This window comes from Arthrobacter sp. Y-9, from assembly GCF_029690065.1.
Classification (GTDB): Bacteria; Actinomycetota; Actinomycetes; order Actinomycetales; family Micrococcaceae; genus Arthrobacter_E.
This window is the reverse complement of the sequence record NZ_CP121463.1, coordinates 1,430,021-1,486,497: the sequence shown is the minus strand read 5'-3', so window position 1 is coordinate 1,486,497 and position 56,477 is coordinate 1,430,021. Positions and strand designations below refer to the sequence as shown.

Below are 56,477 nucleotides of genomic sequence, written 5' to 3'. Positions count from 1 at the left end.
GGACCTTGCGGCCGATGGGCTGCACCTTGTCCGTGCCGATCATGGCCACCGGGATGATCGGGACCCGGCATTCGAGGGCGAGCCGGGCCACGCCCACCTTGCCCCGGTACAGCCGTCCGTCCGGGCTGCGGGTGCCCTCCGGGTAGATGCCGAGCAGCTCGCCGTTCTTCAGCACCTCCGCCCCCGCGCCGAGCGACAGGCTGGAGGCGGCGCCTCCCGAGCGGTCCATCGGCAGCTGGTTCGTCAGACGGAAGAAGGCCGCCGTCAATCGGCCTTTCAGTCCACGCCCCGTGAAGTAGTCGCTCTTGGCCAGGAAGACCACCGGACGCGGCACCTCGAGCGGCATGAACACCGAATCGGAGAAGGAGAGGTGGTTGGAGGCCAGGATGGCGCCACCCTCCTGGGGGATGTTGTCCAGGCCTTTGACCCAGGGACGGAAGATCAGCTTGACCAGTGGCCCGATGATCACGTTCTTCATCAGCCAGTAGAACATGGCCGTCCTCCTTGGAAGTGGCGGTGTCAGGTGGGCCTTCACAGAGCCCGGAACCTGCGCCCAGACTACATGGATGGGCCCGCCGGGTCCCATGTCCCGCCACTTTGGGGAATGATGGAGTCATGAGCAACGAGGCACTGCATCCGGAGCAATCGGCCATCTCTCACGACGCGTTCAGCAGCGACGGACACGGTCCGCGCGCCCGTGTGGGCGTGGTCATGTCCCACGGCTTCACGGGAAGCCCGCACGGCCTCCGGGACTGGGCCGCTCATCTGGCGGACGCAGGCTTCGCGGTGCGGATGCCGCTGCTTCCGGGCCATGGCACCACGTGGCAGGACATGTCCACCCGCAGCTGGCAGGAGTGGTACCAGGCCTACGAGGCCAGCTACCAGGAACTCGTGCCGCTGTGCGACACGATCGTCACGGCCGGGCTCTCGATGGGCGGCTGCCTCGCCCTGCGGCTCGCGGCGCGCAAACCCGTGGCCGGGACCGTGGTGGTCAACCCGGGCCTCGTGATCGACGACTGGCGCGCCCCGCTCTCCGGTCTGCTCAAGCACCTGGTGAAGTCGACCCCGTCGATCGCGAACGACATCCTCAAGCCTGGCGTCGACGAGGGCGCCTACACCCGGACGCCCACGGCGTCCGTCCATGAGCTGCACAAGCTCTTCGCGAACACCCGGGAGCTGCTCCCCCGCATCAGCACGCCGGTGCACCTGTTCCGCTCGCGCACGGACCACATCGTGGGTGATTCGAGCGTCCGCGCCCTGCAGAACGGATTGCGTGACGGGCTGCTGGACATCGAGTGGCTGGAGAACAGCCTGCATGTCGCAACCGTGGACAACGACGCCCCGCTCATCTTCGACGGGAGCGTCCGCTTCATCGACTCCCTGGGGGCCAGGCGATGACCCCCGGCGAGGACAACGTGTCCGGCAGCCGTTCCTCCGAGGAGCCCCCGCCGGAGGAACCCCGTGATTCCGGCGACTCCGGCCAGGACGACGACGCGGTCTGGGAGGACCTGGTCGCGCGGCTGAAGGCCACCGACAGCGGCGACACGCCTGCCCCCCAGACCCCTGGGACCGGGTCCGGTTTCTCCGCCTTCGACCCTCTCGGCCTCAGCAGCCCGGCCGCACCGCCGTCCGCAGGAGGCGGACCCCGGGACTACGTCACCGACCCCGACGTGGAAGAAGAACTCGACAGTTTCGTCCCGGAGGACCCCGGTCCCCTGAGTGAAGCCGATCCCCGGCTCACCCTCGCCTGGGCCGGCGCCGCAGGAGGCCCGCTGCTGATCGTGCTGCTCCTGATCTTCTGGCGCTCCGCACCCCAGCCGGTCTGGTGGGTGCTCATCGCCGGCTTCGTGGCAGGGATCGGCTACCTCCTGTGGCAGCTGCCGCACCGCAGTGATGACGACTACGACGACGGCGCCCGCCTCTGAGCAGCAGCCATCAGCGGCCGGCGCGCGGCCTCGGCCCGGAACCACGGGCGCTCCACGGCGCCTTGAGCGCCGGCGCACCGCGTAGAGGAGCCCGCCGGGCCGCGTTCCGCGCGAGGTCCGCGGCACCCACGAGCCCGGCATCCGGACCGAGCTTCGCCAGGGCGACCCGCGCCACCGGCCGGAACCCGCGGCCCGTGAGGTTCCTGTGGAACGTCCGCTCCGCGGCGTCGAGCAGCAGGTCGCCCGCCGTGGACAGTCCGCCGCCGATCACGAAGGTGCCCGGGTCCAGGGCCGCGGCGAGGTTGGCCAGGCCGAGCCCGAGCCACTCCCCGACGTCGGCCACGAGTTCGCGGCTCTGCGGATCGCCCTCGAGAGCCAGGCGGGTGATGAGGGCCCCGGTGATCCGCTGCACGTCGCCGTGGGCGGCGGCCAGGATCTCCTGGGCCATCGGCGAGTTGGCCGCGGCCAGTTCACGGGCGTCCCGGCCCAGGGCGTTGCCCGAGGCATACTGCTCCCAGCAGCCGCGGTTGCCGCATTCGCAGCGGTGGCCGCCGGGAACCATGATCGCGTGCCCGAACTCCCCCGCGACGCCGAACCTCCCCCGCTCCAGACGTCCGTCATTGACCATGGCCCCGCCGATCCCGGTGCCGAGGGTGACGCAGACCAGCCGGGGTTCGCCCTGACCCGCCCCGAAGCGCCACTCGGCCCACGCGGCGGCGTCCGCGTCGTTGACCACGTGGACGCGCCGGCGGAGCTTCTCCTCCAGCCGGGCGCGCAAGGGTTCATTGCGCCAGGCGAGGTGCGGGCTGAAAAGGACCGTGCCGCCGTCGAGGTCCATCCAGCCTGCCGCGCCGATGCCCACGGGGGCGCCGCGGCGGCCGCCGCTCAGCTCCTCGACGAGCTCCGCGATGACCTCCTCCACTCGCGCGGCGTCCTGCCCCGGAGTGTCCCGGCGTTCCGAACGGAGGATGCGGCCGTGCTGGTCCACCAGCCCCGCCGCCACCTTGGTGCCGCCGATGTCGATGCCGATGGCCAGCGACGGTCTGCGGCCGGCGCGCGGGATGGTGTGCTGCATGAGCCCATCTTAGGGACGCGGACACTAAGTTACTGGCGAGTAGATATAATGTGGATCACATCCCTCGAGCGCAGCAGCCCGCGCCGGACCCGGACTCCCCGGCCTCAGCGCCACGGAAACCCCCGGGTACTAGGCTTGGTTCAAGCCCTGTCGGGGGACGGGATATCGAAGGAGCTATCGTGCGAGAATTCAGCATGCCGGCCAAGGTTCATCTGGACCCGGCCAGCAACATCACCGACTTCCTGCTGCGGCACGCCCGCGGTGACAAGAACCCGGCCCTCTTCGCCACCCGGGACGCCTCCGGGACCTGGCAGGACATCTCGGCCACCGAGTTCCTCGATGACGTCTCGGCGCTCGCCAAGGGACTGATCGCCAATGGAGTGCAGCAGGGCGATCGAGTGGGCATCATGTCCCGCACGCGCTACGAATGGACGCTGGTGGACTTCGCCGTCTGGTTCGCCGGCGCGATCTCCGTCCCGATCTACGAGACCTCCTCCCCCAGCCAGGTGGCCTGGAACCTCGGCGACTCCGGCGCCGTCGCCGCCTTCGCCGAGCAGTCCCACCACGAACACGCCATCCGCGCCGCCGTCCGGGCCGAGAACCTGGACGGCATGCGCCACGTCTGGCAGATCGAGGGCGGCGGGCTCGACGAACTCCGCGCCGCCGGAGCGGACATCAGCGACGCCGAGCTCGAGGAACGCCGCAGCAGCTCCTCCCTCGACAGCATCGCCACCATCATCTACACCTCCGGCACCACCGGACGTCCCAAGGGCTGCGAGCTCACCCACGGCAACTTCGCGGAACTCTCCGACAACGCACTCGCCCAGCTGGGGGTGATCGTCAACCAGGGCGCCTCGACCATCATGTTCCTGCCGCTGGCCCACGTGTTCGCCCGGTTCATCTCGGTCCTGGCCGTGGCCGCGGGCTCGCGCGTGGGCCACACTCCGGATGTGAAGAACCTCCTGCCCGACCTCCAGAGCTTCCAGCCGACCTTCATCCTGGCCGTGCCCCGCGTCTTCGAGAAGGTGTACAACTCGGCGCTCTCCAAGGCCGAGGACGGCGGCAAGGGCGCCATCTTCCACAAGGCCGCCGAGACCGCGATCGCCTACTCGCGGGCACGCCAGGCCGGCAAGGTGGGCCTCGGTCTCAAGCTCAAGCACACCCTTTTCGACGCGCTCGTCTACAAGAAGCTCCGTGAGGCCATGGGCGGCCACGTCACCCATGCGGTGTCCGGCGGCGGCCCCCTCGGCGAACGGCTGGGCCACTTCTTCAACGGCATCGGCCTGCTGGTGCTCGAAGGGTACGGCCTGACCGAGACCACCGCGCCCATCACCGTCAACACGCTGGACCTCAACCGCATCGGCACGGTCGGCCCTCCGCTGCCCGGCAATGCCGTGCGGATCGCGGACGACGGCGAGATCCTCGCCAAGGGCGTCTGCGTCATGCGGGGTTATTACAACCGCCCCGAGCTGCAGGAGGAGGCATTCACCGACGGGTGGTTCCACACGGGAGACATCGGCGAGCTGGACGAGCAGGGCTTCCTCCGCATCACCGGCCGCAAGAAGGAGATCATCGTCACAGCGGGCGGCAAGAACGTGGTGCCCGCCCTGCTGGAGGACCAGATCCGCGCTGACGCCCTGGTGTCCCAGGTGCTCGTGGTGGGCGACAACCGGCCCTTCATCGGTGCCCTCGTCACGCTCGACGAGGAAGCCTTGCCGGGCTGGCTCGAACGCCACGGGCTCTCCTCCGGCCTGTCCCTGGCCGATGCGGCCCGTGAGGACAAGGTGAAGGAGGCGGTGCAGCAGCTGATCTCCAAGGCCAACGAATCCGTGTCCCACGCCGAGGCCATCAAGTCCTTCCGCATCGTCACCGAGGACTTCACGGAGGCCTCCGGCCACCTGACCCCCTCGCTGAAGGTCAAGCGCGCCCAGGTGGTCAAGGACTACTCGGACGTCATCGAGGAGATGTACTCCGCGCCCAAGCCCGCCTGAGCGGCGGACGCCACAGACGACGGCGGCCCGGCACCTTCTGGTGCCGGGCCGCCGTCGTGTGGGGTGCCCGGTCAGCCCGGGCACCCCGTGTCGTCAGCCGATGACGAGCAGCAGATCGCCGCCCTGGACCTGCTCGACGGCGGAGATCGCCAGACGCTGCACCGTCCCGGCGACCGGCGAGGTGATGGAGGCCTCCATCTTCATCGCCTCGATGGTGGCGACGGCGTCGCCCGCCTCGATGGTGTCGCCCACCGCCACCTTGAGCGAGACCGCGCCCGCGAACGGAGCCGCCACCTGGCCCGCGACGGCCGGGTCGGCCTTTTCGGCGGCCTTGACGTTGCTGGTGACGGAGTGATCCCGCACCACGACCGGACGCGACTGGCCGTTGAGCTTGCAGAGCACCGTCCGCATGCCCTTCTCATCGGGCTCGGAGATGGCCTCCAGGCTCGCGATGAGACGGACACCGCGTTCGAGCTCGATCACGTGCTCCTCGCCGCGCTGCAGCCCGTACAGGTAGTCACGGGTGGCCAGGACCGAGAGGTTGCCGTAGCTCTCCTGGCTCCGCAGGTAATCCTTGGTCGGGCCCGCGAAGAGCAGCCGGTTCAAGGTGGCGCGGCGGGTCTCCGAGTCGCCCTGCAGCGCCTCCGAGTCCTCCGCGTTCAGCTCCACGTCCCGGGGCTTCACGGCACGGCCCTGCAGCGCCTTGCTGCGGAACGGCTCGGGCCAGCCTCCGGGCGGGTTGCCGAGTTCACCATTGAGGAAGCCGATCACCGAATCCGGGATGTCGAAGTTCTGCGGGTTCTCCCGGAACTCCTCCGGGTCCGCGCCGAGACCCACGAGGTGCAGGGCCAGATCGCCCACCACCTTGGAGGACGGGGTGACCTTCACGAGGCGGCCGAGGATCCGGTCCGCGGCCGTGTACATGTCCTCGATGGCCTCGAACCGCTCGCCGAGACCGAGGGCCATGGCCTGCTGACGGAGGTTGGAGAGCTGGCCGCCCGGGATCTCGTGCTGGTAGACACGGCCGGTGGGTGCGGCGAGCCCCGACTCGAAGGGTGCGTAGACCCTGCGGACGGCCTCCCAGTACGGCTCCAGGGCGTCCACGGAGGACAGCTCGAGCGCCGTCTCCCGCGGGGTGTGCGCCAGAGCGGCGACCAGCGCGGACATGGCCGGCTGGCTCGTGGTGCCGGCCAGGGCCGCCGAGGCGACGTCCACGGCGTCCACGCCGGCGTCGACCGCGGAGAGGAGCGTGGCGAGCTGACCGCCCGCCGTGTCGTGCGTGTGCAGGTGCACGGGAAGGTCGAACCGCTCGCGGAGCGCCTTGACCAGGACCGCGGCCGCGGCAGGACGCAGCAGACCGGCCATGTCCTTGATGGCCAGGATGTGCGCCCCGGCGTCCACGATCCGCTGGGCGAGCTCCAGGTAGTAGTCGAGGGTGTAGAGATCCTCATCCGGGTTCAGGAGGTCGCCGGTGTAGCAGAGGGCCACCTCCGCCACGGCGGTGCCGGTCTCGCGGACCGCGCGGATGGCGGGTTCCATCTGGTCGACGTCGTTGAGGGCGTCGAAGATGCGGAAGATGTCGATGCCGGTGGCCGCGGCCTCCTGGACGAAGGCCCGGGTCACCTCCTCCGGGTACGGCGTGTAGCCCACGGTGTTGCGGCCGCGCAGGAGCATCTGCAGACAGACGTTCGGGATGGCCTCCCGGAGCGCGGCGAGGCGCTGCCAGGGGTCCTCTCCCAGGAAGCGGAGCGCGACGTCGTACGTCGCACCGCCCCAGGCCTCCACCGAGAAGAGGCCGGGCAGCAGGCGGGACACGGCCGGACCGGCCGCCACGAGGTCCCTGGTGCGCACACGGGTGGCGAGCAGGGACTGGTGAGCATCGCGGAACGTCGTGTCGGTGACAGCGACGGCGGACTGCTCGCGGAGCGCCTTCGCGAAGCCTTCCGGGCCCAGTTCCAGCAGCCGCTGCCGCGAACCTGCCGGCGCCTCCCCCTCGGGGATCTCCGGGAGCTTGACCTCGGGACCTGTGCTCACGCGCGGCTCGCCGTGGGGCTTGTTGACCGTGGTCTCGGCCAGCCAGGTCAGCAGCTTGGTGCCGCGGTCGGCCGAGGTGCGGGCCTTGAGCAGTTCGGGCCGCTCCTCGATGAAGGACGTGGCGACCTTGCCGGCCACGAAGTCCGGATCGTCCAGCACGGCCTGCAGGAACGGGATGTTGGTGGAGACGCCGCGGATGCGGAACTCGGCGAGGGCACGCCGGGCGCGGGCCACCGCGGCCGGGTAGTCGCGGCCGCGGCACGTGAGCTTGACCAGCATCGAGTCGAAGTGCGGGCTGATCTCGGCGCCGGAGTAGACGGTGCCGCCGTCGAGCCGGACACCGGCGCCACCGGCGGAGCGGTAGCCGGTGATCTTCCCGACGTCGGGCCGGAAGCCATTGGCGGGGTCCTCGGTGGTGATGCGGCACTGGAGCGCCGCGCCCTTGAGGCTGACGGTCTCCTGCGAGAGGCCGAGGTCCGCGAGGGTGGCGCCCGCGGCGATGCGCATCTGGGCCTGCACGAGGTCCACGTCCGTGACCTCCTCGGTCACCGTGTGCTCCACCTGGATACGGGGGTTCATCTCGATGAAGACGTGCTGCCCGGCCCGCTCGCCCGCGGTGTCCACCAGGAACTCCACGGTGCCGGCGTTGACGTATCCGAGCGCCTTGGCGAACGCCACGGCATCGCGGTAGAGCGCCTGCCGGATGCTGTCATCCAGGTCCGGCGCCGGCGCGATCTCGATGACCTTCTGGTGACGGCGCTGGAGGGAACAGTCACGTTCGAAGAGGTGCATGACGTTGCCCTCGGCGTCGGCCAGGATCTGCACCTCGATGTGCCGGGGCCGCAGCACGGCCTGCTCCAGGAACATGGTCGGGTCACCGAACGCGGCATCCGCCTCACGCATGGCGGCTTCGAGCGCCTCCCGCAGGTCCTCCGGCTTCTCGACGCGGCGCATGCCGCGGCCACCGCCGCCGGCGACGGCCTTGGCGAAGATCGGGAATCCGATCTCCTGTGCGGCCGACAGGAGCTCCTCGATGTCCCGGGACGGTTCCGAGGACTTCAGGACGGGGACCCCGGCCTTGCGGGCCGCGGCGAGAGCAGCGACCTTGTTGCCGGCCAGCTCCAGGACGTCCGCCGGCGGGCCGACGAAGGTGATCCCGGCCTCCGCGGCCGCGCTTGCCAGCCCGGGGTTCTCGGAGAGGAAGCCGTATCCGGGATAGATCGCATCCGCACCGGCCTCCTTCGCGACCCGGACGATCTCCTCCACATCGAGGTAGGCCCGGACCGGGTGCCCCTCTTCGCCGATCAGGTACGCCTCGTCTGCCTTCTGGCGATGGATGGAGTTCCTGTCCTCATGAGGGAAGACCGCCACTGTCTTGGCGCCCAGCTCATAGCCGGCGCGGAAGGCCCTGATCGCGATTTCGCCGCGGTTGGCCACCAGTATCTTGGAAAACATGCTTCTCCGTACGTCACAAGCCGGGTTGTTCCCGTGCCCCAAGTCTGACCATGTGTCACTCACCACACAAGGAGTGGTGACTGCTATCACAGTAGCGGCCTGAGGTGGCCCTTCGCTCGACCGCGAAGCGACTGTGACACGGGAAGTCCGGGCCGCGCCGCGCCGCGGCCCGGGTGTGCGACGGCGGAGTTCCGGGCCGGCTCGACAGCTGACGGCGCACCACGGGGGAAGTCTGCACGGATGCCGCCTCGCGCCCCGTCCGCGACACACGGGTCCGGCTCCCGCGGCGCAATCCGACGGACGGAGCTGCGCCCGCCCCTATGATGGAAGGTGATGCCACCTTGCGGAGCCGGTCCGTGGACCGCGGGGACGGCAGAGAACACCAAGTGTCGAGTTACAGGGGTGTGGGTTCAGAAGTGCGAGTCGTAAGCGTCAGCAGTCTCAAAGGTGGAGTGGGCAAGACCTCTGTCACCACGGGATTGGCATCCGCTGCACTGGCCGCTGGTGTCCCCACCCTCGTGGTGGACCTTGATCCCCATGCCGACGCCTCCACCGCCCTCGGAACCAGCGCCGGCCGTGTCACCGACATCGGCAGGCTCCTGAAGACCGCACGGCGGGCTCGTCTGGCGGATCACCTCACGCCGAGCTCCTGGGCCGACGGACAGGGCACTCTGGACGTGGCCATCGGTTCCGCCTACTCAGGCATCTACGACCGCCCGGATCTGGGCCGTCGCGACCTCCGCCGGCTCCGGCAGCTGCTGGAGCCCGTCACCGGTTACGACCTGGTGCTCATCGACTGCCCGCCGTCGCTCAACGGTCTGACGCGGATGGCCTGGAACGCCAGCGACGACGTCGTCCTGGTCGCCGAGCCTGGTCTGTTCTCCGTCGCGGGCACCGAGCGGACGCTGCGCGCCATCGACATGTTCCGCCGCGAGTTCTCCCCCCGGCTCAATCCCGCCGGGATCGTGGCCAACCGTGTCCGCCTCGGGTCGAGCGAGCACATGTACCGTCTGGACGAGATGCGTTCCATGTTCGGCCCCCTGCTCCTGGAGCCGGTGGTGCCGGAACTGGCGAACTGGCAGCAGATCCAGGGCGCAGCGCACGCCGTGCACCAGTGGCCGGGCGACTCGGCCAAGGGCGTCGCGGCCGTCTACGATCAGCTTCTCGCGGCCATCCGCAAGGCCTGACGCCGGCCGCGGTCACGAAGCCGCAGCATCGAGAGCACAGCACTCGGAGCGACCCGAGAGCAAGGCAGGAACCGCACAGCTCAAAGCGAAGGCCGGCCCGTCAGAGACGGACCGGCCTTCAGCGTTCGTGGGAAGGGATCAGCTGATCTTCTTCTGCGCCCGACGGCGGCTGAGCTCGTCCTCGGGGAAATCCTGGGACAGCGCGTGCTCGCTCGGCAGCTCCGCCAGGGTGCCTTCGACCTCACGCCAGACACGGCCCACGGCGATGCCGAACACGCCCTGGCCGCCCTGGACCAGGTCGATGACCTCGTCGGCGGAGGTGCACTCGTAGACGCTGGCGCCATCGCTCATGAGCGTGATCTGGGCGAGGTCCTCCACGCCGCGCTCCCGCAGATGCTCCACGGCGGAACGGATCTGCTGGAGGGAGACTCCGGTGTCAAGGAGACGCTTGACCACCTTGAGCACCAGGATGTCCCGGAAGCTGTAGAGGCGCTGGGAGCCGGAACCGGCCGCACCGCGCACCGTCGGCTCCACGAGACCCGTCCGGGCCCAGTAGTCCAGCTGACGGTAGGTGATCCCGGCCGCCTTGCAAGCGGTGGGACCGCGGTAGCCGGCGTCCTCGTCCAGGAGCGGCAGGTCCTCGCTGAACAGCAGCCCCTGGGCGCCCGCAGCGGGGGCAATGGGTGCGCCTGCGTGCTGGCGCTTGCCCGCGTCGCCTTTCGGACTCACGTCTTCCTCCTCTTCAAGGGTTCCCGGGGTGCGAAGCGCCGGACCGGCGGCTCTGCCCACACGGGAAGTCACACCGCCCTGGGGCGGCCCCTGCTTCCAGTGTGAACGGCTCGATGCCGGGTGGCAATGGGAACCTGATACTTCGACGTTAGGGCCGCGAGGCCCCCAGGTCAAAGACGTTCGGCGCTTTTTCGCGCCGTGTCGAAACTTTAACGCTGAACTTGAAGCTTAAGGCGGGTCCGGGACGGCCCGGAACCCGGATCAGGGCTCGAAATCCTCGGGTTCCACGCCATTGAGGAATTCGCGGAACTGCCGGAGTTCCTGCTCCTGCTCGGCGGTCGCGGGGGCGGCGGCCGCCGCGGCGTCGTCCGGGTCCTCATCCTCGTGTCCGCCGGCGGGTCGTGCGACCTCGGCGTCCTCGTCCTGGATCTCGATGAGGACTCCTGCGTCGTCCAGGACCTGTTCGGCGCACCAGATCCGGCAGTGGCTGCGAAGGGCCAGCGCCAGCGCGTCGGAGGCGCGGGAACTCACGCTCGTGCCGTCGTCGAACTGCAGCTGCGCGTAGAAGACCGAGTCCTCCACGCTCACGATCGTCACGGACACGAGGGAACGGCCGAGGGCCTGGATGACGTCCAGCATGAGGTCGTGGGTGAGCGGACGCGGCGGGACCACGCCCTGCTGAGCCAGCGCGATGGCACTGGCCTCCGGAGGACCGATCCAGATGGGAACGTGCCGCTCCCCCTTGGTCTCCTTCAGAAGCACCAGAGGCTGGTTGCCCGGAAGCTCGATCCGGACTCCGACCACCTCTACCTCGATCATCACTTCTCCAATCGGGAGATCTGGCCCTGGATGACGGCCTGGTGAAGGTCCTGCAGGAGACCGCTCAGCTCACGGGCGGCGTCGGCGGTGCGGGCGCGGGAGCCCGAGTCCTTCCGCGAGGCCAGCGGCGCCACAGCCCGCTCGATCAGGGCGAACTCGCGTTCGGCGGCCGCCAGCACGGGCCGCAGGTGGCGGGGCTCCAGACCCTGAGCCTCCAGGCGGGCGCAGCTCGCGGTCACCTGGAGGGCGTACTCGTCGAACTGGCCGCCCTCATGGGTGATGATCCCGTAGTCGAGAAGTTCCTTGACCAGGCGCACACTGGCTCCGGACTCGGCACGCAGCTGGGACTCGCTCAGCAATCGCGAGCGGCCGCGCAGGGCTTCGGCGGGATCCTCGGACACCAGCTTGGGCGAGAGCTTCATGCCGCCCGGCAGGTTGTCCGGACGCTCCCCGCGGTCGATAGCGTCGAGGTAATCGCGGATCACCTTGAGCGGCAGGTACTGATCCCGCTGCAGGGCCAGGACGAAGCGCAGACGCTCGACGTCGGCCTCGCTGTACTGGCGGTAACCGGCAGGGGTCCGCTGGGGCGTGATGAGCCCCTTCTCCTCCAGGAAACGGATCTTGGAGGCGGAAATACCGGGAAAGTCCTCGTTCAGCTGAGCGAGGACTTCTCCGATGTTCAGGACGACGGCGGCGCCTTGGCGCCGGCCGGACTGTGCAAGTGCCACGTTGCGCGGCGCCTCAGTCCTGGCCGGCCGGGCGTGCCGGGCTCGGGTAGTAGTTCAGCCGGAACTTGCCGATCTGCACTTCCACTCCGCTCTTGAGCAGGACCCGGTCCACGCGGTCGTGGTTGACGTAGCTGCCGTTCAGGCTGCCGGTGTCCACCAGTTCGTAGCCCGCAGGGGTGCGCACGAACTCCGCGTGCTTACGGGATACGGTGACGTCATCCAGGAAGATCTCGGCGTCGGGATGACGCCCGACGGTCACACGGTCCGTGTCCAGCAGGAAGCGCGCCCCGGCGTTCGGGCCGTGGTGCGCGATCAGCAGAGCGGATCCGTGCGGCAGGGCCGCGATGGACGCGATGTCTTCCGGACCCAGTTTCGGGTCGGCCGGCACCACGTCGGAAAGGACCGGAAGGTACACCGAGGTGGTGTCCGTGGACTCGCCCTCAAATGCGGCTTCGTCTGCGGGTTCGACGGGGACCGATGGTTGTTCAGACATCGGGCGGCTCCTCACTCTTCTCGCCTCGGCGGGGGTTCTTTCCCGGATCCTCCGGTGATGGATCCGGGAACGGTGCGTGCTGTCCGGGACCAGTCGTCCCGGACAGCACGGACAGCTGCTTTCTAGCCTACCTGCTGACCGTACGCTTCGGCGCTGAGCAGGCCCGACAGTTCGTCCGCACCGGCGATGCGGACCTCGAAAAGCCAGCCGGCGCCGTACGGATCGGAGTTGATGAGCGCCGGATCGGCGTCCAGCGACTCGTTGCGGGCCACGATCTCACCCGACACCGGTGCGTAGATGTCGCTGACGCTCTTGGTGGACTCCACCTCGCCGACGACGTCGTTGGCGGTCACGGAGGTCCCTGCCTCGGGCACCTGTGCGTACACGACATCGCCGAGCGCGTCCTGGGCGAAATCGGTGATGCCGACTCGCACCACACCGTCCTGCTCCGTGCTCGCAACCCATTCGTGTTCGGCGGTGTAGGACAGCTCTGCGGGGATGTTGCTCATCGCCTGGCCTTTCGTCTGATTCTGGTGGTCACCTGGATCACGGCAACCGACGCTGAAAGTATAGGCACATTACGAGCCTCAGTGGCCGGGCACGTGCCATGATGATCCCATGAGTGAACAGAGCGGCTCCATCACGCCTCCGCCCACGTCAGGGCAGGGACAGGCACCCCGATCCTCATCCGCCGGGAAATCCAGGACCCTCACCTGGATCATCCTCGGCGCCATCCTCCTGGCAGTGGCGGTGATCGCCTACTTCATCGCGGCGGCCGTCGTCCCGGTGGAATGGGCCAAGAACATCAACGGGCAGGCAGGACCCGGCTCCGGCGGCGTCTTCCTCGGGCTGGGGTACGGCCTGATCCTGACCTTCCTCTCCCTGTGGATCGCCTGGCAGGCCACCCACAAGAAGATCACCTGGCCATGGAAGGCCGTGATCCTGGTGATCGCCGTGGCCGTGTCCACCCCGAACCTCCTGACGGCGGGCATCGCCTGGGGCAGCTCCAATGCCGCGCACAACGCCCAGCGCATCATCGGCACCGGGCCTACGTGGTTCCCACTGTGGAGCGGGATCGGCGCGATCATCGGCGCGGTCCTCTTCATCGTGGCCCTGGTGCTGTGGAAGCTCTGGCGGCGCCGCGGCCAGCAGGCGAAGCTGTACAAGGCCGTGGAGAAGCAGCGGCTGCTCGAGGAGAAGGAGGCGGCCCGCGCCGCCGCCAAGGCCCAGCAGGCCCAGGAGCGCCGACAGGAGCAATAGCCGGAGCGGTAAGAGGCTCTGACCACGACGACGGCCCCCGCACCTCAGGTGCGGGGGCCGTTCCCGTGTTCCGGCCGCACCAAGTCACGGCCTCAGGCGGTCAGGGCGTCGGGCGGTCACGCCGTCGGTGGCGTCAGTAGCCGGCGCCGCCCTCGACTCGGTACTGATCGGCGACCACGCGGCCGCGGTGCAGCACGGTGCGGTCAGTGCCGCGGTCCATCACGGCGCTGGTCACGGTCTCGCCGTCCACCAGCACGACGTCGGCGCGGTCACCGACGTCGAGGCCGGGACGGTCGTCGACGCTCGCCAGGCGGGCCAGGGAGTGGTCCATGATGCTCGCACCGCCCCGTGTGGCGACGGCGACCGCGTGTTCCACCAGGCGGTCGGCCCGGAAGCCACGGGTGAAGGCGAGCTGCCAGGCGCGGTCCAGAAGGTCGCAGTTGCCATAAGGACTCCAATAGTCCCGCTGGCCGTCCTCCCCCAGGCCGACGCGCACCCCGGCCGCGGTGAGGTCCTGGAGGGGAAGCTGACCGGCCGCGGCGGGCGCCACGGTGGTGAGGGAGATGTCGAGCTCCGCCATTCGCTCGATCAGGGAACGGGTCGTGGCCTCAGAGGATCCGCCCAGCGTGTACGCGTGGGACAGATTGACCTTGCCCTGCATCCCGAGCGCCCGGGTCCGTTCCATGATCAGCTCGGTGCTGAAGATCGCGAGATCGGTGGGCTCGTGGAGGTGGACGTCCACCTCGACCTGGTACTTCTCGGCCAGGCCGAAGACGATGTCCAGATGGCGGACCGGGTCCCGGTCCAGCTGGCACGGATCGATGCCGCCCATGACGTCCGCGCCCTGCCGCAGGGCCTCCTCGAGCAGTTCCGGGGTGCCCTCTTCCAGGAGGATGCCCGCTTGCGGGAAGACCATGATCTGGACCTCCGCCTGCCCGGCGAACTTCTCCTTCGCGGCCACCACGGCCTCGTACTTCTCCAGGCCCGTGTCGACGTCCACCTGGGCGAAGGACCGGACCCGCGTGGTGCCCCGTCCGATCATGCGTTCCAGCGTGCCGGCCACGCGCTCCCCGAGCGGGATCTCGGCCGAGCGCCAGTTCTCCCGGTCGTTGCTCATCATCCCCCAGACGCCCGGACGGCCCGTGTGCTCCCGGAACGGCAGCCCGATCCGTGTCGAGTCCAGGTGCACGTGGACGTCGCTGAAGGCCGGCAGCAGCAGGCGCCCCCGGCCGTCGACGACATCCTGCCCGGGTTCCGCGGCCGCGACCGGGTCATGCGGCCGGATGGCGGCGATCAGCTCGCCGTCGAGCAGGACATCGGAGGCGGCGCCGCCCCAGGGTCGGACGTTGCGGAGGAGCATGGTCGCCTTTCGACGCGGTGTTCAGGAGTGCAGGGTCAGGCGTGGGAGTCCGCGGACGAGGCCTGCTTCGCGATGGCCTGGCTCCGGCTGCTGACCATGTGCTGGCCGATCAGGACCTGGGTGCGGGCGACGTCGCGGTCGGCGATCGCCTCGTAGAGCGCCGCATGCTCCTCCGCCACCCGGATGAGGTCGTCATGCTGGCCCATGAGCCAGCGGATCCGGCTGCTCAGGATGCCCTGGAGCTCGTTGAGCAGCTCATTGCCGGCCAGCGATGTGACGATCTCGTGGAAATCGGCGCCGGAACGGCGGGCACGCACGGCGTCGCCCGCCTCGGCCGCCTGGAACTCGCGGTCCAGCGCGTCCTTGAGCCGCCGCAGCCCCTCACGGTTGTGCCGCTGGGCGGCCAGGGTGAACGTCAGGGACTCGAACGCGGCCTGCACCTCATTGAGGTCGACGACGTCGGACGCGGAGAACTCCCGGACCACGGCCCAGGTGCGGGGCCGCGGCGTCACGAGGCCTTCGGACACCAGCGTCCGCAGAGCCTCGCGGACCGGGAGACGGCTGACGCCCAGTTCCTGGGCCAGATCCCGCTCCACGAGCTTGCTGCCGGGCAGGCGCACGCCGTCGAGGATCTCGTCGCGGATCTGACGGGTCACGCGGAGGGACTCCGGCTCGAAAATCTCCGTGTTGGACATTCCCCCATTATCACACCACGAACATCCGTTTTTGGAATACCAAAGAGGGAATGTCGTGGTCAGGACGCCAGGTGGGCGCTGATCGCGTCGAACATCGCGGCAGTGGCGGGACCCTTCACCGGGTCCACCGGAAGGGCGGAGCTGGAGAACTTCACCCCGACCACCCCCGTGGTGCGGTTGATGTAGACCATCTGACCGTGGATCCCGAGGCAGAACGCCACATCCGGACGCCCATCCAGGAACCAGAACTGGCTCCTGTACCGCCCGCCCGGCGTGTGCTCGGCCTCCGGACCGGCGGCGAACGCCTCCGTGGAATCCGGACCGCCCGCGAAGATGTCGTCGACCCACTCCGCCGGGAGCACCCGTTCGCCGTTCAGCGCCACCCCGCCGTCACGGATCATGGCGCCGAAGCAGGCGAGATCGCGCAGGGTCGCGCAGATGCCGCCGTCGAACATCCCGGTGCCCTCGGAGTCCACTGTGATGAACGCGGGGTCGGCGGCGCCCAGACGGCTCCACAGCAGCTCCGTGGCGAGCTCGGCGAAGGGCTTCCCGCCGGCCGCCTCGCACACCCAGCCCAGGACGTCCGTCTCGCAGCTGCGGTAGTCGAAGTAGCCGCCGTGTTCCCGTTCCTGCTCGAGCGTCGCGAGGAATTCCTTCAGCGAGGCGGGGCCACCCGGACGCCGCGGCGCCCAGCCCACCGATTCGTCCAGCGCCCGCACCTCGGAGGCCGGGTCCAGGTACTCCTCGGAGAAGCGGATCCCACTGCGCATGTCCAGGAGGTCGCGGAGCCGCGCCCCGCCATAGCCTGCGGTCCGGAGTTCCGGCACGTACTCCCCCACCGTCCGCTCGACGTCGAGGGACCCCCGGGCCGCCAGAGCGCCGACGACCGAAGACACGAGCGACTTGCTCACGGACATGAGCAGGTGGCGGGTGTGCGGTGTCATGGCGCCGCAGTACTGTTCGGCGATGACTGTCCGCCCGTGCAGCACGAGCCAGGCGTCCGTGTCCGTGTCATCCAGGACCGACCCCACCGTCGACCCGGTGCCGTCCGGCAGGGCGACGGGCAGACCGGACAGCTCCCACGGACGGTCCTCCAGGACCACGGCGGCGCCGGGCCTGATGGTGCGCGTCGGGAACAAGGTGTCCATGTGCTGGAAGGACCAGCACAGGTTCGCCGGGTCCTGCCAGTCGGCGACGGTGACGGCGCTTGCCGGCATTCTCGTCCCGTTCTCCACGCTCATGGGGTCACTCCCCCGCCGTGTAGACGCTGTGTCCGGCGACGACGGTCTCCACCACACTGGTCTTGAGGAGGGACTGGTCACCCTCGGCGAACGGATTGACGTCCACCACGACGAAGTCCGCGGCGTAGCCCTCGGCCAGGCGGCCGTGGGTCGCGCCGTCGCCCACCGAAGCGGCGGCGTCGCGGGTCGCGTGGCCCAGCGCCCGGGCCAGCGGCAGGGCCAGCTCCGGCTGCACCGCATCATAGGAGGCGTCCAGCGCGGACTTCCGCGTGGTCGCCACGTACAGGTTCGGGAAGGCGCCGTACGGAGCGGTGGGAGCGTCCGTCGAGAACGCGAGCAGCGCGCCCGCCTCCTCATACTCGGGCCAGGCGAAGCCGCGGTTCACTCGGTCATCACCCAGCATGGCGTCCCAGTTCGCCCGGACCGCCGCGTCGGTGTGGACCGGCTGCATCGAGGCGATCACTCCCAGCTCCGCCATGCGCCGGGCGGTCCCGGGGGCTGCGTACTCCAGGTGCTCGATCCGGTGCCGTCGCGGACGGTCCCCGTTGACCTTGATGGCGTGCTCGATCGCGTCCAGGGCGATGTCACTCGCGGCGTCGCCGATCGCATGGAGGGCGGCCTGGAGTCCTGCCGCATCGGCCGCCGCGAGCGCCGGCTTGAGCCGTTCGAGAGGCCAGATGGGCTCGGCGTTGGAGTGATCGGCGTAGGGCTTGTTCATGGCCGCGGTGCAGGCGTCGATCACGCCGTCGATGATGAACTTGACCCCGACCACCCGCAGGGACGGGTTGGTCAGGCGCGCCGCGAGCTCGGCGGCACGCTCCACCTGAGCGATGTTCTGCGCGTCATCCCCGGTGTTGTCGATGAACCAGTGTGCTGCGACGCGGAGCGGCAGGGAGCCGCCATGGCGTTCGACGGCACGCTCGAGGGTCGCGAGGGACACCTCGTCGAGGGCCATGTCCACGGCGCCCGTGACCCCGGTGCCGAGGTACGCCTCGAAGGTGCGGTCGATCGCGGCGTCGCGTTCCGCGTCGCTCGTCACCGAGGCGAGGTGGGTCCAGACGAAGTGCTGGGCCGCCGTCTCGTAGAGCATGCCCGTGGCGTTCCCCTCCGCATCCCGTTCGATGCGGCCGCCGATGGGGTCCGGCGTCTCCCGCGTGATCCCCAGTGCGGCCAGCGCGGCGGAGTTGACCCAGCAGGAATGGTAGTCGTTCGCGTCGAGGAAGACCGGCACGTCCGCGACCGCAGCGTCGATCATCGCGGCGGTCGGCTCGCCACCGGGCACCGAGTCGAACAGCCAGCCGCGCCCCAGCACCCGGTCCGCGCCCGGCTCGGCCTGCCGGGCGGCGCGCAGCCGGTTCTGGATCTCGTGCAGGCTGCGGGCGTCGGTGAGTTCGACCTTGCCGAGAGCCTCGCCCGTCATGAGGAGGTGCGTGTGGGCGTCCACGAAGCCGGGGACCACCAGGCGGCCGCCGAGGTCCACGGTGTCCGCGCCCCCTGCGGCGGCGCGCGCGTCCGCCTCGGAGCCGGCGAAGGCGATCCGGGCGTCGTCGACGACGAGGGCCTGGGCCCATTCCTCACGGCCCTCGCCGTTCGCGGTGAAGATCAGGGCGTTGTGGTAGAGCGTGCGTGCCATTCTCAGGCCTCCTGGGGTTCGGTGTGTGCAAGGGGAAGACGGTCCGCGCCGGGCGCGGGGTGGGCGGCCGGGGCGGCCTGGCGCGTGGAGAGCCGTGCCACCGCGACGGCGGGAACCGCCAGGAGCAGACTGGCCACGCCGAGCAGCAGGGTGAAGCCCTGGTGACCGAGGGCGTCGACGAGTCCGGCCCCGATCACGGGGGTCAGGCTGGAACCCACGAGGTACACGGCCAGCAGGGGGCCGGACCAACGGCCATCGGCGTCCAGCGCGGCGGCGGTGGCGACGAAGAACATGAACGCCACGGCGTACACGGTGTTCCAGGCGATGAAGATGATGATGAAGGCCGTCGGATCGCTGACGAGCGAGGAGCAGATCTTGAGGGCGCTGCCCAGCACCAGCAGGATGGCCAGCGGGACGGCGCGCCCCAGGCGGTCCCCCACGATCATGAGCAGGAGGGAGCCGATCAGTCCGCCCGCGGTCGCGCCGCTGAGCGCGATGCCCAGCCCTTCCGGAGTCACGCCGGCCACGGCGCCGCCGACCACGCCACCCATGGCCCAGAGGGAGTCCTCGCTGACGGCCCACAGAGCGAAGGTGACCAGCAGCGCCCATCCGGCGAGGGCGACAGTCCTCGGAGCGGCCGGGACGGCGGGACGGATGAGCGGGAGGGACTCGGTCGCGGGGACTGCGAGCGGGACGGCCTCGGCAACCGCCGCGCCGACCGCGCCGCCGGCCACGGGCGCTCCGGGCAGCCAGACACTCAGCAGGAGTCCGATGAGCGAAAACAGTGCCAGCGCTCCGAAGACGTTCACGGGTGCCAGGCCGAGCACCGGGACGACTGCGAGCACCACCGTGATCACGCCGCGGTTGACGAGCCCGTTCAGGCCCGCGACCCGGTCGGGGTTGGTGAAGGCCGCGAACGCGGCGCCCGAGGCGGCCACAGCACCGCCGGCGCCCACACCCCCGAGCAGAAGGCCGGGGATGATCACAGCGGGCGAGGGAACCAGGGCCGCGGCGCCGAAGGCGAGCACCGCGAGCGCGAGTCCGGCGCGGGCGACCAGGAGCCGCCAGGGTCCGGCGCACAGCGGGGCCACCAGGAGGCCGGCGATGGCGGTGGCGAGCAGCACTCCGGTGACGATCCATCCGGCGGTGATGAAGTCCACGCCCACCGAGGTCTCGAGGGCGCTGATCATGTAGGGCGAGAGATTGACGCCGAGGTAACCGGCGACGGCGATGGCGAAGGTGGCCGAGGCGTTGCCGAGGCGCAGAGGGATGCGCGTGGCGGGTCGGGGGTGGGTCATGGTGCTCCAGGCGGGAAGACGGCGGCATTGCCGGCTCCGGGACGGGCGGGGACGGCCGTCCTCCGCAATAAACGAATAGCATTCGTTTATGAGTATGACCCACGTCACGCGGAATGGGAAGTCCTGCCCGCTCCTGGGGGGGAAATCCATCGCCGCAGGGGCGGCGGGCCGGCCCGGACTCACCCGGCCCGCGCTAGGCTGGACGATGCGCGACGGCGGCGGAGGCCGGCGTCGCGCGCCCTCACCCCGCCCGCCTTCCGAAAGCAGCCCATGGCACGTCCCCGGACTCCCGTCCTCACGGCGGCTCGCATCGCCGACGCCGCCATGGAACTCATCGATTCGGGGAAGCCGTTCGGCGTGAACGCCCTCGCCCGGGCGCTGAGCGTCCAGCCGTCCTCGCTCTACAACCACCTGGACGGCCGGCGGGCGATCATCGAGCTCGTCCGCGGCCGGCTCGTCGAGCGGTACATGAGCGACATCCCGGACGGACTGCCGTGGGACGAGGCCGTCGAGCTGCTGGTCCGCTCCGAGCGCCGCATGTACACGGAACATCCGCACATCGTGCCGCTCATCGTCACGGAGACGGTCACCGACGCGGCGGCCATCGCCTCGTACGACCACATGGCCGGCATCCTCCTGCGGGGAGGCTTCCCGGAGGAGGAGGTGCTGGTGCTGATCCAGCTCCTCGACGCCTTCGCGCTCGGTTCAGGCCTCGACTTCGCCGCGCCGGAGGACGTCTGGGAGCCGACCACGCCCACCTTGCATCTGGCACGCCTTCTCACACTGCAGCCGAGCGGCAAAGGCAGGAGCGATCAGGCGTTCGAAATCGGGCTGGAGATGCTCCTCACCGCACTGCGCGCCCGGCTGGCGGCGCACCGGGCCACTCAGACCGACGCTTCCTGACGTCCCTCCGCGCCATTCAACAGGTCAGCTCAACAGATCAGCCGCACTTTCCACGACCACGCCGTAGACGTCCCCGATCGTGGCCAGGGCCGAACGGTGCAGTTCCTCCGAGGTGACCGGACCGGCCACGGACGGGAGGGAGCGGGTGGCGCAGGCGCTGGCCACCACGGTGGGGGCGTTGCCCCGCAGCAGGGCGCCTTCCGCGGTGAACGTGACGCACATGTGCGTCATGAAGCCCGCGATCACCACGTCATTCCATCCCGCGGCGTCGACGAGTTCCCCCAGGCGCGTGCCGACGAAGGAGTTCGGCGCCGTCTTGACCACCACCTCTTCACCCTCCCGCGGCGCCACGGCCGGGTGGATGCGCCCCACCTCCTGGTTCAGGTCGTACGGGCTGCCGGGGCCGCCGTCGTGCACCACGTGGAGGACTGTGGAGCCCGACGCGCGGGCACGCTCCAGCAACGCGGAAGCCTCCTGCAGGGCCGCCTCCCAGCCGTCGAGTTCCATCACGCCTTGCGTGTACGTGTTCTGGTAATCCACCAGGATGACCGTGGCGCGGCTGAGGTCCGCGGGGGTGGTGGTCTCGTGGCCGAGTTCGCGCAGGGTGGGGCTGGTCATGATCGTCTCTCCTTGGTGATGACTGCTGATGGATACCATGGTCTCTGAGCCGATCCCGGTCGAACAGGTCGAATCGGGTCACGATTCGTCGATTCGGGGTCACCCTCATGGCCCGGGACAGGAAGGCGTCATGAACCACACCGCAGCAGCTCCGCGCGTCGCCGTCCTCGCGTTCGACGGGATCAATCCGTTCCACCTCTCGGTGCCGTCCCTCGTCTGGGGGTCCGAGTCGCCTCGTGGAGCGATGGAGCCCTGGGACATCACGGTGGTGGGCCGCCGGCCCGGACCACTGCGGACGGGCGCTGGCTACTCGCTCCTCGTGGAGCACGGCCTGGACGCGTTCGACGACGCCGATCTGATCGTGGTGCCCTGGTGGTCCGACCCCACGACGGCGGCGCCCGCGGACGTCACCGATGCCCTGCGCCGCGCGCATGAGCGAGGGGCGGTCGTGGTGGGCCTGTGCCTCGGCGTCTTCGTCGTGGCGGACAGCGGCCTGCTGGACGGCCGGGAGGCCACCACCCACTGGAGCTGGACCGGGACGTTCCGCGACCGCTTCCCTTCCGTCCGGCTGAGTCCGGAGCGGCTGTACGTGGATGAAGGCAGTCTCGTGACCGGGGCCGGCGCGACCGCCGGGATCGACACGTGCCTGCACCTCCTGGCCCGCCACCGCGGCCAGGAGACGGCCAATCGCGTGGCGCGCAGGATCGTCGCCGCCCCGCACCGTCCCGGTGGCCAGGCGCAGTTCATCGAAGCGCCGGTCCCCCGCCAGGAATCCGATCCGGTCACCGACGCCATGACCTGGGCGCTGGACCGGCTGCACGAACCTCTCGGGATCGACGCGCTGGCCGCGCAGGCCCACCAGAGCCGGAGCACCTTCACCCGCGCCTTCCGCGTCCGCACCGGCACCACCGTCCACCAATGGCTCGTGACCCAGCGGCTCGCGCTCGCCCGGGAGCTCCTGGAAGGCTCCCCGCTGGACGTCGAATCCGTCGCCCGGCGCGCGGGGTTCGGGACCGCCGCACGACTGCGGGAACACTTCGCCCGGCAGCTGGACACCACCCCGAGCCGCTACCGCGAGGAGTTCGGCAGGCCCGCGCGCGCCTGAGCGCGCGATCCCGGCCCTCGCGCGATCCCCGCCCCTGTGTCACCCAGCCCGTCGGCCACCGGCCCGGCCGATTTTGGGCATTGCCGGACGCCTGTGGAAAAGTTCTGCGGGTAAACCACTCCTCCCCGGAACGTGAGTCATGAATCAATCACCACCAGCTCAGGGACGCCCGACGGCACAGCGCAGTGTCCGCACGTCCTTCCCCGCACCGGATTCCTCCGGTCCGGCCGCCGATCTGCAGCGCCGGCTGTCCACGCGGCACATCCGCTTCATCGCCCTCGGCTCGGCCATCGGCACCGGCCTCTTCTACGGCTCGTCGGAGACCATCAAGGCCGCCGGGCCCGCCGTGCTCCTGGCGTACATCGTCGCCGGTGCGATGGTGTTCATCGTCATGCGCGCGCTCGGCGAGATGGCCGTCCGCCATCCGGTGGCCGGTTCCTTCGCCCAGTACGCGGACCGCTACATCTCCCCCCTCGCCGGCTTTCTGACCGGCTGGGTGTTCGCGTTCGAGATGCTCATGGTGGCCATCGCGGACATGGTGGCGGCCGGCAAGTACATGGGGCTGTGGTTCCCCAGCACGCCCGGCTGGGTCTGGATGCTCGCGGCCATGCTCATCATCTGCGGCCTGAACCTGCTCCAGGTGAGCGTGTTCGGCGAGCTCGAATTCTGGTTCTCCCTCATCAAGGTCGTCACCATCATCGCGATGATCGTCGGCGGCATCGGCCTGATCGTCTTCGGCGTCTCGATGGGCGGAGCCGAGCCCGGCCTGCATCACCTCGTGGACGACGGCGGCTTCGCACCGTTCGGCGTGTGGGGCATCGTCATGAGCCTCGCGATCGTCGTGTTCAGCTTCGGCGGCGTGGAGACCCTCGGCATGACCGCGGGCGAGACCGGAGACCCGGGGAAGGCGATCCCCAAGGCCGTCAACTCCGTGCCGTTCCGCATCCTGATCTTCTACATCCTCTCCCTCGGCGTCATGTTCTGCCTGTTCCCGTGGAGGAAGATCGGGACGCAGGGCAGCCCCTTCGTCCAGGTGTTCACCGGCCTCAACATCCCCGCTGCGGAGCACATCATCAACGCGGTGGTCCTCACGGCGGCGCTCTCCGCGATGAACGCGATCACGTACACCCTGATCCGCACCCTGTACGGCCTGGCCCAGCAGGGTCAGGCACCGCGGAGCTTCCTGAAGCTGAGCCGCACCGGCGTTCCGTTCCTGCCGGTCACCATGGTGTTCAGCGGCCTGATCCTCGGTCTGGTCGCGTTCCTGCTGATCCCGGACACCCTGTTCGTCCTCGTGGCGTCCATCGCATCCTTCGCGACCGTCTTCACCTGGGTGATGATCCTCGTCTCGCACTTCCGGATGCGCCGCGAGCTGCGTGGCACGCGGGTGGGCGGAGGCGCGTACCGGATGCCCGCCTGGCCCGTCCTGAGCTGGATCGCCCTGGCGTTCATGGCGTTCGTCCTGGTGGTCCTGCTGTTCTCGGACACCGGCCGCCTGGCGGTGCTGGTGGGCGTGGTCCTGGCCGGGGCTCTGTCGGTCGTGTACCTCGTCGCCATCAAGCCACGGCACACCGGGCGGATCGAACTCGAGGTCGCCGAAGAGGCCTGACGGCCACCTCCTCAGGGGCTGTGCGCACGGTCTCCCCGCACACGACGACGGCGCCGCTCACCTCGGTGGGCGGCGCCGTCGTCGTGTGGCGGTCCGGTCAGGCCGGGGGGCGTCAGCGCCTCACCGCACCGGGAGCCGCACGACGCGGTCGTCTCCCGCACGGGGCGAGCCCCGGCCGTCCGTGTTGTTCGTCAGGATCCAGAGGGAACCGTCGGGAGCCGGGACCACGGTCCGCAGACGGCCCAGCTCCCCGCGCAGCAGAACCTCCGAGCGCCCTGGGTCGGCGAGCGGCACCCGGCGCAGCGACTGGCCTTTGAGGTTGGCCAGGTAGAACGCCCCGTCCAGGAACGCCAGGCCGCTCGGGCTCGCCTCCGACGGCGACCATTGCTGCACGGGGTCACGGAACCCCGAGCGGCGGGCGATCCCCTCCGCGAGCGGCCAGCCGTAGTTTCCGCCCGGCACGATCTCATTGAGCTCATCCCACGTGTTCTGACCGAATTCGCTGGCGAACAGACGGCCGTCCGGCGTCCAGGCGAGACCCTGGACGTTGCGGTGGCCGTAGCTGTACGTGAGTGAGCCGGGGAACGGGTTGTCCGTGGGCACCGTCCCATCCGGGGCGAGACGCAGGATCTTGCCCTGCACGGACTGGACGTCCTGGGCCTTGTCCGGCTCCTGAGCGTCCCCGACCCCGGCGTAGAGCATCCCGTCGGGACCGAAAGCGATCCGGCCGCCGTGATGGAATCTCGCCGCGGGGATCCCGCCCAGCATGGTCTCGGCGCAGCCCAGCCCGAAAGACCCCGCGCCACCTGTGAGGGGGAAACGCTGCAGGCGGTTGCCGTCCTTCGCCGTGGAAAAGGCGTAGAGCATGCGCCCGGCGCCGACGGCGAGACCGAGCAGGCCGCCCTCCCCCACGTGCGTGACACCGGGCACGGTGCCCACGACGCGGGTGCGCGCCGGCCGGTCACCCTCCCGCACGATCTCCAGGATCCGCCCACTGTCGCGTTCGCTCACCAGCGCCGAGCCGTCGAGGAACACCAGATCCCAGGGCGCGCTCAGCCCGGTGACGATGTCCTCGGGCACCCGGCCGGAGGCAGGACCGGACGGCGCGGGCGTGTCGGCGCCACATCCCGAACCGCCCCCGGGAGTGCAAGACGCCAGGAAACCGGCCGCCAGCAGGGCTCCTGCCGCGAGCACACCGCGCCGGGTCGGTTCCTCTCCCACACCGCTCCCTCCCGTGGCCGCCGCATCCCCTGAGTCAGGTCTCTCGTGGCCCCAGACTAACGCCGATTTGCCCCGTTCTCACGCTTCACGCTACCTTCTCATCTTAAGTAAGCCTTACCTAATATTGAAAGCGTGACCGATGACCGCCCCTTCCTCCGGGCCCTCCCCTGCCGTCTACCGCGACCCGTGGGGAATCCCCCACCTGCGGGCGGACTCGGCCGATGACCTCGCGTTCCTCCAGGGATGGAACGCCGCGTGCGACCGGTCCTGGCAGCTCGAAATGGACCGCTGGCACGCGGAGGGCCGGGTCGCGGAGATGACCGGGCCCGACGGCGTCCCGTGGGACCGTTTCGCCCGGCAGGCGATGCTGACGGACACCGCCCGGGCCTGCTTCGACGCTCTCGACGACGGGACGCGCCGCTGGTGCAGACGCTACGTCGACGGGGTCAACCAGGCCCTCGCCGAAGGCCATCGGGGCGGAGCCGAGTTCGACGAGAGCGGCACGGAACCGGGCTCATGGTCACCGTGGACGCCCCTGGCGGTGTTCCTCGTCAACCACATCCTGTTCTCGACCTTCCCCCACAAACTCTTCCGCGAACACGTGGCGGACACCCTGGGGCCTGAGGCGGTCGCGCTGTTCTCCCAGGAAGCCCCGGTGCTCTCCGGCAGCAACGCCTGGGCCGTGCACGGTTCACGGACCACCGACGGCGCCCCGCTCCTCGCGGGCGATCCGCACCGTCTCCTCGAGATACCCGGCGTCTACCAGCAGGTGCGCCTCTCCTGCCCGGAGTTCGACGTCGTCGGGCTCGCCTTCCCCGGTGTTCCGGGACTGCCGCATTTCGGTCATGCGGGCGGTGTCGCGTGGGCGATCACGAACTCCATGGCCGACTACCAGGACCTGTTCCGGGAGAAGCTGCGCCGCTCCGGGCCGACCGGGCTCGAGGCGTTCGGCCCGGACGGTTGGGAGCCGGTCGCCACGCGGACGGAGGAGGTCCTCGTCCGGGGTGGGGACTCCGTGACGGTGGAGCTCGCCGAAACCCCGCGCGGCCCGGTCATCGCGGGACTCCCCGGTCCGGAGGACGGTGCGGTTTCATCGGGGCTGAGCCTGCGGACTCCCGCCCGGGTGACCTCGCGGCTGGGGTTCGAGGCACTGCTGCCACTGCTCCGCAGCAGCCGGACCGCCGACGTCGAACGCGCCCTGGAAGCGTGGGTGGAACCGGTCAACAGCGTGCTCGTGGCGGACACCCAGGGTGCCGTGCGGCATGTCCTCGCCGGAAAGGTCCCGCAGCGTTCGGCGGAGAATCGCGTGACGCCGGTCCCGGCGTGGTCCGAGGCTCATCAGTGGGAGGGCACATTCCTGCCGCTCCCCTCGCGGGACGTGGACACGGTGGCGGTCAGCGCCAACGACCGCGCCGCCGCCCTCGGAGCGGACATCGCACTCGAGTTCGCCCCCGCTCACCGCGCCTCGCGCATCGCCGGCCTTCTCCACGCGGACGACGACGCCGTCCCCCGCCCGTTGCTCGGGCCGGAGGACATGCGCCGCATCCACAGCGACACCCGGCTGGGTTCGCTGCCCGCCTTCCGGTCTCTGCTCGCCGGCCTGAATCCCGAGACGCTGTCCCCCGCGGCCCGACGGACCCTGGAGGACCTCCTGACCTGGGACGGCCACATGGACGCCGACAGCAGACCGGCGGCGGTCTTCGCCCTCTGGCGGGAAGCGCTGGTCCACCGACTGGCAGCCCACCCGGCGTTCGAGCCGCTCCGGACACCCACCGGTCATTCTCCGGTGTTCGCACCCTGGCTGGCACTCACCGGGCGGCTCGGTCTCGCCCTCGAAACTCTCATCGCGGGCCCGGTCCCGGACGGTCTCGACCTGCCGCACGAAGCGGCGGCCGCCCTCGAAGCGGCGCTCCCCGTGCAGCTGGCCGACGGCGCGGGCACCCCTACCTGGGGTGAGCTCCACCGCCTGCACCCACTGCACCGGCTCCCCGCGTCCGCGGCCGCTTCGCTCCCCTCGACTTCTCTGGCCGGCGACGCCGCGTGCGTGATGGCGAACGAGAGCGTGCCGGGCGGAGGCCATCTGTGCTTCCGGGGTTCCGCGGCCCGTTACGCCTGGGATCTCTCGGACCGGCAAAAGAGCCACTGGATCGTCCCGTTCGGCGCTGACGGCAGCCCTGCAAACCCCCACTTCCTCGACCAGCTGCCGCTCTGGGCCGCTGGAGAACTCCTCCCCGTCATCACCGACTGGGACCGACTCACCCTGGAGACCTGATGCCCGAGACCACGACCCAGCAGACGCCCGAACCGCCGGCGCAGACTGCCGCCTCCGTCGGTGGTGGCAGGTCACCCGGCCGAGTCCGCATCCTGCCGGTCCGGCCCGAGGAGGACGGCGATCTCATCCACTCGTGGGTCACCCAGGAACGCGCCCGGTTCTGGGGCATGACGGAGTACACGCGGGACGAGGTGGTGGAGGTGTACCGCTTCCTGGACTCACTGCCGACCCACCACGCCTTCCTCCTCACCCTCGACGAGGAACCGGTGGCGCTGTTCCAGAGCTACGACCCCTTCCACGACCCGGTCGGCGAGGCCTACGAGCCGCAGGAGGGCGACCTCGGGATCCACTTGTTCATGGCGCCGGCCCGGGAGCCACGGCCGGGACTCACCCCGTGGCTGGTCCTGCACTTCATCGGGCACTTGTTCGCGACGACGGGCGCGCGCCGGATCGTCGTCGAACCCGATGTCCGCAATGACAAGGCGCTCGCGCGGCTGACCGGGAGCGGCTTCGAACCCGGCCCCGTCATCCAGCTGCCGGACAAGCAGGCGCAGCTGTTCTTCCTCCGCCGTGAGGTGTTCGAGCGGCTTCCCACCGTCGGGGACTCGGCTTCCTGACGGCACACCCTGGACACGACGGTGCCGGCGCCCTCCAGGAGAGGACGCCGGCACCGTGGTTTCGGCTGTGGACCAGCCGCAGCGCTTCCGTCAGGCCGACGGCGCGACGCGCACCTTGACGTTCTTCATCAGGGGCTGGTCGCTCTGCGTGCTGTAGTCGGCCAGACCGATCAGGACGTTCATCTCCGGCATGTACCCGGCGGCGCTGCCGCGCGGCAGGTCGTAGCGCAGCGCGCGGTACTGGCGCACGGAACGCTCGGACCCGTCCTTCGATGTGGCGACGATGTCCACCAGGGATCCCTCTTCGATGCCGCGCGCCCGCATGTCCTCCTCGTTCAGGAACACGAGTTCCCGCAGGTTCTTGACGCCACGGTAGCGGTCATCGTTCGAGTAGATCGTGGTGTTCCACTGGTCGTGGGACCGCATGGTCTGCAGGACCAGCATGTCCTCCGCTTCCGGAATCACATCCGGCAGGGGCGCCAAGGAGAATTCGGCGCGGCCCGACGGCGTCAGGAAGACGCGTTCCCGGGCGGGCTGCGGAATGCGGAAGCCGAGCGGCTGCTGGATCAGCTCGTTGAAGCCTTCGAAGCCGGGCAGGGCCTTGGCCATGACATCGCGGATGCGGTCGTAGTCCTCCACGTACCACTCCCAGGGCGTGGCGCTATCCGGCAGGGCGGCCCGGGCCATCCCGGCGATGATCGCCGGCTCGGACAGCAGGTGGGTCGACGCCGGCTGCTTGCGGCCGATGGAGAGGTGCACCATGCTCATGGCGTCCTCCACGGTGACCCCCTGAAGGCCGGTCGCCTGCTGGTCGCGTTCGGTCCGGCCCAGGCACGGCAGGATGAGGGCCTTTCGGCCGTGCACCAGGTGGCTGCGGTTGAGCTTGGTGCTGACCTGGACCGTCAGCTCACACTGACGCAGACCTTCCGCCGTGCGGGCGGTGTCCGGGGCGGCCAGCACGAAGTTGCCGCCCATGCCCACGAACACCTTGACGGTGCCGTCCAGCATCCCCTGGATGGTGCGCACCGTGTCCAGGCCGTGGTGGCGCGGAGGGGTGATGCCGCAGACCTCCGCGAGCCGGTCGAGGAACTCGTCCGACGGGCGGTGGTCGATGCCGCAGGTCCTGTTGCCCTGCACATTGCTGTGCCCGCGGACCGGCGACGGGCCGGTGCCCTCGCGGCCGATGTTGCCCTTGAGCAGCAGCAGATTCACGATCTCGCGGGCCGTGTCCACGCCATGCTCGTGCTGGGTCACGCCGAGGCACCAGCTGATGATGCTCCGCTCGGACGTGAGGTAGATGTCCGCGGCCTTGCGCAGATCGGCTTCGCTGAGGCCGGCCTGCAGGGCGAGCTCGGCCCAGCTGGTCCGCGCGAGCAGCTCACGGTACTCGTCGAAGCCCTCGGTGAGGCTCTCGAGGAATCCGGCGTCCAGGACCGACGGATCCTGCTCCGCGGCCTCGAGGGTGGCCTTCGCCATCGCGCGGATCAGGGCCAGGTCGCCGCCCGGACGCACCTGGAGGTTCAGGGTGCTCGTGGGGCGCGTCTTGAACGTGGCCATGTCCACGATGTCGTGGGGCACGATCGTCCGGGTGGCGCCCGCCTCGATGAGCGGGTTGATGTGCACGACCTCGGCGCCGCGCTTGACGGCCTCGGAGAGGGCGGTCAGCATGCGCGGAGCGTTGGAGGCGGCGTTGACGCCGAGGATGAAGAGCGCGTCACACGTCTCCCAGTCCTCCAGGTCCGCCGTCCCCTTGCCCGTCCCGATCGAGGCCTTGAGCGCCCGGCCGGAAGCCTCGTGGCACATGTTGGAGCAGTCCGGCAGGTTGTTGGTGCCGAGTTCGCGCGCCATCAGCTGGTACAGGAAGGTGGCCTCATTGCTGAGGCGGCCCGAGGTGTAATAGGTGGCCTCGTCCGGGCTGTCCAGGCCGCGCAGTTCGTCGCCCACCAGGGCGAAGGCTTCCTGCCAGGTGATCGGCACGTAGTGATCCGTCTCCGGGTCGTAGACCATGGGTTCCGTGAGACGGCCCTGGTTCTCCAGATCGAAGTCGGTCCAGTCGGCGAGCTCGGACACCGTGTGCGCGGCGAAGAATTCGCGGCCCACCCGCTTGTGGGTCATCTCCCACGTCACGTGCTTGATGCCGTTCTCGCAGATGTCCAGCTTGAGGCCCTTGTTGTCGTCAGGCCAGGCGCACCCGGGGCAGTCGAAGCCCTTGATCGGGTGGTTCATGCTGAACATGGCTTTGGAGCCGGCCAGCAGCTCCTTCTCGCGGATGAGGACCTTCATGACCGACGTCGCCGCACCCCAGGCCGCGGCCGGGTGATGGTACGGATGCTGGGAGGGTTCGCCCTTGGCGACGGGGCCGTAACCACCCTGCCGCGGCTCCTCCGGCATCAGGCCATCGGACGAGGCGCGTCCCGCCGTCGATTCATCAAGACTTCCCACTGCAGGCTCCTTCAATCCCGTGATCCGGTCACCTCACCTTCTCACCTGGCACAGCCCGTTTCAACGTCCGGCACGGTGGCGGACCGCCTTCACCGGCAAAGGCCGACACGGGGCCCGTGTCATGTGGCCGCGCCGTTCAGAAACCGCTCTCGACCAGCGGTTCCAGCGGTTTCTGCACCGGGCTGAGCTCCAGCCTGATCACCACCGATTTCGACGCCGGCGTTCCGGAACCGATCGCCTGGGAGTCGAGCGGCACGAGCACGTTGGTCTCCGGGTAATACGCCGCGGCGGAACCTTTGACCGTGTCGTATTCGACCACGCGGAAGCGGGGCGCCCGCCGTTCCACACCGTCGTCCCACACGGAGACCAGGTCCACGAACTGGCCGTCCGTCACCCCGAGCTCGCGGCAGTCGGACTCGTTGAGGAAGACCACGCGGCGTCCGCCGTGGATGCCCCGGTAGCGGTCGTCCTGGCTGTAGACCGTGGTGTTGTACTGGTCATGCGAACGGAGGGTCTGCAGGATGAGACAGCCCTCCGGGACCGGGATCCAGTCGAGCTCCGAGGCCGTGAAATGGGCCTTGGCATCCGTGGTGGTGAACGTCCGCGAGTCCTGCGGGCCGTGCGGCAGCTTGAAACCGCCGGGGACGTCGATGCGCTCCTCGAAACCCCCGAATCCGGGGATGACCGCCTGGATGTGCTCGCGGATCAGCCGGTAGTCATCCGCCGCGGCGCGCCAGTCGATCTGCGGCGTGCCGGGCTTCGGCCGCCCGTCGGCGTCGCACAGCACCGCGAGCGCGAGCCGCGAGACGATCGCCACCTCGGACAGCAGCTCCGGCGACGGCGGCTCGAGGCGGCCCTGAGAGGCGTGCACCATGCTCATGGAGTCCTCCACGGTCACCCTCTGCGGGCCGCTCGCTTGCAGATCGCGGTCGGTCCGGCCGAGCGTCGGGAGGATCAGAGCTCGCTTGCCCGTGAGGAAGTGGGAGTGGTTGAGCTTGGTCGACACCTGCACCGTGAGGTCACAGGCCGCGAGCGCGGCTTCGGTGACGGCGCTGTCCGGCGCCGCCTTGACGAAGTTCCCGCCCATGCCGACGAAGACCCGGATGCGACCGTCCCGCATGCCGCGGATGGAGTCGACCACGTCGTGGCCGTGACGGCGGGGACTCTGGAACGCGAACCGCGTGTCCAGGGAGTCGTGGAACCACTCCGGCATGCGTTCGAAGATGCCCATGGTGCGGTCACCCTGGACGTTGGAGTGGCCGCGGACCGGAAGCAGGCCGGCGCCCGGGCGACCGATGTTGCCCTGGGCCAGGATGACGTTGACCACCTCCTGGATGGTCTGCACCGAGTGCCGGTGCTGGGTGAGGCCCATGGCCCAGGAGACGACGGTGCGGTCCGAGGACAGCAGTAGCCTGCCGATCTCCCGGATCCGTTCCTCGGGGATCCCGGTCGCCTCCTCGATGTCGGCCCACGGCGTGCCCTCAACCAGTGCGAGCCAGTCGTCGAATCCCGTGGTGTGGGCGGCGATGAAGTCGTGGTCGAAGACGGTGCTCAGTCCCGGCGAACGCTCCCCGGCGCGTTCCGCCTCGAGGAGGACCTTGCCGAAGCCGCGGAACAGGGCCTGGTCCCCGCCGAGACGGATCTGCAGGTGATGATCCGCGAGCGCGGTGCCCGAGCCGAGCACGCCCCGCACCTTCTGGGGATTGCGGTACCGGATGAGACCCGCTTCCGGCAGCGGGTTGACGGCCACGATGGTGCCGCCGGCCCGCTTCACCTTTTCGAGGGCGGTGAGCATGCGGGGGTGATTGGTGCCGGGGTTCTGGCCCACCACGAACACGAGCGAGGCCCGCTCGAGCTCTTCCAGCGCGACGGAGCCCTTGCCGATGCCGATCGTCTCGGTGAGTGCCGTGCCGGAGGATTCGTGGCACATGTTGGAACAGTCGGGCAGGTTGTTGGTGCCGAAGCCCCGGACGAAGAGCTGGTAGAGGAAGGCGGCCTCATTGCTCGTGCGGCCGGACGTGTAGAACGTGGCCTGATCCGGGCTGTCCAGTGCCGCGAGCTGCTCGGCGATGATCGAGAAGGCCTCATCCCAGCCGATCGGCGCATAGTGGTCGGAGTCGAGGTCCTTGAACAGCGGCTGCGTCAGGCGGCCCTGGCCACTGAGCCAGTGGTCGTCGTGCCGGGCCAGCTCCGCGACGGTGTGCTGCCGGAAGATCTCGGGACGCACCCGCTTGCGCGTGGCCTCGGCGGCGACCGCCTTGGCGCCGTTCTCGCAGAACTCGAAGTGGCTGCGCTCCCCCGGCGCCGGGTCCGCCCACGCACAGCTCATGCAGTCGAAGCCCTCGGGCTGGTTGATCCCCAGGAGCGTCTGTACCGTGCGCACGGGGCCCATCTGCTGAAGGCTGTGCTCCATGGCGTGCGTGATGGCGGGAACGCCGACGGCGGAGCGCTCCCGCGGCTCGACGACGAGTGACGCTTCGTCGATGTCCTTCGCCTCGTGTCGTGCGGCGGCGCCCGGGAGAAGGGCGCTCGCCAGGGACTTCACGTCGTTGAATCTGTCCGGCATGCTCCGAGGCTACCCCTCCGGGCGGACCGGTTCCATGAGGGACGCGTCATGTTCTCGATGACGGCCGTCGCAGCGACCTGCTCAGGAGAACAGCGCGAGCGCCTTCAGTGTCACCTGCGTCAGCCCGTAGCCGAGCGCGAGGATCACGACGCCGCTCAGCACGGTGGCGACGACCGTGTGCACGACGCTGGACGGCGCCTCGGTCAGGGTGCCCGCCGCCGTCGTCGCGCCGTGCGCCGCAGGCTCCTGCGCGGACGCTGCGGAGGCCTTCACCGCATACCGGGCGGCGACCGGCTTGATGAGGAGGTTCGCGACGAATCCGACGGCCAGGACTCCCACCATGATGAGCAGCGACGTCGTGTAGACCTCCGGGCCCCGGGCGCCTTCGGCCGTGCGGTGCTCCACGACCGCGTTGACGATCACCGGACCGGCGACGCCCGCCGCGGACCACGCCGTGAGCAGGCGGCCGTGGATGGCGCCCACCTGATAGACGCCGAACAGATCCCGCAGATAAGCCGGCGCGGTCGCGAAGCCGCCGCCGTAGAAGGACAGGATCACGAGGGTCGCCAGGACGAAGATGACGAGACTGCCGCCGCCGAAGGCCGCGATCACCGCGTACATGAGCAGTCCGATGCCGAGATACGCCATGTACATCCGTTTGCGCCCGAGGTAGTCCGAGACGCTGGACCAGACGAACCGGCCCGCCATGTTCGCCAGGGACAGGAGACCGACGAAGCCGGCGGCCGAGGCCACGTCGATCTGGGAGAAATAGTCCCGGATCATAGGCGAGGCGTTCTCCAAGATGCCGATCCCGGCGGTCACATTGCAGAACAGCACGGTCCACAGCAGCCAGAACTGCGGAGTTTTCACGGCGTTCGCGGCGGAGACACCGGCCGGAGCCGCGGCCACGGCCCGGCGCGGACCACCGGCGCTGCCGCCGGGCGTCCAGCCGGGGTGCGGCAGCCTGATGACGAACGCGCCCATCGCGATGACCACGGCGTAGACCGCGGCCAGCGTCAGGAACGTCGGCGCGAGACCCTGGACGAGGTTCGCAGGGGCCGACCCGCCGCCGTAGGCGCTCAGGAGCGCGGCCGAGACGGGGCTGGCGATCAGCGCTCCGCCGCCGAAGCCCATGATGGCCAGGCCGGTCGCCAGTCCGGGGCGGTCCGGGAACCACTTCATGAGGGTGGACACCGGCGAGATGTACCCGAGCCCCAGTCCGATGCCGCCGATGACGCCGTACCCGAGGTACAGGAGCCAGAGCTGGCCGGTCGCGATGCCGAGGCTGGCCACACAGAATCCGGACACCCAGAACGTCCCCGCCACCACCATGGCCTTGCGCGGTCCGGCCTTCTCCACCCACGTCCCGCCCACCGCGGCCGAGAGACCCAGCACGACGATCGCGAGGGAGAACACCCACCCGACCGCGAGGTCCCCGGCGCCGAAGCGCTGCATGAACGGGGTCTTGAAGACGCTCAGCGCATAGACCTGGCCGATGCACAGGTGGATCGCCAGGGCGGCGGCCGGCATCAGCCAGCGGTTGAAAGTGGGGGGTGCGATCGTGGCTTCACGGTCGAGCACGCTCATCTGAACTCCTGCCACCCGGAACGTCCGGCCCGGGGATACGTTCCGTCAGCGGTCAGTTTCTCTGACGAAAATAACAATTCAGATGTCAGCGATTGTCAATGCAGGTGTTCGGCGGGACCGTTCAGGATCCAGCGGGCACAGCGGCAGGTTCCACCGACTCGGTGCGGATCCGCTGCGCGCCGGCGTACACGTTCATGGAGTTCCCCCGCAGGAAGCCCACCAGTGTGAGTCCCTGGGAGTCGGCCAGCTCGGCGGCCAGCGACGACGGTGCGGACACCGCGGCCAGCACCGGAATGCCGGCCATGACCGCCTTCTGGACCAGTTCGAAGCTGGCGCGCCCTGAGACCTGGAGGACCGTGCCCGTCAGCGGCAGGCGGCCGTTCTGGGCGGCCCAGCCCACCACCTTGTCCACGGCGTTGTGGCGGCCCACGTCTTCCCGCACCACGAGCAGCTCGCCCGTGGCGGCGTCGAACAGGGCGGCGGCGTGAAGCCCGCCGGTCTTCTCGAACGCCGCCTGGCGTTCCCGCAGCCGGTCCGGGAAGGTGGCCAGCAGCGCGGCGTCCACCGTGACCGGGTCCACTGAGACATCGTGCCGGGAAACCGTCTCCACCGCCTCGATGCTGGCTTTGCCGCAGACCCCGCAGGAGCTGGTGGTGTAGAAGTTCCGCGCCGCGTCCGGGCTGGGCGGGGCCACGTGAGGGGCCAGCGCGATGTCCAGGACGTTGTACGTGTTCTCCTCACCGCCCGTCCCGGGTCCGCCGCAGTGGATGGCCGTGCGGACGTCCCCACCGTCGGCGATGATGCCCTCGGAGACGAGGAAGCCGGTGGCGAGTTCGACGTCGTGACCGGGGGTGCGCATGGTGACCGCCAGGGGCGACGAAGCGACCCTGATCTCCAGCGGTTCCTCCACCGCCAGGGTGTCGATCCTCCGGCGGGGCTCCTCGCCCAGGACGATTTTCAGCAGCGGACGACGTCTCGTGATCTGACCCACGGTGCCAAGGCTACACTCCTTGGCGACTCCCTCGCCGGGGCGGCGGAGCACCTTCCGGCGCGCGCTAGCATGGTCGCATGCCACGCCCCCACCCCTCCGGATCCCGGCCTGCCCCGCGCCTTCGCACCCACGCTTCGCGGACCTGCTCCGCACCTTCGGCGGGCCGCCTGTGATCACCGTGGATCAGCAGCGCAGCAGGGTTTTCGCCACTGCGCAGGCGCTGCCTCCGGTGCGCGTGTCCCTGGCCGCGGCGCGAGGTCTGGTGCTCGCCGAAGACGTGCTCAACCGCTGGCCGATCCCCCTCTTCGACAACTCCGCGATGGACGGTTATGCCGTACGGCTGTTCGATGCCACCGAAGGATCGCGGCTCCGCGTGGTCGCGGACCTGCCGGCCGGGACCGAACTGGATCCGCCCCTCGGCCCGGGGGAAGCCGCGCGCATCATGACGGGCGCCCCCGTGCCCACCGCTGCCGACGCCGTCGTGCCCCTTGAACGCACCGATCTCGGCACTGCGGCCGGACCGACGCCACCCGAGTGGATCACCGTGCTCCAGCAGCCGGCGCCCGGCGCCCACATCCGCAGAGCCGGGGAGGAGTCCGGGGCCGGCAGCGTCGCAGTGCCGGCCGGCGCGGTTCTGGGGCCGTGGCAGCTGTCGGCCCTCGCCTCGGCAGGAGCCGCCACGGTGCTGGCACACCCGCGGCCGCGGGTGTCGATCATCGCCACGGGCTCGGAACTCATCGCCCCCGGCGGCACACCGCGCCGCGGTCAGATTCCGGAGTCCAACTCCGTCCACCTCTCGGCGGCCGTCCAGGACGCCGGCGCGGACCTCGCCTCCGTCGTCACCGTGCACGACGATGAGGACGCTCTCCGCGAGGCGCTCGACTCCGTGGACAGTGAGGTGATCATCCTGTCCGGCGGCGCGAGCGTCGGCGCGTTCGACGTCGTCAAGGCCCTCCTGAACGGGCACGGCTCCATCACCTTCGGCCCGGTGGCGATGCAGCCCGGCAAGCCGCAAGGCTTCGGAACGCTCGACGACGGCACCCTCGTCTTCTGCCTGCCCGGCACCCCGGTGGGCGTCGCCGTCTCCTTCGAACTGTTCGTGCGTCCGGCCCTTCGCGCACTGGCCGGGCACCAGGAACTCGACAGGCCCCGCGTGGTCCGGGCGGCCGCCAGGAGCTGGCACAGCCCCCGGCACAGGACTCAGATCCTCCCCGCCGTGCTCGACGGCGAGCGGGTCCGGCCCTCGCTGCGGCACGGCGGACCCGACGACCCGAAGATCTCCCCCGCTTCCGTGAACGCGTTCGTGATCATCCCCGAGGGCGTGGAACAGGTCCACGAGGGCGACCCGGTGTCGGTCATGCCCTTCGGGCCGGAGTGGGCATGACCGTGCGGGCGGCGATCGTCCTGGCCGGCGGACGGGCCTCGCGGCTGGGCGGCGCCGACAAGGCCTCGGTCGAGGTGGCGGGTCGACGTCTCGTCGATCACGTCTACGCCGCGGTCGCTGACTGTGCTCCGGTCATCGCCGTGGGTCCGGACTCGCTCGCGCGCCCCGGCGTGACCGTGGTGCGCGAGGAGCCACCCTTCGGCGGGCCCGTGGCAGCACTCGCCGCAGCGCTGAGGGCCGTGTCCGGCTTCCCAGAGGACGCGCCCGCGCGCGCGGCGGGCGCCGAAGCCTGGGTCCTGGCCTGCGATCTGCCGCGGGCGGACCGGATCGTGGCGGCGCTGAAGCACGTCCCGATTCCGGACGGCGCGGACGCGGTCGTCCTTGCTGACGCGGACGGCCGGTCCCAGTGGCTGGCCGGACGGTACCGCCTCGAGGCCCTTCACCGCGCGGTCGCCGCGCTCGGGCACGTGGACGGCGCAGCCCTGCGGCACCTCCTGGCGCCCCTGACCCTTCACACCGTTCCGGACACCGCGGACGCGTCCCTGGATCTGGACACCTGGTCCGCGGTGGAGCAGTATCGCGAACAACAGAGCACCGCCCTTCGAAAGGAATCCTGACATGAGCTCCACCCCCGCCGAACTCGACGCCTGGGTCACCGATCTGAGCGCAGCCCTGAATCTCGGGGACCTCGACGTCCCCACCGGCCTCCTGCTCGATCTGACCCGCGACGCCGCCCACGGCGTGACCCGCCCCGCCGGCCCCCTCACCACGTACCTGGTGGGGATCGCCGTCGCACGCGGGGCATCGGCGGAAGAGGCCGCCGAGACCGCGCGCGAACTCATCCGGCGGCATCAGGCCTGACGCCCGCGCCGCATTTCCCCTTCGGGTCCGCGGAGGTCTGGTCCCGTCGCCCCGGCGGCGGGACAATGGATCATGAATGCCAAGGACAAGGAATTCGTGGGTTCGATCCCCACCGTCTACGACGAGATCCTGGTGCCGCTGATGTTCCAGGACTTCGCCTGCGATCTGGCCGCAGCAGTCGCCACCACGGCACCCGCCCGGGTGCTGGAGACCGCGGCCGGGACCGGCGTCGTCACACGTGAGCTGGCGTCCGCTCTCCCCCACGCCCAGCTGACCGCCACCGACCTCAACCCGGCGATGCTCGCCCGTGCCGAGTCCGTCCAGCCGGCCTTCTCGAGGCCCGAATGGCGCCAGGCCGATGCCCTCAGCCTCCCTTTCGAGGACCGCTCCTTCGACGCGCTGGCCTGCGCCTTCGGCGTGATGTTCTTTCCCGACCGGCACCGGGCCTTTCAGGAGGTGGTGAGAGTCCTCGAGCCCGGCGGGCTGTTCGCGTTCACGGTCTGGGACAGCCTGGAGCACAATCCGGTGCCGCGGTCGATCGTCGAGTCGCTCCACGAGTTGGGGCAGGAGGAGGCGGCGTCGTTCCTGGAACGCGTGCCGTTCTCCCTGGCGGACCCGCCGCTGCTGACCGGCGAGCTGGAAACCGCAGGCTTTTCCTCCGTCCAGGTGCGGACCATCGAGCATCTGAGCGGGGCGACGACGGCGAACGGCATCGCGCGGTCGCATCTCTTCGGGACGCCGACCAACAACTACCTCGTGCTCGACGGCCCGGAGGACGGGGACCGTCTCCTCGCATCCGTCACCACGCTCCTGACGGAGCGGTTCGGCGACGGCGAGTTCCGGCTGCCGGTGAGCGCGCTCCTGGTGACCGCGGTCAGCCCGTCCCTGGAACAGGAGTCCTGACGGTCCGGCCACGGGTGGAGTGCACCGCCCAGTCCGCGACGGCGGCGGGCAGCTTCCGCGCGTCCTGAACGAACCCGTCGGGCCGCACCAGCACGGCTTGTCCTCCCCTGAGCCGCGGGTTCCGCACGGTCTCGAAGTGGTGGACCGGCAGGCCGCTCTCCTCACCCATGCGGGCGAGCGACGACTGGTCCGCGGCGCCGTAGACGTGAATCTGCCAGTCCACACTCCGGAGCGCCGCGAAGTTGTCCTCGTTCCAGGCCAGCCGCCGGCCGACGAGCCGGCCCCGGCGTCCCCGGGCGCGACGCCGGGCATCAGCACTCATCCAGTAGTGGATCCGGATCTGCGAGACGTACTCATACAGCTTCGCGCGACGTGCCAGACGCGGCAGCACCCGTCCGAGCAGCGGCGCCAGGCGGGGCAGGACCCCGGCGCGGATCACGCGGGCGAGGGACGAGTCCGCCGTGATGGTGCTGAACAGCCGGTCCGTGGTCCTGACGAGGCGCAGCGCCACCGGCCGCCGCTCAGCCTCGTACCGGTCCAGCCGCTCGTCTCCGGATCCTCGGAGGAGCACGTCCGCGAGCGCGCAGGCCAGGCCATGCGCGTCCTGCAGCCCCGTGTTCATCCCCTGGGCGCCGACCGGTGAGTGCACGTGGGCGGCGTCCCCTGCGAGGAACACCCGCCCGGAGCGGAACCGGGCCGCCACGCGGTGGTGGACCCGGTAGGTGGAGAACCAGCTCGAGTCCCGGTATCCGACACCGAACTCACGCCCCACCGTCCGCCGGGTCTCATCCTCGGTGACCTGTTCTCCGTCCGGCGTGCGGACGACGCCGATCAGCCGGTGGTGTCCCACCGCTCCCTGGGGGAAGGTGAGCAGGAAGTCGCCGGCGCTGAAGCGGAGATTCACCGCGTCTTCGACCAGCCCGGTCACACCGCGCGCGTCGGCGACGTAGAAGGTGTCCGGGTTCGTCACCCCGTCGAAGGGTATTCCGCTGAGTTCCCTCACCGTTGAGGAGGCGCCGTCCGCACCCACCAGATAGCGGGCCTCGACCCGGCGGACGTCTCCGTCGCCGCCACCGAGCCGTGCGGTGACGCCACCCTCCCCCTGCTCCAGGCCGAGCAGACCGTGGCCCCAGAGGACGGAATCCCCGCGCTCCTCCAGGGCCGCCACCAGGAGCCGTTCGTTGCGGCTCTGTTCCAGGACGTGGATGCCCGGGAACGGGGTGACGCCCTTGCCCAGCTCGCCGAAGCTCACGGTCGCGAAGGGGTGGTCCCGGTAACCGGGGGCGATCGCCGGGGCCACGGCCGCCTGTTCCAGCACGCGCTGCACGAGCCCGAGCTGATCGTAGATCTCGAGGCTGCGGGCCTGCAGTGCGAGGGCGCGGGATTCGCGGGTGGGCCCGTGTTTCCGGTCGGCGATCAGGAACCGCACGCCGAGCCGTTGCAGGCAGGCCGCCAGCATGAGCCCGGTGGGGCCTGCGCCGACAATCAGGACGTCGGTGGTCAGGACGTCGGTGGAGAGCGTCTCTGCCGGCCCTTGCTCCGGACGCGGCTCCGGCTGCGGTGTCATCGCCCCTCCTGGCGGTTGCCGGTCACTCGCCCGAGCGGACGTCCGTGACGCCTGCGGGGCGGAACGAGACGTGGCGGAAGGTCGCCGTCGTGCCGTCGCCGCGCGGTGACTGGACAGCGATCCCCACCTTCAAACCGCCTTCGGACCCCGTGAGGGGGAATCCGAAGTAGCGGGCCAGTTCCCAGCGGCCCTCGGAGCGGTAGTGCAGGCTGATCATGGTGCCCGCCCGGGCCATCCGCAGCCGCACGGGCCCGGCGGGGAGATGGACGCCGGTGGCGTCGTCGGAACGGTCGCGGGTGACGACCGACATGATGCGGGGCCGGCCGACCTCGTCGAGTTCGGCGCAGAGCTTGAACCATTGCAGTCCGTCGAGATGCCCGACGAGGACGGCGGAGTCGAAACTGTCCCGGAAGTCGACCTCGACCTCGGCTTCCAGCGTGAAATCGCCCTCCACGGGGAACGCGAAGACCGTGGCGCTCTGGACCACGGAGTCCGTGCCGGGCCGGTTGAAGAGATCGTCTCCGGCGGCCGCGCGGAGGGTGACCGTCCCGCCGTCGACGGCCGCTTCCCCTTCCCCGGGACGCAGGGAACGGAACTCATCGGGCACACCCGGGAGGAGGAAAGAGGTCATGCACAGCATTCTGCCCGGCTCGGCCTCCGACCGCACCCCTCCTCCGAGGGGATCAGGGCTTGCGGGCCTCGATCAGGTGACGCGTCGAGTGGGCGATGAACGGACCTTCCGCCTGGATCAGCTCGTGCAGGTCCCGCAGGCGGTCGCGGTACTTCTCCACCGTGAAGCCGGGCACCCACCAGATGACTTTGCGGAGCAAGTACACGACGGCGGCAACGTCGTGGATCTCGATGCGCAGCCGGGCGGTGCTCAGCCCTGTCACCTCGAGTCCGGCGGCCCGTGCGGCGGCCGCCTCGTCGTCGTGATGGCGTCCACGACGGGCCTCCGGCTGTGGCCCGAGGAAGAATTCGATCAGCTCGAAGACGCTCGCGGGTCCTACGTGCTGGGCGAAGTACTGGCCACCGGGACGCAGCACCCGGGTGATCTCGTCCCAGTGGATGGTGGCGGGGTGACGGCTCGTGACGAGGTCGAAGGCGCCGTCGGCGAAGGGCAGAGGCGGCTCGTCCGGGTCCGCCACCACCGCGACACCTCGCGGATGCAGCAATGCCGTCGCCTTCGCGACATTCGGCGGCCAGGACTCGGTCGCCACGGCCACGGGCGGGAAGGTGCGCGCTTCGGCGAGCACTTCTCCCCCGCCGGTCTGGATGTCGAGGGACGCAGTGGCCGTCGCCAGCCGCTCGGCGAGGCCGGCGGCATACCCCCAGGCAGGCCGTTCCTCCGTGGCCCGGCCCTCCAGCCAGCCGAAATCCCAGCCCGTGATGTCGGCGTTCTCCCCCAGGGCGATCAGTTCATCGAATGTCTCAGCCATGCCACCATCCTGCCAGCCTGGTCCGGACCGCGTGGCGGGGGCGGACAGCCGTGCTCCACCCCGGATCTCCACCCGCCGTTCCACCCCGGGGTGGTCCCGGCCGGGACACGGAAACGGGAGGCTGGAATCACCGGCAAGACATGCCGGCACAGATCCTGAAAGGCACGGCCATGTCCCTGCAGATGCTCGGCAACGCACTTCTCGCTCTCGCGCTGATCGGCTGGATCGGCTACCGGCAGACGACCTGGCGACCGATCGCTCTCGCCACCATGTGGCGGACTCCGCTCATCATGGGTGTGATCGGTGTCGTCCTGCTGGCGAGGTCCGCCTCCCCTGAAGCCCTCTCCCCGCTCGATCTCGCCGTGCTGGTCGGCGAGCTGATCATCTCGCTCGGCATCGGCGCCTGGATGGGCCGTCTGGCGCACTTCAGGCCCCTCACCACTCCGCGCCCGGTGAGCCGCGACGGGAATACCGTCGCCACTTTCGAATCCCGCACCGGCGCCTGGGGCCTGGTGCTCTGGTTCCTTGTCCTCGCCGTGCGGATCGGGATCGACGCCCTCGCCTCGATGGCGGGCTCGCATGTGGCGACGTCCGCCGGCGTGATCCTTCTGATGCTGGCCGCCAACCGCGCCGCCCGCACCTTCATCTTCGCCCAGCGGATCGCCGCTCTCCCCGCGTCGGCCACGGTCTCCCGCTGACCTGACGCATGATGGTGTCATGACGACCACCATCCGGCCCGGAGGAACGATCGCGGTGCTCAATCTTCTGGGCGCGGTCGCGGTCGGATACGCGCTCTGGACCTCCGGCGCGGCGGCGAGGCCACTCTGGGGTTCTGTCCTCGCGGCCATCGCTCTCGTCGCGTGGGCTCTCCGGGCGTTCGTCGCCGGCCTCCCGCGGGGTGGCGTGCTTTCCGTCGTGCTGGGAACCCTGGCCGTCCTGTGCGGGGGCTTCGCGGCGGGCGCGACCCATGGTCTCACCGTCGTCCCCGCCGCCATCGGTTCGCTCGCCGTGCTGGGAACCGTCGGCGTCCCGCTCGGCTACGGGCTCTCGGTCGCAGTGCTGGGCTGCGGAGCCATCGCCGTCGGAGCGATCGCCCACCCGACCGATGTGGGCGACAGCCTCACCATGATGGGCGGCCTGCTCCTCGCCGCTGTTGGCGGGTTCAGCCGCCGGCAGTTCCGGGAGGCGGAGGCGCAGGCGGCACTCCTGAGGGAGCGCGAGCTGGCCATGCGGCAGGAGGCGGAACGTGTCGCGATCGCCCGGGATCTGCACGACGTGCTGGCTCACAGCCTCGGCGGTCTGGTCCTGCAGCTCGACGCCGCGGAAGCCCTCCTCGAAGCCGGCGACCAGACCGAAGCCGCCGAGCGTGTCGCGGCCGCGAGGCGCCTGGCGTCCGACGGCCTGAGCGAGGCCCGCCGCGCCGTCGCGACGCTGCGCGACCCGGACGGCGCCGGCGGTGGCGTCCGGTTCGCGGGGCGGGAGTCCCTCACGTCCGGCGTCGAGCGGCTCCTTCAGGCTCACCGCTCGCTCGGCGGGGTCGTGGACTTCACGACGACCGGAACGGCGCGGCCCGTGACGTCGCAGGCGGCCGACGCCGTGCTCCGGGCGCTGCAGGAAGCCCTGAGCAACGCGCGCAAGCACGCCCCCGGGGAACCCGTCCGGGCCTGGCTCGTCTGGGCCCAAGGCGCCCTGACCCTGACCGTGTCCAACCCCCTCCCCGACACGGAGCAGCTCCCCGAAGACTCCCCCGGCCGTGGCTACGGGCTGACCGGCATGCGGGAACGCTTCGCAGGGCTGGGGCCCGGATCCTCCGTGCGGGCCGGGGTGCAGGGCGACCGCTTCGTCGTGACCGCGGAGGCGGAACTGTGAGAGAAAGGGATGCCGCAGTGGAGGAATCGGTGATCCGCATCGTGGTCGCGGACGACCAGGCGATCGTCCGCGACGGACTGGTCACGGTGCTGCGCCTCGTGCCGGGCCTCGAAGTGGTCGCCGAGGCGGCGGACGGCGAGGAGGCCGTCGCCCGGACCGCGGAGCTGCGTCCGGACGTGGTCCTCATGGACCTGCGGATGCCCGGCCTCGACGGCGTGGGCGCCACGGCCAGGATCACGGCGGACTTCCCGGACACGGCCGTCCTGGTCCTCACGACGTTCGCCGACGACGCATCGATCCTCCGGGCGCTGACCGCGGGAGCCCGCGGCTATCTGACCAAGGATGCCGGACGGGCCGAACTCACCGCTGCCGTGCGCGCCGTCGCCCGCGGCCAGTCCACCTTCGCCCCGGAGGTGAGCGCTGTCCTGGTCACGGCCCTCACCCAGGGCGGCCCCGCCGCGCCGTCGAGCCCTCCCCGCGCGGCCGACGACGCCGCCGCCCTCCAGACGCGGTTCCCTCAGCTCACGCGCCGGGAGGCCGAAGTCCTGGCACTCGTGGCGGAGGGGTTCAGCAATGGCGAGATCGCCGCGACGCTGTTCCTGGGGATCTCGACGGTCAAGACCCACATCAATTCGCTCTTCGCCAAGCTCGCTGTGCGAGACCGAGCCCAGGCGATCACCCTGGTGAGGTCCTGATCGCCGGGGGAAGCAGACGTGGTGGCGCGTTCGACCGCGTGCGTGGCGCCGTGAGGCCTAGCATGGAGCTGTGCTGAGCCCCGAATATCCCGTCCACACCGACCGGCTCCTGCTGCGGCCCATGACCGCCGAGGACATCGACCCCATGCTGCGGTACAAATCCCGGCCCGAGGTGGTCCGCTTCGTCCCCTACGGCCCCTTGACCCGGGACGACATCGCCGTGCGGATCTCCGGACGCTGGGGCCGGACCGAGCTGACGGAACCCGGCCAGTCTCTCACCCTGGCCCTCGAGGAACGGGCGACGGGCCGGCTGGTCGGTGATGCCGTCCTCTTCTGGCACAGCGCCGAGCACCGCTCCGGCGAGGTCGGCTACATCCTCTCCCCCGAGGCGACGGGGCTCGGTTACGCCACCGAAGCAGCGACGGCGATCCTCCGCCTGGGATTCGACGGGCTCGGCCTGCACCGCATGGTCGCCCGGCTTGAGGAGCGCAACACCGCCTCCGCGCGCGTGGCCGAACGGCTCGGAATGCGGCTTGAGGCGCGCCTGGTCCAGAACGAATGGTTCAAGGGCGAATGGTCCACGGAGCTCGTGTACGCGATGCTGGAGGACGAGTGGAGGGCCTCTCCTCTGCGCTGAGGATCTCCGCGGACGTGCCCGCCCGGCCGGAAACCGTTCCCCGCCGGACCGCCGTCGCCTAGGCTGAAAAGGCCCCACTCGAGAGAGGACCCCAGCATGGCAGAGAAGGACAGCGGCCCCGCCTTCAGCGACGAGGAACGCGCCGCGATGAAGGAACGCTCACGCGAGGTCAAGGCCTCACGTGGCAAGAACAAGGCGACACCGGAGGAACTGGCCGCCGAGGTCCTGGAGAAGATCGCCTCCATGGATGAGGACGACCGGGTCCTGGCGGAGAAGGTCCACCAGATCGTCCTGGAACACGCGCCGCAGCTGAGTCCCAAGCTCTGGTACGGCATGCAGAGCTATGCGAATGCGGCCGGCAAATCGGTGGTGTTCTTCCAGGACGCCAAGAAGTTCAAGGCCCGCTATGCCACGCTGGGCTTCCAGGAGAACGCGACACTCGACGACGGCGAGATGTGGCCCACCTCGTACGCCCTCACGAAGCTCACGCCAGAGGTCGAGGCGAAGATCGTGGAACTCGTCCGGCGGGCGACGGCACGGGAGTAGGACGGCGCAGGAGCGGTACGGCCGGCGACGACGCCAGAGGCATTCACGAGAACGCCGCTTGTGACGCAGCACCGCCCCGCGCTTTCCTGCTTAAAACACCGCAGGGCCGGTGAAAACCGGCCCTGCGATGGAAACTGAGAGTCTCAGAGAGGCTGAATGTCTGCAGCCTGCGGGCCCTTGGGGCCCTGCTGAACCTCGAAGGAGACCTTCTGGTTCTCTTCGAGGGAGCGGTAGCCCGAGGAGTTGATCGCGGAGAAGTGCGCGAACACGTCCTGGCTGCCGTCATCGGGGGAAATGAAGCCGAAGCCCTTTTCCGCGTTGAACCACTTCACTGTACCTGTAGCCATAATTCAGTCCTCACTGAAGGGGAGGTTGATCCCGACGTTCGGGCCTCCGGTGTGGGGTGTTCTCCACCGATGCTTCAGAAAGGAACGGTCCGGGGACCGCAATTACTGAAATACGAAATGCCAAACACAACAACAGTTCCAGTCTACAGGAGTTCGCGCCAGATGCATCACCCCGTCTGCATCGCCCTGAGACTGATCCAGAGCAGCAGGACGTCGTCCGCATGGCTCAGATCCACGTCGAAGAGGTCCCGGATCCGCTTCAGCCGGTACCGGAGCGTGTTCTGGTGGAGCGAAAGCGCCGCCGCCGTGAGCGCCGAATCACGGCCCGACTCGAGATACGCGAGGAGTGTCTTGGCGTATTCGCTGCCGTTGCTGGTGTCATAGGACGCCATCTCCTGAGCCGCCGGAGCGACGAGCCGCTCCTTCGTCTGGAGGAACGCGCCGATCTCGAGGAGGCTCAACCGACTGTGCAGATCGGCTGCCCGGACGAAGCCCTCTTCCCCCTCCGGATCCAGGAGCAGCAGCGCCTGGTCGGCGGAATGCCGTGACGCGACGATGGCCGCGGCCGAATCCACCGACGCGCCCAGGGCCGCTCGGAGCGTCACGCCGAGCGCCCTCGACGCACGGTCCCTCACACGGCGCGCGAGGGTCCGGATCAGCTGCCCGTCCTTCGCGCTCACCTCGCCGAGCACGGCGTACACGACCCCGCCCTCCTCCACGCACCAGGTCCCCCGGCGCTGAGACTCGACCAAGGTGCTCACCAGGTCCGTCAGGCGGGTCAGCGTCACCGCCTCGGCACCTGCGGGAAGGCCGGCCTCGAAGGCGAGCACGGCGAACGGGGGCCGCAGCCCGAGGTTCAGGCGGCGCGCCACGAGCGCGGCGTCGTCGTCGCCGTGGATCAGCCGGCGCAGGCCTTCCGCGCGGCGCAGACGGGCCAGGTCGCGTCCGCTGCGGGCGCGGAGCAGATGGAGTGCCGCGAGGTCCGCGCCACGTTCGAGCGCCGTCGCTGCTTCGTCGGGAAGGTCGCCGCCCGGGTCGACCACCCACACCGAGCCGAGCGGTTCGTTCCCGGCGCGGACCGCGACCGCCAGACGGCCCAGCGCCTCACCCGTGCCGGGAATCCGCACGGCGCCGCGGGCCCGGAACACCGCGGCGTACTGGGCGGCGTTCTCCGGAAGGTGCGGGACCTGACGGCCCAGGATCCCCTGTTGACGGTCCAGGTCGATGGGCTGATCCGGCAAGGTGGAGTAGGCGAGGACCTCCTCCTGGAGGTTCTCGATCGTGGTTGCCCCGCCCACCATCGCCGCGATGGCATTGGCGAGTGCGAACAGATCTCCGGCGCCGAGAGCCGTGGGCGCGTCCCCCGCTTCGGCGACCGCACCCAGCGCGGACTCCAGGAGCGTGTCGAGCTGCCGCCAGGACAGCTCCCCTTCCACGACGAGCACCGCGATGCCCGCCACATCCGCCTCAGCGCTCAGGCGTGCGATCGCCTCGGGGCGGCCCTCCGAGTTCGCCGTCTCTTTGAGCACGACGGCGGCATAGCCCGCGCGCGCCGCCTCCCGCAGTGCCGGGCCGGCACTGTCCGCCGCGACACCGACACCCAGCAGCAGTCCGCCGGGCACGGACTGTGATGGTTCCAAGGGGTCCAGGATGACCGGACTGGCCAGGACGAGCGGCCGGTCCGGCCCCAAGGAGGTGACGGCCAGGCCGGACGAGTCGAGCACCGAGGCCAGTTCCCGGACGGACCGTTCCCGACCGGAACGCGAAGCGGTGCGGCGATCGATCGGCTCCATGAGCTGCCCTCCGGAATCTGGTGAATGTCGTTCTGAAGATGTGCTGCGGGTCCATGCAGGTCTTGGTGGCACAGCACTAAGAACTGCTCTGATCTTAGTGCTGTGCACTGAAGCGTCAGGTCAAGTCCTCGGCCAGAGTGGAAGCATGTCACCACTTCGCCACCCCCACCCGTTGACGGAACAGGCCCAGAGAGCGGCTCAGACCGCCGCCGACGCCGCCGGCGTGACCCTCCGTGATGAGCACGACCTCGAACGCCATCGTGAGATCGAGGCGCTCCTGGTGTCGGTCTGGGGCATGTCCCCACAAGGCGCTCCCATCCCCTTCGACGTGCTGCGCGGCATCTCGCACGCGGGCTGCAACATCTCCACCGCCTATCTGCCGGACGGGAGGGTCTGCGGCGCAGCGGTCGCCCTCGTCACTCCTGACCACGGCAGCTACTCGCTGATCGCCGGAGTGGCTCCGGGCATCGGCGACAAAGGGGTGGGCTTCGCCCTCAAGCAGCACCAGCGGGCCTGGTGCCTGGAGCGGGGCATCGAGACGATGAGCTGGACGTTCGACCCGCTCGTGAGCCGCAACGCCCGTTTCAACCTGGCCAAACTCGGCGCGCACGTCACCGAGTACGCCCGGAACTTCTACGGGATCATGGACGACGAGATCAACGCCCAGGACGAAAGTGACCGCCTGGTGGCCGTGTGGCCGCTCGCGAGCGAGGATTCCGTCGCGTGCAGCGAAGGCCGGCCCCGCGACGTCGAGCTTCCGCCGGCTGAGGACTCGACGGTTCTCGCCACGGGCCCGGACGGCGAGGCGCACCTCCTGCGGTCCGGCGACACTCTGTGGGCGCGAGCGCCCAGGGACATCGTGGCCCTGCGCACGCAGAACCCGGACCTTGCCGCAGCCTGGCGACGCGAACTGCGGGAGGTCTTCGAATCCGCGTTCGCGGCGGACCGGACCGCCGACGGCGTGACGCGCGACGGCTGGTACCGGCTCTCCCCTGCCCTGGCCTCCGAGGCCTCAATGCTCAAGAATCCGGAGAACGCCCGATGAAGATCACGTCAGCATCCATCTCCCTGCTCGAGGTTCCGCTGAAGGAGCCGTTCGTGGTCTCGTACGACACGTACGCGACCATGCCCAGCATCGTGCTGACCTTGGAGACCGACGACGGCCTGGTGGGCTTCGGCGAAAGCGTGCCGGAAGCGCACGTCACAGGTGAGACCCCTGGGGGTGCGGTGGAGGCTCTGCGGAGTCTGCTGCTGCCGGCCGTCCTCGGTCTCGATCCACGGGACATCACGGCGATCCATCAACGGATGGACGCGGCACTGAAAGGCAATGGCTCCGCCAAGGCCGCCGTCGACATCGCCTGCTGGGATCTCGCGGGAAAGGCCGCGGGGCGCCCGGTCTACGCCCTGCTCGGGGGACGGAAGCCGGAGAACCCGACGATCGCGCGCGTCATGAGCATCCTCTCCCCCGACACCCTGGCCACCCAGGCCGTGGAGGCCCGGACCGAAGGATTCCGGCACCTGAAGATGAAGCTGGGCGGCCGCGACGGGCTCGACGTCGAGCGGGTCCGGGCCGTGCGCGCCGCGATCGGGCACGACCTCGCGATCCGCGTGGATGCCAACCAGGGCTGGGGTGACCCCGCCACGGCGATCGCGATGATCCGGGAGCTCGAACCGTTCGGCATCGATTGGGTGGAACAGCCGATCCGGGCGGACGATGTGGACGGATTCGAGCAGATCCGCGCCCAGGTGGGGGTCCGTCTGATGGCGGATGAGGCGGTCGTGTCGCAGGCCGACCTGGCCCGTTTCGTCAAGGCCCGCAGCGTGGACATGGTGAATCTGAAACTGCAGAAGAGCGGCGGCATCACCCCGTGCCATCGGCTGGCCACCCAGGCCGAACTGGCGGGCTTCTCGGTCCAGGTGGGTTCGATGCTGGAGACCAGCATCGCTTCGGCGGCCGGATACCACCTGGCGCTGGCTCACCCGGCGATCGTGTCCACGGAGCTGTCCGGCCCGGTCAAGTTCACCCGCGAGCCGGGCAACCTCGAGTTCCGGATCCCGGAGGTCCTGGTGTCCGAGCGGCCCGGCCTCGGCGTGGACGTCGATCCGGACGTGCTGGAAGAACTGACCGTGGACCGCTGGGAGGTCCCGGCCTGAGGCGCCGGGCAGGGTGCCTTCAGGCGCTCTGACAGTCCGGTCGTTCTGGCCTCAGGGCCGGCGTCCCAGGGCACTCCGCCCTGGGACGCCGGCCTGGGACGCCGGCCTGCGTCGTCGGCCCCGGTCAGCCGTGTCCGTCAGCTGTCCTCACGGTAGGCGTGATGCAGGTCGTTCGCGAGACCGGGCTCCGCATGAGCCGCGACCTCCGCTTCACGCTTCCGCTCCTTCCAGAGCTGGATCTCGTTGATCACGACCGCGGCCAGCGGGAACAGCACCGTGAAGAACCTGCCCCAGAAGGACATGTCGTCCCGGGCCACCGCGAACACCACGGCCGCCGCCAGGATCACGAAATACAGGATGCGGAAGAACCGGTTCATACCGCCCGCACCGCCTGGGCGTTCCTGCCGGCGCTCCGTCCCGTGGCGGCCCTGCGCCCTGTCCTCATCCGATGTCCCGTCCGATGTCCCACGGTTCCCCTCTCGTCGCCTCATGCTCGATTGAGCTTCTCTGCCTTCGACAGTATCCCGGGGTGCCCTGGGACCGGGATTCCGTGCTGGTGTTGTGGAAATCCTCGAAGGCTGTCGATCCACAACTCTCCCGATCGTCTTGTAGCTGAGCCCACCAAGGGCCACCATCGAGTGAAGGAGGAGAGAACCATGCGATACACCCTGTTGCTGCATTACCCGGAGATGAGCCCTGAGGAACTCGGCCCGGAGGTCCTGGCCCAAGGTCAGGAGGCGATGCGTTCCTACGCCGCGACTCTTCAGCAGGCCGGAGTGCTCCTCGCGGCGGAGGTCCTGCAGCCTTCCCATGCGAGCACCACCGTGACCGTCCGGGACGGACAACTGCATGTCCAGGACGGGCCCTTCGCCGACACGAAGGAACAGCTCGGCGGGTACTTCGTCCTCAACGTGCCGGATCTGGATGCCGCCCTCGACTGGGCCCGCCAAGCGCCGGGAGCCCAGTGGGGCAGCGTCGAGATCCGTCCGGGAGCCACGCACACCGTGGACGGCGTGTGGGTGCCGAACAGCTGACGCCGGGTCCCCTGAGGGAGCCCGACGGCGACGCCCGGGCGGCCGCGGAACTGGCCGCCCGCGCGTCGTACGGCCGTCTGCTCGCCACCCTGGCGGCCGGCACGGGAGACCTGCTCCTCGCAGAGGACGCCTTGGCCGACGCGTTCGAGCAGGCACTGCGGCGCTGGCCTGAGGACGGCGTGCCGGCCAGTCCGGAGGGCTGGCTGCTCACCGTGGCGCGCAACCGGCAAAGGGATGAGTGGAAGTCCGCACGGCACCGTCTGAACGCCACACTGGAAGGAATCGAGGTGCCGGTGATGGATGCGGCCGATGGGGGTTTTCCGGACCAGCGCTTGTCGCTCCTGCTGACCTGCGCCCATCCGGCGATCGCGGAGGACATCCGCACTCCCCTCATGCTCCAGACCGTGCTGGGGTTCGAGGCGGCGCAGATCGGCGAGGCGTTCGCGGTCCCCGCCGCCACCATGGCGCAACGACTGGTGCGCGCCAAACGCCGGATCCGTGATGCACGGTTCCCGTTCGAGCTCCCCGGCCCCGAGCATCTGGCCTCCCGGCTGCCCTCGGTCCTGGAGGCGGTGTACGGATGCCTGTCCATTCCCGCACTGATTGGCGCCGAGAACTCCGACGAGGCCCTTCCCGCCACCCGGCCGATGGTCGCCGAGGGCCTGTATCTCGCCGAAGTGGTCGCCGGCAGTCTCGGTGACGACGCCGAGGCGTGGTCGCTCGCGGCGCTGGCGGCGTTCCTGGCATCGCGCCCCACCGGACCCGCGTACGTGCCGCTCGAAGAACAGGACACCGGCGCCTGGAACCCCACCCTGATACGCCGGGCAGGGGAATACCTGCGGAAGGCCTCGGCCCTGACCGCCGGAGCGGGAGGTTCTGGAACGCCGGGCCGCTTCCAGCTCGAAGCCGCGATCCAGGCGGTGCACGCCGATCGCGCCCGGACCGGAAGGACCGAGTGGACCGTGCTGGCCACCCTGTACGCGGCACTCATGCTGCTGGCGCCCACGCTGGGCGCCCAGGTGGCGGAAGCGGCGGTGATCAGGCGAACGGACGGCCCACTCGCGGCGCTGCGCCGCCTCGATCGGCTCTCGGCGGGGCACCCGAGGGAGTGCGAGAGATTTCAGCCCTATGCCGTCGTCCGGGCGGATGCGCTCCGCGGCGCCGGGCACCCCGAGGCCGCCGCGGAGTGCCTGGAGCACGCCCTGCGGCTGACCCGGGATGACGCCGTCCGCGACTATCTCCGGGCCCAGCTGGACGCGGTGCGCCGGTGAACCGGCGCAGTCTCAAACCGTCTCAGACCACCAGATCGAGGACGTGCTCCGTTCCGCGGAAGGTGAAGCTGTCGCCCTGGTGAAGCCCCTGGATCGCGTCGAACACGGGAGACCCGGGGGCGATGCCTTCGTAGCTCACGCCGTCGCTGTCGAAGGAACTGGAAGCCACGCCCACCACATAGTGGTCGCCGCCGTACGCCACGATGGCGCCCGGGCGCACCGTGTCCGTCACGCTCACATCGAGGGCGTCGATGGCCGCCAGGAGATCCTTCTGGTGCGCCTCAACACCTTCGAACAGCTCGACGAATTCGCCCTCCTCATCCGAATGCGAGAGGTCGTCCGGCTCGATGGGAGAACTGGTGTCGATCTCGGCCGCGGAGCGTTCCGCTGCGGCGTCGCTTCCAACGGCCCGGTTCTCCGAGAGAGCCTGCGCCCTGAGGGCTTCCTTGACTCGTTCCTTGGCGGCTGTGTCCATCGATGAACCTGCTTTCCTGTGCGATTTTTCTGTGCGATGTCGTCGCTCGTCAGCGACACTACTCTCCGCCGATGGTGTGGCTCTGGCAAGAGACGGCTCCGCCGACGTGTTGTGCGGCTGGACCGCACGAGTCCCCCGCAGATGGCCGATAGGCTGACGGGATGTTCCTCGGTCTGCTTCCTTCGTCCCCGGTCACCGTGTCCTGTCAGGACGGGGCGACGTCGGAAGCATGAGGATCTGGTCCGTGCACCCCAGCCAGTTGGACCGGGCGGGACTGGTCGCGTGCTGGCGGGAGACGCTGCTCGCCCAGGCCGTGCTGTCCGGCCGGACCCAGGGCTATCAGAACCATCCGCAGCTGGAACGGTTCCGCGCGACGGCGGAGCCACTGGCCGCCGTCGGCGCGTATCTCAGCGCGGTCCAGGCCGAGGCGACTGCTCGTGGATACCGTTTCGACGCCGACCGCATCCTTCGCCCGGGAGTCCCGGACGGCGCCATCCCTGTCACGAACGGCCAGATCGCCTATGAATGGGCCCACTTGGGCGCGAAACTCGCGCGTCGCAGCCCCGCCGACGCCGAACGGTGGGCGGCGTCCGAACCCAGGCCACATCCCCTTTTCACGGTGATCGACGGACCTGTGGAGTCGTGGGAGCGGGTGTCGTAGGGCCACGCGTCAGGCGAGCAGCTCCTCGTAGGAGCACACCGGGATGATCCCGTCCGTGGCGGCGATCAAGCGCTCGTCGGACGTCACGAGGGCGTCGGCCTGCAGGGACGCCACGGCGAGATACTCCGCCGGTCCGACGTCGTCCCAGCCGAGCTGCCGGGCGATCCTCCACGCCGTGGCGCGGCTGACGCGGTCCCCCAGCAGGCGGATCCTGAGGGTCGCGAGGCCGGTGAGCTGCGCTCTGGCGTCCTTGTCGTCCAGGAGTCCCGCCTGGGCTTCGCGATAGAGCATCGACAGCACCTCGCTGCGGAGCACGGCCGGGCCGACCAGGACCCGCCGTGCTCCGAGCGTGGGGTCCTCGGCGACGATGCGGCGGGCGGTCTCGGCGTCGATGGCGAAGCGGGAGGGCCGGAGTTCCATGGCTTCAGTACACGGCATCCCGCGCGCCAAATCCAGAGCCCCTCCGGACCCGATCGGATGGTCACCGGCCCGCCGCCCTCCGCAGCTCGACCACGTTGAGGACCACGACGAGGAGTAGCGCGCCAGCGATGCCGCAGCTCATCCCGAGCCAGCCCGCGCTGTCGAACGCCAGGCCCAGCAGCCAGCCGAGCACGGACGATCCCAGATAGAAGGCGATGTTGTACAGCGCGCTGGCCTGGCCGCGGAACGCTTCACCCGCCCTGGCGCCGACCGTGGCGACGGCCGCCGCATGGGACATGAAGTTCCCCGCGGTGAAGAGCAGCAGGCCCACGACGATCGCGGGCAGGCGGTCGACCAGCAGAACCGCCAGGCCGGCGATCATCGCGAGCACGCCGCACAGACTGGTCCACGCGAAGCCACGGCGGCTGAGCCACCGCCCGGCGAGACGGGAGGAGGCCGTCCCCGCGAAATAGGCCAGGAACACCAGAGAAGCCAGCGCCGCCGGCAGGAAGAACGGCGCCGCTTCGAGCCGGAACGTCAGAAAGTTGAACACCGCCACGAAACTGCCGGTGACCAGGAACGCCTGCAGGTACAGCACGTTCAGCCGGGCCGGCTTCAGCGCCTGGCGGATGCGGCCCGGCGTGCCGGGTGAGCGCGCACCTCCCGCGGAAGGCTGCGTGGCCCCGCCGCGCGGCCCCCGTTCCCGGGGCGCCAGCCAGAGGAACAGCACTGCGGCCACGAGGCTCAGGAGTCCCACAGCAAGCAGCGCGCTGCGCCATCCGGCCCACGCCCCGAGCGGCCCGGCCACGAGCCGCCCCAGCGCTCCCCCGACCGTGGTCCCCGAGATGTACACCGTCGCGGCGACCGCGGCCCGTGGCCCCGCCAGCTGCTCATACACATACGCGACGGCGAGCACCGGGACGCCACCGACCACGAGCCCGGTGAGGAACCGCAGCCCGAGGAGGAGTTCCAGGCCCGGCGCCACGGCCGTCGCCAATCCGAGCACCACGGTCCCCGTCACAGCGACCCGCATGCACCGCAGCCGTCCGATCCTGTCGGCGACGGCGGCCCAGAGCAGCACGCCCGCCGCGAGGCCCGTGGTGGCGGCCGAGACGCTCAGCGCCGCCGTGGAAGCACTCAGCGACAGCTCCCGGGCAATGCCCGGCAGTACCCCCTGAATCGCGTACAGCTGGGCGAACGTCGCGACGCCGGCGGCCAGGAGCGCCGCCATCATCCGGCGGTACCTGCGCTGCTCCCCGAGGTCGTCCCGGGCATCCGAACGACGGTCACCGGGGGCGGACGCGCCGGGTGTGGACGCCGCCACAACGGGTGTTTCGAAGGGTGAAAGTCTCACCCTTCCGACGGTACTCACGCAATGGGGTTATGACTAATGTCATTTCCTCCTAGACTCATCCACTATGGACATGAATCCGCATCTCGTGCGTCAGGTGCTCCCTCATCTGCCGCTCCTCGTGGAGCTGGCGCGAACGGGCTCCGTGACGGCCGCCGCCGAGGAACTCGGGGTGCCCCAGCCCTCCGCGAGCCGGTCCCTCGCCCGGCTCGGCGACCTCCTGGGAGTGCCGCTGCTCCACCGCGTGGGACGAGGGGTCCGACTGACCGAGGCCGGCGGAACCCTGGCCGAGGCGGCCGCGAGCGCCCTGGCGCGGGTGGAGGACGGCGTCGCGGCCGCACGGGCGCACGGCCTGCAGGAGGAGGCCGTGGTGTCCGTGGCGTATCAGAACGTTCTCGGCGAGACGTACGTGCCCCGGGCCATCGCGCGGCTGACGACGCGCCATCCCAAGGTGCGCTTCGAACTCAGCCACGGCTCCCGCGCCGCCTGCATCCGTCGGGTGCGGGACGGCGAGGTGGACCTCGCCGTCGTCGCGGATCCGCCGCACGCGGAGGATCTGCGCACCGTGGAGTTCTTCACCGAGCCGCTCGTGGCCGCCATGAGTCCGCAGCATCCGCTCGCCCACCGTGGCAGGCCCGTGACGGTGGACGATCTGAAGACCCAGGACCTCATCATGCTGCGTCGCGGCTACGGGCTGTATGACTCGGTGCACCGGATCCTCGGCACTCGCGGTGAACTGCCGAACGTGACCTTCGAAGTGGACGACACGCGCGACGCCCGGGGGCTCGCGGCGGCCGGGCTCGGTATCTCCGTCCTCCCGCCGGGTCGCGGGTCGGGCCTCGAGGTGGCGGAAGTACCCATCGACCATCCCGCCGCGCACCGGGTGATCGGCGTCGTGACCCCTCCGGTGAGCTCCGCCCTGGTGAACGAGTTCGTCAGCGTCTTCCGCGGTTGAGGTCGAGCCCCGAAGATTCCTGACGACAGGCCCCTGACGTGGGACGCGACACATGTCTAGACTCAGGTAAGACATGAAGGGGGCTGCATGGTCGACGAGGCACGACGTCAGGAAGCACTGGACCGGATGGGGATCCTGGACACCCCGCCCGACGAGAGGGTGGACCGTGTGGCCCGCCTTGCCAAGGAGATGTTCGGCGTCCCCATGGTCAGCGTCTCGCTCCTGGACCGGGACCGGCAATGGCGCAAATCCCAGATCGGC

54 protein-coding genes (2 of these 54 running past the window's edge) are annotated in these 56,477 nt (G+C 69.9%); 26 read left to right on the top strand and 28 right to left on the bottom strand.

The window, feature by feature from the left end:
- Window positions 1-493: the 5' portion of a lysophospholipid acyltransferase family protein gene (locus P9849_RS06545; protein WP_278268838.1), read on the bottom strand. 236 nt of this gene lie to the left of the window's left edge; only the first 493 of its 729 coding nucleotides appear in the window; its start codon is at window positions 491-493; its stop codon lies beyond the left edge, outside the window.
- Between the two features lie 122 nt (window positions 494-615).
- Here P9849_RS06545 and P9849_RS06540 point away from each other — a divergent pair, with 122 nt between their 5' ends.
- Entirely contained in the window at window positions 616-1,398 is a 783-nt protein-coding gene (locus P9849_RS06540) for an alpha/beta fold hydrolase (protein WP_278268837.1), read from the top strand.
- Entirely contained in the window at window positions 1,395-1,925 is a 531-nt protein-coding gene (locus P9849_RS06535; protein WP_278268834.1) for a hypothetical protein, read from the top strand. Before P9849_RS06540 ends, P9849_RS06535 begins: the two co-directional genes overlap by 4 nt.
- Before the next feature lie 10 nt (window positions 1,926-1,935).
- Here P9849_RS06535 and P9849_RS06530 read toward each other — a convergent pair whose 3' ends face one another.
- Entirely contained in the window at window positions 1,936-3,000 is a 1,065-nt protein-coding gene (locus P9849_RS06530) for an ROK family glucokinase (RefSeq protein ID WP_278268833.1), read from the bottom strand.
- Between the two features lie 179 nt (window positions 3,001-3,179).
- Between P9849_RS06530 and P9849_RS06525 the strand changes: the two genes are divergently transcribed.
- Complete coding sequence (locus P9849_RS06525) at window positions 3,180-4,991, top strand: long-chain fatty acid--CoA ligase (protein WP_278268832.1); 1,812 nt, start codon at window positions 3,180-3,182, stop codon at window positions 4,989-4,991.
- Between the two features lie 93 nt (window positions 4,992-5,084).
- On the opposite strand, the gene P9849_RS06520 is transcribed toward P9849_RS06525, so the two are convergent.
- Window positions 5,085-8,480, bottom strand: a complete 3,396-nt coding sequence (locus P9849_RS06520; protein WP_278268831.1) for a pyruvate carboxylase — start codon at window positions 8,478-8,480, stop codon at window positions 5,085-5,087.
- A gap of 416 nt (window positions 8,481-8,896) precedes the next feature.
- Here P9849_RS06520 and P9849_RS06515 point away from each other — a divergent pair, with 416 nt between their 5' ends.
- On the top strand, window positions 8,897-9,667 hold the full coding sequence (locus P9849_RS06515; RefSeq protein WP_278268830.1) for a ParA family protein: 771 nt from the start codon (window positions 8,897-8,899) through the stop codon (window positions 9,665-9,667).
- 138 nt (window positions 9,668-9,805) lie between these two features.
- Here P9849_RS06515 and P9849_RS06510 read toward each other — a convergent pair whose 3' ends face one another.
- The 5 genes from P9849_RS06510 to gcvH all read right to left on the bottom strand — a co-directional run bounded on the left by P9849_RS06510 (window position 9,806) and on the right by gcvH (window position 12,945).
- Window positions 9,806-10,396: a MerR family transcriptional regulator gene (locus P9849_RS06510; protein ID WP_066215540.1), complete on the bottom strand. Its 591-nt coding sequence runs from the start codon at window positions 10,394-10,396 to the stop codon at window positions 9,806-9,808.
- Window positions 10,397-10,657: 261 nt separating this feature from the next.
- On the bottom strand, window positions 10,658-11,215 hold the full coding sequence (locus P9849_RS06505; RefSeq protein WP_278268829.1) for a bifunctional nuclease family protein: 558 nt from the start codon (window positions 11,213-11,215) through the stop codon (window positions 10,658-10,660).
- On the bottom strand, window positions 11,215-11,943 hold the full coding sequence (locus tag P9849_RS06500) for a MerR family transcriptional regulator (RefSeq protein WP_278268828.1): 729 nt from the start codon (window positions 11,941-11,943) through the stop codon (window positions 11,215-11,217). The genes P9849_RS06505 and P9849_RS06500 overlap by 1 nt, the downstream gene beginning before the upstream one ends.
- A gap of 13 nt (window positions 11,944-11,956) precedes the next feature.
- A complete protein-coding gene (locus P9849_RS06495; protein ID WP_066215548.1) occupies window positions 11,957-12,436 on the bottom strand; it encodes an FHA domain-containing protein in 480 nt (159 codons plus the stop codon).
- Window positions 12,437-12,558: 122 nt separating this feature from the next.
- Window positions 12,559-12,945: a glycine cleavage system protein GcvH gene (gcvH, locus tag P9849_RS06490; protein WP_278268827.1), complete on the bottom strand. Its 387-nt coding sequence runs from the start codon at window positions 12,943-12,945 to the stop codon at window positions 12,559-12,561.
- A gap of 109 nt (window positions 12,946-13,054) precedes the next feature.
- Between gcvH and P9849_RS06485 the strand changes: the two genes are divergently transcribed.
- Window positions 13,055-13,696 (top strand): hypothetical protein, encoded by a 642-nt coding sequence (locus P9849_RS06485; RefSeq protein WP_278268826.1) that lies wholly within the window; start codon window positions 13,055-13,057, stop codon window positions 13,694-13,696.
- Window positions 13,697-13,829: 133 nt separating this feature from the next.
- Here the strand turns inward: P9849_RS06485 and P9849_RS06480 are convergent, their stop codons facing one another.
- Genes P9849_RS06480 through P9849_RS06460 form a run of 5 tightly spaced genes read right to left on the bottom strand, consistent with a single transcriptional unit; the run spans window position 13,830 to window position 19,923 of the window.
- Entirely contained in the window at window positions 13,830-15,056 is a 1,227-nt protein-coding gene (locus P9849_RS06480) for an amidohydrolase (protein WP_278268825.1), read from the bottom strand.
- A 35-nt stretch (window positions 15,057-15,091) separates the two neighbouring features.
- Window positions 15,092-15,751, bottom strand: a complete 660-nt coding sequence (locus P9849_RS06475) for a GntR family transcriptional regulator (protein ID WP_066215559.1) — start codon at window positions 15,749-15,751, stop codon at window positions 15,092-15,094.
- 59 nt (window positions 15,752-15,810) lie between these two features.
- Complete coding sequence (locus tag P9849_RS06470; protein ID WP_278268824.1) at window positions 15,811-16,992, bottom strand: serine hydrolase; 1,182 nt, start codon at window positions 16,990-16,992, stop codon at window positions 15,811-15,813.
- Window positions 16,993-16,996: 4 nt separating this feature from the next.
- Complete coding sequence (locus tag P9849_RS06465) at window positions 16,997-18,625, bottom strand: amidohydrolase (protein WP_278268823.1); 1,629 nt, start codon at window positions 18,623-18,625, stop codon at window positions 16,997-16,999.
- A gap of 2 nt (window positions 18,626-18,627) precedes the next feature.
- Window positions 18,628-19,923: an MFS transporter gene (locus P9849_RS06460; protein WP_278268822.1), complete on the bottom strand. Its 1,296-nt coding sequence runs from the start codon at window positions 19,921-19,923 to the stop codon at window positions 18,628-18,630.
- A gap of 270 nt (window positions 19,924-20,193) precedes the next feature.
- On the opposite strand from P9849_RS06460, the gene P9849_RS06455 reads away from it, so the two are divergent.
- The gene (locus tag P9849_RS06455) at window positions 20,194-20,826 is read left to right on the top strand and encodes a TetR/AcrR family transcriptional regulator C-terminal domain-containing protein (RefSeq protein WP_278268821.1); all 633 of its coding nucleotides are present in this window, start codon (window positions 20,194-20,196) and stop codon (window positions 20,824-20,826) included.
- A 24-nt stretch (window positions 20,827-20,850) separates the two neighbouring features.
- On the opposite strand, the gene P9849_RS06450 is transcribed toward P9849_RS06455, so the two are convergent.
- A complete protein-coding gene (locus tag P9849_RS06450) occupies window positions 20,851-21,444 on the bottom strand; it encodes a cysteine hydrolase family protein (RefSeq protein ID WP_278268820.1) in 594 nt (197 codons plus the stop codon).
- Between the two features lie 130 nt (window positions 21,445-21,574).
- Between P9849_RS06450 and P9849_RS06445 the strand changes: the two genes are divergently transcribed.
- Together P9849_RS06445 and P9849_RS06440 are read left to right on the top strand one after the other, a co-directional pair.
- Window positions 21,575-22,549 (top strand): helix-turn-helix domain-containing protein, encoded by a 975-nt coding sequence (locus P9849_RS06445; protein ID WP_278268819.1) that lies wholly within the window; start codon window positions 21,575-21,577, stop codon window positions 22,547-22,549.
- Window positions 22,550-22,688: 139 nt separating this feature from the next.
- A complete protein-coding gene (locus P9849_RS06440; RefSeq protein ID WP_278268818.1) occupies window positions 22,689-24,158 on the top strand; it encodes an amino acid permease in 1,470 nt (489 codons plus the stop codon).
- Between the two features lie 120 nt (window positions 24,159-24,278).
- Here P9849_RS06440 and P9849_RS06435 read toward each other — a convergent pair whose 3' ends face one another.
- The gene (locus P9849_RS06435) at window positions 24,279-25,379 is read right to left on the bottom strand and encodes a PQQ-dependent sugar dehydrogenase (RefSeq protein ID WP_278268817.1); all 1,101 of its coding nucleotides are present in this window, start codon (window positions 25,377-25,379) and stop codon (window positions 24,279-24,281) included.
- A 139-nt stretch (window positions 25,380-25,518) separates the two neighbouring features.
- Here P9849_RS06435 and P9849_RS06430 point away from each other — a divergent pair, with 139 nt between their 5' ends.
- Window positions 25,519-27,651 (top strand): penicillin acylase family protein, encoded by a 2,133-nt coding sequence (locus P9849_RS06430; RefSeq protein ID WP_278268816.1) that lies wholly within the window; start codon window positions 25,519-25,521, stop codon window positions 27,649-27,651.
- Window positions 27,651-28,268, top strand: a complete 618-nt coding sequence (locus P9849_RS06425) for a GNAT family N-acetyltransferase (protein ID WP_278268815.1) — start codon at window positions 27,651-27,653, stop codon at window positions 28,266-28,268. Before P9849_RS06430 ends, P9849_RS06425 begins: the two co-directional genes overlap by 1 nt.
- A gap of 90 nt (window positions 28,269-28,358) precedes the next feature.
- Here P9849_RS06425 and P9849_RS06420 read toward each other — a convergent pair whose 3' ends face one another.
- From P9849_RS06420 to fdhD, 4 genes are all read right to left on the bottom strand, one after another.
- Entirely contained in the window at window positions 28,359-30,710 is a 2,352-nt protein-coding gene (locus tag P9849_RS06420; RefSeq protein WP_278268814.1) for an FdhF/YdeP family oxidoreductase, read from the bottom strand.
- 136 nt (window positions 30,711-30,846) lie between these two features.
- A complete protein-coding gene (locus tag P9849_RS06415) occupies window positions 30,847-33,276 on the bottom strand; it encodes an FdhF/YdeP family oxidoreductase (RefSeq protein ID WP_278268813.1) in 2,430 nt (809 codons plus the stop codon).
- Window positions 33,277-33,357: 81 nt separating this feature from the next.
- Window positions 33,358-34,863, bottom strand: coding sequence for an OFA family MFS transporter (locus tag P9849_RS06410; RefSeq protein ID WP_278268812.1), 1,506 nt, complete (start codon window positions 34,861-34,863; stop codon window positions 33,358-33,360).
- Between the two features lie 121 nt (window positions 34,864-34,984).
- Complete coding sequence (gene fdhD, locus P9849_RS06405) at window positions 34,985-35,854, bottom strand: formate dehydrogenase accessory sulfurtransferase FdhD (RefSeq protein WP_278268811.1); 870 nt, start codon at window positions 35,852-35,854, stop codon at window positions 34,985-34,987.
- A gap of 169 nt (window positions 35,855-36,023) precedes the next feature.
- Between fdhD and glp the strand changes: the two genes are divergently transcribed.
- From glp to P9849_RS06385, 4 genes are all read left to right on the top strand, one after another.
- The gene (gene glp / locus P9849_RS06400) at window positions 36,024-37,238 is read left to right on the top strand and encodes a gephyrin-like molybdotransferase Glp (protein ID WP_278268810.1); all 1,215 of its coding nucleotides are present in this window, start codon (window positions 36,024-36,026) and stop codon (window positions 37,236-37,238) included.
- Window positions 37,235-37,855, top strand: a complete 621-nt coding sequence (locus P9849_RS06395; RefSeq protein WP_278268809.1) for an NTP transferase domain-containing protein — start codon at window positions 37,235-37,237, stop codon at window positions 37,853-37,855. Before glp ends, P9849_RS06395 begins: the two co-directional genes overlap by 4 nt.
- A 1-nt stretch (window position 37,856) precedes the next feature.
- Window positions 37,857-38,099: a DUF6457 domain-containing protein gene (locus P9849_RS06390; protein ID WP_278268808.1), complete on the top strand. Its 243-nt coding sequence runs from the start codon at window positions 37,857-37,859 to the stop codon at window positions 38,097-38,099.
- Window positions 38,100-38,171: 72 nt separating this feature from the next.
- Window positions 38,172-39,002: a class I SAM-dependent methyltransferase gene (locus P9849_RS06385; RefSeq protein WP_278268807.1), complete on the top strand. Its 831-nt coding sequence runs from the start codon at window positions 38,172-38,174 to the stop codon at window positions 39,000-39,002.
- On the opposite strand, the gene P9849_RS06380 is transcribed toward P9849_RS06385, so the two are convergent.
- From P9849_RS06380 to P9849_RS06370, 3 genes are read right to left on the bottom strand one after another with little or no spacing between them, the layout of a single operon-like run.
- On the bottom strand, window positions 38,974-40,569 hold the full coding sequence (locus tag P9849_RS06380) for an FAD-dependent monooxygenase (RefSeq protein ID WP_278268805.1): 1,596 nt from the start codon (window positions 40,567-40,569) through the stop codon (window positions 38,974-38,976). The genes P9849_RS06385 and P9849_RS06380 overlap by 29 nt on opposite strands.
- 22 nt (window positions 40,570-40,591) lie before the next feature.
- Window positions 40,592-41,200 carry a DUF1349 domain-containing protein gene (locus tag P9849_RS06375; RefSeq protein WP_278268804.1) on the bottom strand — a complete coding sequence of 203 codons (609 nt, stop codon included), beginning with the start codon at window positions 41,198-41,200 and terminating at the stop codon, window positions 40,592-40,594.
- Window positions 41,201-41,252: 52 nt separating this feature from the next.
- The gene (locus P9849_RS06370; RefSeq protein ID WP_278268803.1) at window positions 41,253-42,008 is read right to left on the bottom strand and encodes a class I SAM-dependent methyltransferase; all 756 of its coding nucleotides are present in this window, start codon (window positions 42,006-42,008) and stop codon (window positions 41,253-41,255) included.
- A gap of 140 nt (window positions 42,009-42,148) precedes the next feature.
- Between P9849_RS06370 and P9849_RS06365 the strand changes: the two genes are divergently transcribed.
- The 5 genes from P9849_RS06365 (at window position 42,149) to P9849_RS06345 (ending at window position 45,755) form a co-directional block, all read left to right on the top strand.
- Window positions 42,149-42,706, top strand: a complete 558-nt coding sequence (locus P9849_RS06365) for a hypothetical protein (protein WP_278268802.1) — start codon at window positions 42,149-42,151, stop codon at window positions 42,704-42,706.
- Between the two features lie 19 nt (window positions 42,707-42,725).
- A complete protein-coding gene (locus P9849_RS06360; protein WP_278268801.1) occupies window positions 42,726-43,877 on the top strand; it encodes a histidine kinase in 1,152 nt (383 codons plus the stop codon).
- Between the two features lie 17 nt (window positions 43,878-43,894).
- Window positions 43,895-44,572, top strand: a complete 678-nt coding sequence (locus P9849_RS06355; protein WP_278268800.1) for a response regulator transcription factor — start codon at window positions 43,895-43,897, stop codon at window positions 44,570-44,572.
- Between the two features lie 70 nt (window positions 44,573-44,642).
- Complete coding sequence (locus P9849_RS06350; RefSeq protein WP_278268799.1) at window positions 44,643-45,209, top strand: GNAT family N-acetyltransferase; 567 nt, start codon at window positions 44,643-44,645, stop codon at window positions 45,207-45,209.
- A 96-nt stretch (window positions 45,210-45,305) separates the two neighbouring features.
- Entirely contained in the window at window positions 45,306-45,755 is a 450-nt protein-coding gene (locus P9849_RS06345) for a hypothetical protein (RefSeq protein WP_278268798.1), read from the top strand.
- Between the two features lie 143 nt (window positions 45,756-45,898).
- On the opposite strand, the gene P9849_RS06340 is transcribed toward P9849_RS06345, so the two are convergent.
- Complete coding sequence (locus tag P9849_RS06340) at window positions 45,899-46,102, bottom strand: cold-shock protein (RefSeq protein ID WP_278268797.1); 204 nt, start codon at window positions 46,100-46,102, stop codon at window positions 45,899-45,901.
- A gap of 167 nt (window positions 46,103-46,269) precedes the next feature.
- The gene (locus P9849_RS06335; protein ID WP_278268796.1) at window positions 46,270-47,895 is read right to left on the bottom strand and encodes a helix-turn-helix domain-containing protein; all 1,626 of its coding nucleotides are present in this window, start codon (window positions 47,893-47,895) and stop codon (window positions 46,270-46,272) included.
- A 145-nt stretch (window positions 47,896-48,040) separates the two neighbouring features.
- Here P9849_RS06335 and P9849_RS06330 point away from each other — a divergent pair, with 145 nt between their 5' ends.
- A complete protein-coding gene (locus tag P9849_RS06330) occupies window positions 48,041-48,940 on the top strand; it encodes a GNAT family N-acetyltransferase (protein WP_278268795.1) in 900 nt (299 codons plus the stop codon).
- Complete coding sequence (locus tag P9849_RS06325) at window positions 48,937-50,049, top strand: dipeptide epimerase (protein ID WP_278268794.1); 1,113 nt, start codon at window positions 48,937-48,939, stop codon at window positions 50,047-50,049. Before P9849_RS06330 ends, P9849_RS06325 begins: the two co-directional genes overlap by 4 nt.
- Window positions 50,050-50,186: 137 nt before the next feature.
- Here P9849_RS06325 and P9849_RS06320 read toward each other — a convergent pair whose 3' ends face one another.
- Complete coding sequence (locus tag P9849_RS06320; RefSeq protein ID WP_278268793.1) at window positions 50,187-50,426, bottom strand: hypothetical protein; 240 nt, start codon at window positions 50,424-50,426, stop codon at window positions 50,187-50,189.
- Window positions 50,427-50,705: 279 nt separating this feature from the next.
- Between P9849_RS06320 and P9849_RS06315 the strand changes: the two genes are divergently transcribed.
- Together P9849_RS06315 and P9849_RS06310 are read left to right on the top strand one after the other, a co-directional pair.
- Window positions 50,706-51,083, top strand: coding sequence for a YciI family protein (locus P9849_RS06315; RefSeq protein ID WP_278268792.1), 378 nt, complete (start codon window positions 50,706-50,708; stop codon window positions 51,081-51,083).
- Window positions 51,065-52,354: a DUF6596 domain-containing protein gene (locus P9849_RS06310; protein WP_278268791.1), complete on the top strand. Its 1,290-nt coding sequence runs from the start codon at window positions 51,065-51,067 to the stop codon at window positions 52,352-52,354. Before P9849_RS06315 ends, P9849_RS06310 begins: the two co-directional genes overlap by 19 nt.
- Window positions 52,355-52,376: 22 nt before the next feature.
- Here the strand turns inward: P9849_RS06310 and P9849_RS06305 are convergent, their stop codons facing one another.
- Entirely contained in the window at window positions 52,377-52,829 is a 453-nt protein-coding gene (locus P9849_RS06305; RefSeq protein WP_278268790.1) for a hypothetical protein, read from the bottom strand.
- A 229-nt stretch (window positions 52,830-53,058) separates the two neighbouring features.
- Here P9849_RS06305 and P9849_RS06300 point away from each other — a divergent pair, with 229 nt between their 5' ends.
- Entirely contained in the window at window positions 53,059-53,490 is a 432-nt protein-coding gene (locus P9849_RS06300) for a pyrimidine dimer DNA glycosylase/endonuclease V (RefSeq protein WP_278268789.1), read from the top strand.
- A 9-nt stretch (window positions 53,491-53,499) separates the two neighbouring features.
- Here P9849_RS06300 and P9849_RS06295 read toward each other — a convergent pair whose 3' ends face one another.
- On the bottom strand, window positions 53,500-53,910 hold the full coding sequence (locus P9849_RS06295) for a hypothetical protein (RefSeq protein WP_278268788.1): 411 nt from the start codon (window positions 53,908-53,910) through the stop codon (window positions 53,500-53,502).
- 61 nt (window positions 53,911-53,971) lie between these two features.
- Window positions 53,972-55,264: an MFS transporter gene (locus P9849_RS06290; RefSeq protein WP_278268787.1), complete on the bottom strand. Its 1,293-nt coding sequence runs from the start codon at window positions 55,262-55,264 to the stop codon at window positions 53,972-53,974.
- A gap of 70 nt (window positions 55,265-55,334) precedes the next feature.
- Between P9849_RS06290 and P9849_RS06285 the strand changes: the two genes are divergently transcribed.
- The gene (locus tag P9849_RS06285) at window positions 55,335-56,216 is read left to right on the top strand and encodes a LysR family transcriptional regulator (protein WP_278268786.1); all 882 of its coding nucleotides are present in this window, start codon (window positions 55,335-55,337) and stop codon (window positions 56,214-56,216) included.
- Between the two features lie 87 nt (window positions 56,217-56,303).
- A protein-coding gene (locus P9849_RS06280) for a GAF domain-containing SpoIIE family protein phosphatase (RefSeq protein WP_278268785.1) crosses the window boundary here: on the top strand, window positions 56,304-56,477 show its beginning. It continues 981 nt past the right edge of the window; the window shows 174 of its 1,155 coding nt (coding positions 1-174); its start codon is at window positions 56,304-56,306; its stop codon lies off the right edge, out of view.

Coding starts and splice junctions, on each gene's coding strand:
- P9849_RS06540 (WP_278268837.1), top strand. CDS start 616: ATGAGCAACGAGGCACTGCATCCGGAGCAATCGGCCATCTCTCACGAC.
- P9849_RS06395 (WP_278268809.1), top strand. CDS start 37,235: ATGACCGTGCGGGCGGCGATCGTCCTGGCCGGCGGACGGGCCTCGCGG.
- P9849_RS06335 (WP_278268796.1), bottom strand. CDS start 47,895: ATGGAGCCGATCGATCGCCGCACCGCTTCGCGTTCCGGTCGGGAACGG.
- P9849_RS06475 (WP_066215559.1), bottom strand. CDS start 15,751: ATGTCCAACACGGAGATTTTCGAGCCGGAGTCCCTCCGCGTGACCCGT.
- P9849_RS06535 (WP_278268834.1), top strand. CDS start 1,395: ATGACCCCCGGCGAGGACAACGTGTCCGGCAGCCGTTCCTCCGAGGAG.
- P9849_RS06285 (WP_278268786.1), top strand. CDS start 55,335: ATGAATCCGCATCTCGTGCGTCAGGTGCTCCCTCATCTGCCGCTCCTC.
- P9849_RS06410 (WP_278268812.1), bottom strand. CDS start 34,863: ATGAGCGTGCTCGACCGTGAAGCCACGATCGCACCCCCCACTTTCAAC.
- P9849_RS06325 (WP_278268794.1), top strand. CDS start 48,937: ATGAAGATCACGTCAGCATCCATCTCCCTGCTCGAGGTTCCGCTGAAG.
- P9849_RS06530 (WP_278268833.1), bottom strand. CDS start 3,000: ATGCAGCACACCATCCCGCGCGCCGGCCGCAGACCGTCGCTGGCCATC.
- P9849_RS06300 (WP_278268789.1), top strand. CDS start 53,059: ATGAGGATCTGGTCCGTGCACCCCAGCCAGTTGGACCGGGCGGGACTG.
- P9849_RS06440 (WP_278268818.1), top strand. CDS start 22,689: ATGAATCAATCACCACCAGCTCAGGGACGCCCGACGGCACAGCGCAGT.
- P9849_RS06370 (WP_278268803.1), bottom strand. CDS start 42,008: ATGGCTGAGACATTCGATGAACTGATCGCCCTGGGGGAGAACGCCGAC.
- P9849_RS06495 (WP_066215548.1), bottom strand. CDS start 12,436: ATGTCTGAACAACCATCGGTCCCCGTCGAACCCGCAGACGAAGCCGCA.
- P9849_RS06315 (WP_278268792.1), top strand. CDS start 50,706: ATGCGATACACCCTGTTGCTGCATTACCCGGAGATGAGCCCTGAGGAA.
- P9849_RS06375 (WP_278268804.1), bottom strand. CDS start 41,200: ATGACCTCTTTCCTCCTCCCGGGTGTGCCCGATGAGTTCCGTTCCCTG.
- P9849_RS06485 (WP_278268826.1), top strand. CDS start 13,055: ATGAGTGAACAGAGCGGCTCCATCACGCCTCCGCCCACGTCAGGGCAG.
- P9849_RS06430 (WP_278268816.1), top strand. CDS start 25,519: ATGACCGCCCCTTCCTCCGGGCCCTCCCCTGCCGTCTACCGCGACCCG.
- P9849_RS06390 (WP_278268808.1), top strand. CDS start 37,857: ATGAGCTCCACCCCCGCCGAACTCGACGCCTGGGTCACCGATCTGAGC.
- P9849_RS06330 (WP_278268795.1), top strand. CDS start 48,041: ATGTCACCACTTCGCCACCCCCACCCGTTGACGGAACAGGCCCAGAGA.
- P9849_RS06385 (WP_278268807.1), top strand. CDS start 38,172: ATGAATGCCAAGGACAAGGAATTCGTGGGTTCGATCCCCACCGTCTAC.
- P9849_RS06460 (WP_278268822.1), bottom strand. CDS start 19,923: ATGACCCACCCCCGACCCGCCACGCGCATCCCTCTGCGCCTCGGCAAC.
- P9849_RS06445 (WP_278268819.1), top strand. CDS start 21,575: ATGAACCACACCGCAGCAGCTCCGCGCGTCGCCGTCCTCGCGTTCGAC.
- P9849_RS06305 (WP_278268790.1), bottom strand. CDS start 52,829: ATGGACACAGCCGCCAAGGAACGAGTCAAGGAAGCCCTCAGGGCGCAG.
- P9849_RS06345 (WP_278268798.1), top strand. CDS start 45,306: ATGGCAGAGAAGGACAGCGGCCCCGCCTTCAGCGACGAGGAACGCGCC.
- gcvH (WP_278268827.1), bottom strand. CDS start 12,945: ATGAGCAACATCCCCGCAGAGCTGTCCTACACCGCCGAACACGAATGG.
- P9849_RS06425 (WP_278268815.1), top strand. CDS start 27,651: ATGCCCGAGACCACGACCCAGCAGACGCCCGAACCGCCGGCGCAGACT.
- P9849_RS06380 (WP_278268805.1), bottom strand. CDS start 40,569: ATGACACCGCAGCCGGAGCCGCGTCCGGAGCAAGGGCCGGCAGAGACG.
- P9849_RS06340 (WP_278268797.1), bottom strand. CDS start 46,102: ATGGCTACAGGTACAGTGAAGTGGTTCAACGCGGAAAAGGGCTTCGGC.
- P9849_RS06455 (WP_278268821.1), top strand. CDS start 20,194: ATGGCACGTCCCCGGACTCCCGTCCTCACGGCGGCTCGCATCGCCGAC.
- P9849_RS06465 (WP_278268823.1), bottom strand. CDS start 18,625: ATGGCACGCACGCTCTACCACAACGCCCTGATCTTCACCGCGAACGGC.
- P9849_RS06320 (WP_278268793.1), bottom strand. CDS start 50,426: ATGAACCGGTTCTTCCGCATCCTGTATTTCGTGATCCTGGCGGCGGCC.
- P9849_RS06505 (WP_278268829.1), bottom strand. CDS start 11,215: ATGATCGAGGTAGAGGTGGTCGGAGTCCGGATCGAGCTTCCGGGCAAC.
- P9849_RS06470 (WP_278268824.1), bottom strand. CDS start 16,992: ATGAGCGTGGAGAACGGGACGAGAATGCCGGCAAGCGCCGTCACCGTC.
- P9849_RS06450 (WP_278268820.1), bottom strand. CDS start 21,444: ATGACCAGCCCCACCCTGCGCGAACTCGGCCACGAGACCACCACCCCC.
- P9849_RS06480 (WP_278268825.1), bottom strand. CDS start 15,056: ATGCTCCTCCGCAACGTCCGACCCTGGGGCGGCGCCGCCTCCGATGTC.
- P9849_RS06415 (WP_278268813.1), bottom strand. CDS start 33,276: ATGCCGGACAGATTCAACGACGTGAAGTCCCTGGCGAGCGCCCTTCTC.
- P9849_RS06365 (WP_278268802.1), top strand. CDS start 42,149: ATGCCGGCACAGATCCTGAAAGGCACGGCCATGTCCCTGCAGATGCTC.
- P9849_RS06360 (WP_278268801.1), top strand. CDS start 42,726: ATGACGACCACCATCCGGCCCGGAGGAACGATCGCGGTGCTCAATCTT.
- P9849_RS06295 (WP_278268788.1), bottom strand. CDS start 53,910: ATGGAACTCCGGCCCTCCCGCTTCGCCATCGACGCCGAGACCGCCCGC.
- P9849_RS06520 (WP_278268831.1), bottom strand. CDS start 8,480: ATGTTTTCCAAGATACTGGTGGCCAACCGCGGCGAAATCGCGATCAGG.